50 protein-coding genes and 1 tRNA gene (1 of these 51 running past the window's edge) are annotated in these 57,671 nt (G+C 66.9%); 32 read left to right on the top strand and 19 right to left on the bottom strand.

The features are described 5' to 3' along the window. A protein-coding gene (locus tag EEB19_RS26940; protein WP_262365654.1) for a DUF4190 domain-containing protein crosses the window boundary here: on the bottom strand, positions 1–192 show its 5' portion. It extends 87 nt beyond the left edge of the window; only the first 192 of its 279 coding nucleotides appear in the window; it begins with the start codon at positions 190–192; its stop codon lies beyond the left edge, outside the window. A 935-nt stretch (positions 193–1,127) separates the two neighbouring features. Next, positions 1,128–1,301 (bottom strand): hypothetical protein, encoded by a 174-nt coding sequence (locus EEB19_RS13585; protein WP_187587079.1) that lies wholly within the window; start codon positions 1,299–1,301, stop codon positions 1,128–1,130. Positions 1,302–1,436: 135 nt separating this feature from the next. On the opposite strand from EEB19_RS13585, the gene EEB19_RS13580 reads away from it, so the two are divergent. Together EEB19_RS13580 and EEB19_RS13575 are read left to right on the top strand one after the other, a co-directional pair. Continuing rightward, entirely contained in the window at positions 1,437–1,958 is a 522-nt protein-coding gene (locus tag EEB19_RS13580; protein ID WP_187587077.1) for a peptidylprolyl isomerase, read from the top strand. A 44-nt stretch (positions 1,959–2,002) separates the two neighbouring features. After that, complete coding sequence (locus EEB19_RS13575; protein WP_187587074.1) at positions 2,003–2,899, top strand: rhomboid family intramembrane serine protease; 897 nt, start codon at positions 2,003–2,005, stop codon at positions 2,897–2,899. 24 nt (positions 2,900–2,923) lie between these two features. On the opposite strand, the gene EEB19_RS13570 is transcribed toward EEB19_RS13575, so the two are convergent. Together EEB19_RS13570 and crgA are read right to left on the bottom strand one after the other, a co-directional pair. Further along, positions 2,924–3,430, bottom strand: a complete 507-nt coding sequence (locus EEB19_RS13570; protein ID WP_187587073.1) for a PH domain-containing protein — start codon at positions 3,428–3,430, stop codon at positions 2,924–2,926. A 127-nt stretch (positions 3,431–3,557) separates the two neighbouring features. Next, a complete protein-coding gene (gene crgA / locus EEB19_RS13565) occupies positions 3,558–3,848 on the bottom strand; it encodes a cell division protein CrgA (protein ID WP_187587071.1) in 291 nt (96 codons plus the stop codon). A gap of 219 nt (positions 3,849–4,067) precedes the next feature. On the opposite strand from crgA, the gene EEB19_RS13560 reads away from it, so the two are divergent. Further along, positions 4,068–4,751, top strand: a complete 684-nt coding sequence (locus EEB19_RS13560) for an aminodeoxychorismate/anthranilate synthase component II (RefSeq protein ID WP_187587069.1) — start codon at positions 4,068–4,070, stop codon at positions 4,749–4,751. A 52-nt stretch (positions 4,752–4,803) separates the two neighbouring features. Here EEB19_RS13560 and pknB read toward each other — a convergent pair whose 3' ends face one another. From pknB to EEB19_RS13525, 7 genes are all read right to left on the bottom strand, one after another. Further along, positions 4,804–6,726 carry a Stk1 family PASTA domain-containing Ser/Thr kinase gene (gene pknB / locus EEB19_RS13555; protein WP_187587068.1) on the bottom strand — a complete coding sequence of 641 codons (1,923 nt, stop codon included), beginning with the start codon at positions 6,724–6,726 and terminating at the stop codon, positions 4,804–4,806. A gap of 105 nt (positions 6,727–6,831) precedes the next feature. Beyond that, complete coding sequence (locus tag EEB19_RS13550; RefSeq protein WP_187587066.1) at positions 6,832–8,217, bottom strand: serine/threonine-protein kinase; 1,386 nt, start codon at positions 8,215–8,217, stop codon at positions 6,832–6,834. Further along, positions 8,217–9,722 carry a penicillin-binding protein 2 gene (locus EEB19_RS13545; RefSeq protein ID WP_187587064.1) on the bottom strand — a complete coding sequence of 502 codons (1,506 nt, stop codon included), beginning with the start codon at positions 9,720–9,722 and terminating at the stop codon, positions 8,217–8,219. The genes EEB19_RS13550 and EEB19_RS13545 overlap by 1 nt, the downstream gene beginning before the upstream one ends. Next, positions 9,719–11,149, bottom strand: coding sequence for an FtsW/RodA/SpoVE family cell cycle protein (locus EEB19_RS13540; RefSeq protein ID WP_187587062.1), 1,431 nt, complete (start codon positions 11,147–11,149; stop codon positions 9,719–9,721). Before EEB19_RS13540 ends, EEB19_RS13545 begins: the two co-directional genes overlap by 4 nt. Next, complete coding sequence (locus tag EEB19_RS13535; protein ID WP_187587060.1) at positions 11,150–12,640, bottom strand: PP2C family serine/threonine-protein phosphatase; 1,491 nt, start codon at positions 12,638–12,640, stop codon at positions 11,150–11,152. Continuing rightward, the gene (locus EEB19_RS13530) at positions 12,637–13,101 is read right to left on the bottom strand and encodes an FHA domain-containing protein (protein ID WP_187587058.1); all 465 of its coding nucleotides are present in this window, start codon (positions 13,099–13,101) and stop codon (positions 12,637–12,639) included. The genes EEB19_RS13535 and EEB19_RS13530 overlap by 4 nt, the downstream gene beginning before the upstream one ends. Before the next feature lie 177 nt (positions 13,102–13,278). Then, positions 13,279–14,475 (bottom strand): FhaA domain-containing protein, encoded by a 1,197-nt coding sequence (locus EEB19_RS13525; protein WP_187587056.1) that lies wholly within the window; start codon positions 14,473–14,475, stop codon positions 13,279–13,281. 377 nt (positions 14,476–14,852) lie between these two features. Between EEB19_RS13525 and EEB19_RS13520 the strand changes: the two genes are divergently transcribed. Then, positions 14,853–14,938: transfer RNA gene (locus EEB19_RS13520), tRNA-Leu, on the top strand. Positions 14,939–15,138: 200 nt separating this feature from the next. After that, a complete protein-coding gene (locus EEB19_RS13515) occupies positions 15,139–15,987 on the top strand; it encodes an SDR family NAD(P)-dependent oxidoreductase (protein WP_262365653.1) in 849 nt (282 codons plus the stop codon). Between the two features lie 182 nt (positions 15,988–16,169). Here the strand turns inward: EEB19_RS13515 and EEB19_RS13510 are convergent, their stop codons facing one another. Further along, entirely contained in the window at positions 16,170–16,814 is a 645-nt protein-coding gene (locus EEB19_RS13510) for a TetR/AcrR family transcriptional regulator (protein WP_187587055.1), read from the bottom strand. Between the two features lie 21 nt (positions 16,815–16,835). Next, positions 16,836–18,227 (bottom strand): lipase family protein, encoded by a 1,392-nt coding sequence (locus EEB19_RS13505; RefSeq protein WP_187587053.1) that lies wholly within the window; start codon positions 18,225–18,227, stop codon positions 16,836–16,838. Between the two features lie 779 nt (positions 18,228–19,006). Between EEB19_RS13505 and EEB19_RS13500 the strand changes: the two genes are divergently transcribed. Genes EEB19_RS13500 through EEB19_RS13490 form a run of 3 tightly spaced genes read left to right on the top strand, consistent with a single transcriptional unit; the run spans position 19,007 to position 21,775 of the window. Next, entirely contained in the window at positions 19,007–19,831 is an 825-nt protein-coding gene (locus EEB19_RS13500; RefSeq protein ID WP_187587186.1) for an SDR family oxidoreductase, read from the top strand. A 55-nt stretch (positions 19,832–19,886) separates the two neighbouring features. Further along, complete coding sequence (locus EEB19_RS13495) at positions 19,887–21,149, top strand: acyl-CoA dehydrogenase family protein (RefSeq protein WP_187587051.1); 1,263 nt, start codon at positions 19,887–19,889, stop codon at positions 21,147–21,149. Then, complete coding sequence (locus tag EEB19_RS13490; RefSeq protein ID WP_187587049.1) at positions 21,146–21,775, top strand: TetR/AcrR family transcriptional regulator; 630 nt, start codon at positions 21,146–21,148, stop codon at positions 21,773–21,775. The genes EEB19_RS13495 and EEB19_RS13490 overlap by 4 nt, the downstream gene beginning before the upstream one ends. A gap of 177 nt (positions 21,776–21,952) precedes the next feature. Here the strand turns inward: EEB19_RS13490 and EEB19_RS26935 are convergent, their stop codons facing one another. Continuing rightward, positions 21,953–22,075 (bottom strand): hypothetical protein, encoded by a 123-nt coding sequence (locus EEB19_RS26935; RefSeq protein WP_262365652.1) that lies wholly within the window; start codon positions 22,073–22,075, stop codon positions 21,953–21,955. Positions 22,076–22,355: 280 nt separating this feature from the next. Beyond that, a complete protein-coding gene (locus tag EEB19_RS13485) occupies positions 22,356–23,315 on the bottom strand; it encodes a phosphotriesterase (RefSeq protein ID WP_187587048.1) in 960 nt (319 codons plus the stop codon). A 145-nt stretch (positions 23,316–23,460) separates the two neighbouring features. Between EEB19_RS13485 and EEB19_RS13480 the strand changes: the two genes are divergently transcribed. From EEB19_RS13480 to EEB19_RS13455, 6 genes are all read left to right on the top strand, one after another. After that, positions 23,461–24,918 (top strand): sulfatase, encoded by a 1,458-nt coding sequence (locus tag EEB19_RS13480; RefSeq protein WP_187587046.1) that lies wholly within the window; start codon positions 23,461–23,463, stop codon positions 24,916–24,918. A gap of 103 nt (positions 24,919–25,021) precedes the next feature. Then, the gene (locus EEB19_RS13475; RefSeq protein WP_187587044.1) at positions 25,022–25,819 is read left to right on the top strand and encodes a Stf0 family sulfotransferase; all 798 of its coding nucleotides are present in this window, start codon (positions 25,022–25,024) and stop codon (positions 25,817–25,819) included. Continuing rightward, on the top strand, positions 25,816–26,820 hold the full coding sequence (gene cysD / locus EEB19_RS13470; RefSeq protein WP_262365651.1) for a sulfate adenylyltransferase subunit CysD: 1,005 nt from the start codon (positions 25,816–25,818) through the stop codon (positions 26,818–26,820). The genes EEB19_RS13475 and cysD overlap by 4 nt, the downstream gene beginning before the upstream one ends. Beyond that, the gene (gene cysC, locus EEB19_RS13465; protein WP_187587042.1) at positions 26,820–28,736 is read left to right on the top strand and encodes an adenylyl-sulfate kinase; all 1,917 of its coding nucleotides are present in this window, start codon (positions 26,820–26,822) and stop codon (positions 28,734–28,736) included. Before cysD ends, cysC begins: the two co-directional genes overlap by 1 nt. A 109-nt stretch (positions 28,737–28,845) precedes the next feature. Continuing rightward, positions 28,846–29,583 carry a hypothetical protein gene (locus tag EEB19_RS13460; RefSeq protein WP_187587040.1) on the top strand — a complete coding sequence of 246 codons (738 nt, stop codon included), beginning with the start codon at positions 28,846–28,848 and terminating at the stop codon, positions 29,581–29,583. A gap of 49 nt (positions 29,584–29,632) precedes the next feature. Beyond that, positions 29,633–30,250, top strand: a complete 618-nt coding sequence (locus tag EEB19_RS13455; RefSeq protein WP_187587038.1) for a hypothetical protein — start codon at positions 29,633–29,635, stop codon at positions 30,248–30,250. Here the strand turns inward: EEB19_RS13455 and EEB19_RS13450 are convergent. Continuing rightward, on the bottom strand, positions 30,185–30,994 hold the full coding sequence (locus EEB19_RS13450) for a DUF1266 domain-containing protein (RefSeq protein WP_187587036.1): 810 nt from the start codon (positions 30,992–30,994) through the stop codon (positions 30,185–30,187). The genes EEB19_RS13455 and EEB19_RS13450 overlap by 66 nt on opposite strands. Positions 30,995–31,348: 354 nt before the next feature. Between EEB19_RS13450 and EEB19_RS13445 the strand changes: the two genes are divergently transcribed. The 4 genes from EEB19_RS13445 to EEB19_RS13430 all read left to right on the top strand — a co-directional run bounded on the left by EEB19_RS13445 (position 31,349) and on the right by EEB19_RS13430 (position 37,743). Then, positions 31,349–32,914 carry an HNH endonuclease signature motif containing protein gene (locus EEB19_RS13445; protein ID WP_187587034.1) on the top strand — a complete coding sequence of 522 codons (1,566 nt, stop codon included), beginning with the start codon at positions 31,349–31,351 and terminating at the stop codon, positions 32,912–32,914. A 60-nt stretch (positions 32,915–32,974) separates the two neighbouring features. Next, positions 32,975–34,396 carry an NAD(P)/FAD-dependent oxidoreductase gene (locus tag EEB19_RS13440; RefSeq protein WP_187587032.1) on the top strand — a complete coding sequence of 474 codons (1,422 nt, stop codon included), beginning with the start codon at positions 32,975–32,977 and terminating at the stop codon, positions 34,394–34,396. A gap of 95 nt (positions 34,397–34,491) precedes the next feature. Then, a complete protein-coding gene (locus EEB19_RS13435) occupies positions 34,492–37,083 on the top strand; it encodes a LuxR family transcriptional regulator (RefSeq protein WP_187587030.1) in 2,592 nt (863 codons plus the stop codon). 75 nt (positions 37,084–37,158) lie between these two features. Next, a complete protein-coding gene (locus EEB19_RS13430) occupies positions 37,159–37,743 on the top strand; it encodes a histidine phosphatase family protein (RefSeq protein WP_187587028.1) in 585 nt (194 codons plus the stop codon). Positions 37,744–37,760: 17 nt separating this feature from the next. Here the strand turns inward: EEB19_RS13430 and EEB19_RS13425 are convergent, their stop codons facing one another. After that, complete coding sequence (locus EEB19_RS13425) at positions 37,761–38,399, bottom strand: TetR/AcrR family transcriptional regulator (RefSeq protein WP_187587025.1); 639 nt, start codon at positions 38,397–38,399, stop codon at positions 37,761–37,763. A 104-nt stretch (positions 38,400–38,503) separates the two neighbouring features. Between EEB19_RS13425 and EEB19_RS13420 the strand changes: the two genes are divergently transcribed. Further along, positions 38,504–39,949, top strand: coding sequence for an NAD(P)/FAD-dependent oxidoreductase (locus EEB19_RS13420; protein WP_187587023.1), 1,446 nt, complete (start codon positions 38,504–38,506; stop codon positions 39,947–39,949). Positions 39,950–40,123: 174 nt separating this feature from the next. On the opposite strand, the gene EEB19_RS13415 is transcribed toward EEB19_RS13420, so the two are convergent. After that, positions 40,124–41,323 carry an acyl-CoA dehydrogenase family protein gene (locus tag EEB19_RS13415; protein WP_187587021.1) on the bottom strand — a complete coding sequence of 400 codons (1,200 nt, stop codon included), beginning with the start codon at positions 41,321–41,323 and terminating at the stop codon, positions 40,124–40,126. Beyond that, positions 41,320–42,663: an LLM class flavin-dependent oxidoreductase gene (locus EEB19_RS13410; protein ID WP_187587018.1), complete on the bottom strand. Its 1,344-nt coding sequence runs from the start codon at positions 42,661–42,663 to the stop codon at positions 41,320–41,322. The genes EEB19_RS13415 and EEB19_RS13410 overlap by 4 nt, the downstream gene beginning before the upstream one ends. Positions 42,664–42,884: 221 nt before the next feature. Here EEB19_RS13410 and EEB19_RS13405 point away from each other — a divergent pair, with 221 nt between their 5' ends. The 13 genes from EEB19_RS13405 (at position 42,885) to EEB19_RS13345 (ending at position 57,563) form a co-directional block, all read left to right on the top strand. Beyond that, complete coding sequence (locus EEB19_RS13405) at positions 42,885–44,552, top strand: ABC transporter substrate-binding protein (protein WP_187587016.1); 1,668 nt, start codon at positions 42,885–42,887, stop codon at positions 44,550–44,552. Next, positions 44,549–45,571 (top strand): ABC transporter permease, encoded by a 1,023-nt coding sequence (locus tag EEB19_RS13400; RefSeq protein WP_187587015.1) that lies wholly within the window; start codon positions 44,549–44,551, stop codon positions 45,569–45,571. The genes EEB19_RS13405 and EEB19_RS13400 overlap by 4 nt, the downstream gene beginning before the upstream one ends. After that, the gene (locus tag EEB19_RS13395; protein ID WP_187587013.1) at positions 45,568–46,458 is read left to right on the top strand and encodes an ABC transporter permease; all 891 of its coding nucleotides are present in this window, start codon (positions 45,568–45,570) and stop codon (positions 46,456–46,458) included. Before EEB19_RS13400 ends, EEB19_RS13395 begins: the two co-directional genes overlap by 4 nt. Then, on the top strand, positions 46,455–48,170 hold the full coding sequence (locus EEB19_RS13390) for an ABC transporter ATP-binding protein (RefSeq protein ID WP_187587011.1): 1,716 nt from the start codon (positions 46,455–46,457) through the stop codon (positions 48,168–48,170). The genes EEB19_RS13395 and EEB19_RS13390 overlap by 4 nt, the downstream gene beginning before the upstream one ends. A 357-nt stretch (positions 48,171–48,527) precedes the next feature. Continuing rightward, a complete protein-coding gene (locus tag EEB19_RS13385) occupies positions 48,528–49,052 on the top strand; it encodes an MSMEG_0572/Sll0783 family nitrogen starvation response protein (RefSeq protein WP_187587008.1) in 525 nt (174 codons plus the stop codon). Between the two features lie 28 nt (positions 49,053–49,080). Beyond that, positions 49,081–49,980: a carbon-nitrogen hydrolase family protein gene (locus EEB19_RS13380; protein ID WP_187587006.1), complete on the top strand. Its 900-nt coding sequence runs from the start codon at positions 49,081–49,083 to the stop codon at positions 49,978–49,980. Continuing rightward, entirely contained in the window at positions 49,973–50,296 is a 324-nt protein-coding gene (locus tag EEB19_RS13375; protein WP_187587004.1) for an MSMEG_0570 family nitrogen starvation response protein, read from the top strand. The genes EEB19_RS13380 and EEB19_RS13375 overlap by 8 nt, the downstream gene beginning before the upstream one ends. Further along, the gene (locus EEB19_RS13370; protein WP_187587001.1) at positions 50,293–51,579 is read left to right on the top strand and encodes an MSMEG_0569 family flavin-dependent oxidoreductase; all 1,287 of its coding nucleotides are present in this window, start codon (positions 50,293–50,295) and stop codon (positions 51,577–51,579) included. The genes EEB19_RS13375 and EEB19_RS13370 overlap by 4 nt, the downstream gene beginning before the upstream one ends. A 13-nt stretch (positions 51,580–51,592) precedes the next feature. Next, the gene (locus tag EEB19_RS13365; RefSeq protein WP_187586999.1) at positions 51,593–53,056 is read left to right on the top strand and encodes an AMP-binding protein; all 1,464 of its coding nucleotides are present in this window, start codon (positions 51,593–51,595) and stop codon (positions 53,054–53,056) included. Beyond that, positions 53,053–54,108, top strand: a complete 1,056-nt coding sequence (locus EEB19_RS13360; RefSeq protein ID WP_187586997.1) for an MSMEG_0568 family radical SAM protein — start codon at positions 53,053–53,055, stop codon at positions 54,106–54,108. Before EEB19_RS13365 ends, EEB19_RS13360 begins: the two co-directional genes overlap by 4 nt. A gap of 4 nt (positions 54,109–54,112) precedes the next feature. Further along, the gene (locus tag EEB19_RS13355) at positions 54,113–55,555 is read left to right on the top strand and encodes an MSMEG_0567/sll0787 family protein (protein ID WP_187586995.1); all 1,443 of its coding nucleotides are present in this window, start codon (positions 54,113–54,115) and stop codon (positions 55,553–55,555) included. A 30-nt stretch (positions 55,556–55,585) separates the two neighbouring features. Then, the gene (locus EEB19_RS13350; RefSeq protein ID WP_187586993.1) at positions 55,586–56,461 is read left to right on the top strand and encodes a carbon-nitrogen hydrolase family protein; all 876 of its coding nucleotides are present in this window, start codon (positions 55,586–55,588) and stop codon (positions 56,459–56,461) included. Between the two features lie 4 nt (positions 56,462–56,465). Then, a complete protein-coding gene (locus EEB19_RS13345; protein WP_187587182.1) occupies positions 56,466–57,563 on the top strand; it encodes an MSMEG_0565 family glycosyltransferase in 1,098 nt (365 codons plus the stop codon). The last annotated feature ends 108 nt before the right edge of the window (positions 57,564–57,671 follow it).

Genomic DNA, 57,671 nt, shown 5'->3' with positions numbered 1-57,671 from the left:
GCGCGCAAAGGGTTCCCCGAACTCACGGGTACGCGAGATCTGATTGCGTGCCCGATACCCGAGGTAAAGGCCAACCGGCGAGGTGATGCCGAGTATCGACAGCACCAACGCCCAGATCGCGGTGCGATTGGTCCCGCGTGCGGGCGCGGTGCGGGAGGGCCGTGCGGCCTGAGAATTGCTCCGCGTGGGCACGGGCTCCTCCGGAACGTCGTCGGTGACTGGGATGTTGGCCGAATAGGCCAACGGGCGCTGTGGTGAGCTGTCGACCACGGAGGTCGGGGCAGCCGAGTCGGCGGGGGAGGAGCCGACGGCGGTGAAGTCGTCGTCCGGACCCTGAATCGGCGCCGGGCGGTTGACGCGCGTCGCAGCGTCCGGGGCCGGACCGACAGGTGTTCGCGTCGTCTTGTCTGACGAATCGGGAGTGAGGGGCGTGGGCGCTGAGCGTGTCGGCGCCGCGCTCGGTGGTCGAGCACCCGGTCCACTCGGGCCGACGGGAGCACCAGTGGCGCCGAGGCCGGCGGACCCACCGGGACCTGCGCCAGGACCCGGACCCGGTCCACCGGCACGAGGTGGCGGACCGCCGAGCGGGGGACCGACTCGTCCGGGCGGCGGAGGCCGTCGTCCGGGAGGTGGCCGGTAGCCAGGAGGAGGGGGACCGCCACGGCGCGGTGGGGCGTTGCGACCTCCGCCCGGACCGGAGGCGTTCCACGGCGGGACTCCGCCAGGGGCGGGTCCACCGGGCGGAACCGGAGCAGGACCACCGGGACCACCCGAACCACCTGGGCCGCGCGGAGCCGGCGGACGTTGGTGGGGGGCGCCCCCGGGCTGAACGGGTTGCTGCGGACGCGGACCCGGCCGGCCGGGCGGCGGGGGAGTAGCGCCGGGACGAGGTCCGGAGCCCATAGGCGCCGAACCGGAAGGTTGCGGGCCCGGCGCGGTCACCGGTGCGTTCGGGCGGCGCTCCCACGGAGCCGAGATCGGCGCGCCGGCGGTGGCTGCACCGCCGTCGTCGGCCGGCCGGTCGTCCCGGTCACCCGGGTCGGTCGGCGGACGCGAACTGTCGTCGGAGGTCACTGGTCCAAATTACCGTTGCGAGGGCACAGATCGAACCGCGAGCCGAGTCGTCATCATGACGCCGCCGCCGAGTCGCCGGAGGGCGGGGACAGCTCTTCCACCCGGGGGACCGTCGCCGACACCGGTGGCGGCTCCCGACGCGAGCGTCGGACGATGACGGCGGTGATCGCGGTCGCCACGAGCGATGCGGCGACCGACACCGCAGCCACGACGTACTTGTTCGACATGACCTCCAGCGTGCCAGTCCCGGTCGTCGCCTGTCACCTCGGCCGTCACAGAACACAGTGCAGAACAGGTGCGCCAACGCCGGTGTTCGCTCACGGCCGAGTCCGGCATACACCGTTTAGTGGTTGGATGGAGTCGTGACTACTCAGAAGCAGACCGCGACTCTGAAGACCAATCGCGGCGACATCGTTGTCGACCTCTTCCCGAATCACGCGCCGAAGACCGTGGCCAACTTCGTCGGCCTCGCTGACGGGTCGAAGGACTACAGCCAGCCGAACGCCTCCGGCGGCGACAGCGGCCCGTTCTACGACGGCTCGGTGTTCCACCGTGTCATCGAGGGCTTCATGATCCAGGGCGGAGATCCGACCGGCACGGGCCGCGGCGGACCGGGCTACCAGTTCGAGGACGAGTTCCATCCGGAACTGCAGTTCGACCGTCCGTACCTGCTGGCCATGGCCAATGCCGGTCCTGGCACCAACGGTTCGCAGTTCTTCATCACCGTCGGCCCGACCCCGCACCTGAACCGTCGGCACAGCATCTTCGGTGAGGTCACCGATCCGGCCTCGCAGCAGATCGTCGACGCGATCGCCACCACCTCGACGGACCGTGCGGATCGTCCGCTCGACGAGGTCGTGATCCAGAAGATCGAACTCAGCTGACCGGCCCATACCAACCCGGTCCGTACACCGCAGGTCCGCCTGCGGTGTGCTTCCGGCACCCCGACCGCCCGACCGGACTGTCCTGCAGCCGGTGCGGGCGGCCGGCATGCCCGGAATGTCTCCGGCCCGCCGCGGTCGGTCAACACTGCGTCGACTGCCTTCGCAACGACGGAGTCCAGAAGTCGGCGGTCCGGCCGACCTTCGGCGATCGTGGTATCAGCCCGATGGTCGCCAAGCCGATGGTGGCGTCGCGTCCCTACGCCACCTACGGGCTGATCGCGGTCAACCTCGTCATCTTCGCGTTCTGCGCGCTGCAGGCGCGCGGCTTCGACATGATCCGGTCGCAGCTGTTCGTCGACTGGGCGCTGGTCAAACCCTGGGTCGCCGACGGCGAGTACTGGCGACTGCTCACCGCAGGCTTCCTGCATTTCTCGGTGACCCACATCGCGCTGAACATGATCTCGCTCTACATTTTGGGCCGCGACCTCGAGATCGCCATCGGCATCCCGCGTTACCTCGGCGTCTACCTGACCGCATTGCTCGGCGGCAGCGCGGCAGTCATGCTCCTCGGGTCCGGGACCGCCATCAACGCAGGCGCGTCCGGTGCCATCTACGGACTGATGGGCGCGGTGCTGATCGTCGTTCTCAAGGCGAGGGTGTCACCCGTTCCGGTCATCACCATCATCGTGCTCAACCTGGTCCTGTCGGTGACCATCCCGGGCATCTCGCTGCTCGCACACGTCGGCGGACTCGTCTTCGGTGCAGCCGCAACGGCCGGCATCCTGTTCCTCCCGCAGTGGGTGCTGCCGACGGGCCGCCGCAATCCCGCCGCGGCGAGCCGAGTCGGGTGGATCGCGATCGGCGTGCTGCTGATCCTTGCTGTGGCGATCGGCATCGGCGTGGGGATCTCCTACGGGAACACCCACGTCCTCGTCGGCTAGCAGCCCGACCGCCGACGCTCGGCTCTATCTGCGCTGATCCTCGACGACGAACCCCGCTCGTCGCAGAGCTTCCGCGACGTCTCCGAGATCCGTCCCCAGATCCCACCGACTGAACACGATCAAACGTGTGTCGTCGCGGGGACCATCGATCTCCACCGCCGCAGGCGCGTCCGCCTGCAGGACATCGAGCTCGATCTGGCCCGTGCGTCGGCCGATGCGCCGGAAGTCCAACAGCCGGATTCGGTCGATTCGATCCCGCGGATAGACATGCGTGCCGCCGATGGTGCGGATCGCGATCGCCGGTTGACCGTCGTCGTCGAGGGTTGTCGCCAGTCGGGGTCGCACCGTGAGCGCGTAGGTCGCGAAAGCCATCAACAGGATCCCGGCGACTCCCATCAGGACCAGTCCGGCGGGATCGGAGGCGGTCATCACGGCGGCGACCAGCAAGATCACTCCGCCGATCGCCAGCGCGATGCCGGCCGGACGCGGTGTCGCCCAGGCCTGTGTGGACAGATGTGCCGAGTTATCCACAGGTGTTACTCACAGTGGGGAGAACTTACACACATGTGATTTCCACAGTGTGGATGAATTACACACATGTGAGTCGATGCTGTTGATCGACGGTGAGCGGGGAGATCATCCCAGGTCAGAGTGGAGATCAGCGCCACCGCATCGTCATCAACAGACCAACCACCATGAGCGCGAAGCCGATCAAGAAGTTCCAGGGGCCGAGTTCGTACATCCAGTGCAGGGCCTTGCCGTCCCCGCCGAGTGCGGTGGGTGTCGCGACGAGATAGAACACGATGAGCCAGGCGAGTCCGAGGACCATCAGGCCGAGCATGATCCACACATATATGTTGCTCGACGGTCCGGCCTTCACCTTGACCGGCGTGCGGCTGGCCGGGTTGATCGTGTAGTCGGTCTTCTTCCGGACTTTTGACTTCGGCATGACTTCCTCTGTAGTGCGGAACAGCTCGTCGGGCTGTCGGTCAGACGCGACGGTACCCCGCACCGTTGACTCGGTGCCCACAGGTGGGCCGTCGCTCGCAAGAACTTCCCTCTACGGTATCTCACCAGGTCGCCGACCCGGCAACGTCGAGTCGGCCCAGGTGACGACCTGTGGAAAACCGGTCGACCGGGGTATCGGCGCGGGAGGTAGCCTGACGGGGTGAATCAGCCGTCTGCGCACGTGGGAGCTGGGTCGACCGCCGGCCGCATCCTGGTCATCGACAACTACGACAGCTTCGTCTACAACCTGGTCCAGTACCTGGGGCAGCTGGGCGTCGAGGCCGTGGTGTGGCGCAACGACGACCCGCAACTGGCCGACCCGGCTGCCGCTGTGGACGGCTTCGACGGTGTCCTGCTGAGCCCCGGTCCGGGCACCCCGCAGCGTGCCGGCGCGACGATCCCGATGGTCGGAGTCGCCCGCGACAACGGCGTCCCATTGCTCGGCGTGTGCCTCGGGCACCAGGCGATCGGTGCGGCGTTCGGGGGAACGGTCGACCGCGCGCCGGAACTGTTGCACGGCAAGACGTCGCAGGTGTTCCACGACGGCGCGGGCGTTCTCGCCGGTCTGTCGGATCCGTTCACCGCGACCCGCTACCACTCGCTCACGGTGCTCCCGGAGACGATCCCCGACGACCTCATCGTGACCGGGCGTACCGAGACCGGGATCGTGATGGCGATGGCGCACCGCGAGCTGCCGATCCACGGCGTGCAGTTCCATCCCGAGAGCGTCCTCACCCAGGGCGGACATCGCATGCTCGCCAACTGGCTCGCGGTCTGCGGCATCGAGATCCCGGAGTCGCGCGTCGCGGTGCTGGAGAGCGAGATGGCCGAGGCGGTCGGCTGACGCCGAGAGCCAACCCCTCTGACGCCCCGAAGGACCGCACCCTTCGACTGCGTCAGCCCGGCAGCAGACTGCCCTGGCCGACGACGATCGCCACCGAGCCGTTCTTGCGGACTCGCGAACCCGGATCGGGTTCCTGACCGATCACCTTGCCGTCGTCGGGGCTGGTGATCGGCACATTGCGCGACGACCGAGTCAGCGTGGAGTCCTCCCAGCCCGCCGCGGCCAGCGTGGCCCGTGCCTGGGCGGGTGTCTGACCGCGCAGATTCGGCATCACGAACATGTTCCCGCGCGACACCACGATCTGGACCGTGCTGCCCTGCTCGACGGTCTCGCCCGCCGACGGCGAACTGCTGACGACGCGGCCGGCCGGCAACTCGGAGTCGCCGGCGATGGTGACCACCTTCAGATTGATCTGTTCGAGAACGGTTCTCGCCGCATCCTCGGCCTGCCCGGTCACGTCGGGGATCGTGACCTCCTTCGGACCATTGCCGACGTGCACCACGACGGCACCGTTGACCGGCGCCTCGGCGCCGATCGGCGGGGTCGTGCTCACGACCTTGTCCTTGAGCTCGGGAGTGGAGTCGACGCGATCGGTCTTGACGTTCGAGAACCCGAGGACGCGTAACGCCTCGGTCGCCTCGTCGGGTGTCTTGCCGCGGAGGTCGGGCATCTGATGTCGCTGCGGACCTGTGGACACGTACAGCGTGACCTCGGAACCCTGCGCCGCGAGCACGTTCTCCGACGGCGTCGACCGCGTCGCCGAACCGGCGGCGACGTCGAGGCTGGGTTCGTCGAGTTGCTTCACCCGGAAGCCGGCGTCCTCGAGACTGCTGCGCGCCTCCGACAACGCCTTGCCTGCGACGGCCGGCACCGGCACCTGTCGAGCGACATCGGAGCCCCACGGCGACCACAGCAGCAGACCTGCGATCAGCACGACGACCAGCGCCGCGGCACCGATCAGCGGACCGCGCAGTCGGCGGCGCGACGGCGGATCCTCTCCATCGGCGTCCTCGTCGCGACGGTGCGAACCGGTCGCACGACGCGGTCCGGTGTCGGTGGTGAGCGCCCGTCGAGGACCGGAGTCCATGAACTCGGTGCGGTCCTCGTCGGACAGGAGCATCGGGGCCGACGGCTTGCCACCGGCGAGCACCTTGATCAGGTCGGCGCGTAGCTCGGCCGCCGACTGATAGCGGTTCGCCGGGTTCTTGCTCATCGCCTTGAGCACCACGGAGTCCAGTTCGCGTGGGATCTCCGGACGGATCGACGACGGCCACACCGGGTCCTCGTGCACGTGCTGGTGCGCGACCGCGACCGGCGAATCACCGGTGAACGGCGGCTCGCCGGTCATCAACTCGAACAGCACGCAGCCCATCGAGTAGATGTCGCTGCGTGGGTCGACCTTGATGCCGCGCGCCTGCTCAGGCGACAGGTACTGGGCGGTGCCCATCACGGCCGACGTCTGGGTCATCGTCGACGTCGTGTCGCTCATCGCACGGGCGATCCCGAAGTCCATCACCTTCACGGCTCCGGACTTGTCGATCATCACGTTGGCCGGCTTCATGTCGCGATGCACGATGCCGTTGCGGTGGGAGAAGTCCATCGCGGCGGCGACGTCGGCCATCCAGGTCATCGCCTGGCGCGGCGATACCGGGCCGTTGCCGCGCAGGACGTCGCGCAGTGTCTCACCGTCGACGTACTCCATGACGATGAACGGCAGCGGACCCTCCTCGGTCTCCGCCTCTCCGGTGTCGAAGACCTGGACGATCGTCGGATGATTCAGCTTTGCCGCGTTCTGCGCCTCACGTCGGAACCGGAGGTAGAAGGTGGGATCGCGCGCGAGATCGGCACGCAGCACCTTGACCGCGACATCACGGTGTAGCCGCAGGTCCCGCGCGAAGTGGACCTCCGACATGCCGCCGAAGCCGAGTGTCTCACCGAGCTCATAGCGATCCGAGAGATGGTGCGGCGTCGACATCACCTTGCGCTCACCATCTTTCGCTGCTCCGACCGTGCGCCGCGCGAACGGGCGCGCTCGTGCGCGCTGTCATCGGGACCGACACCTCACCCATTATCGGCCAACTCATCGACCCGAGAGGCCCGGGATGGTGAATGTCGGGAAGACGGGTTGATCTGCCGTCGGCGCCCCGGGATCGGTGGTGTCGGTGGTCTCCGTCGTCGTCGGCTCCTCCGACGTCGGCGGAGGCGTCGTGGTGGTCTCCGTGGTCGTCGGGGTGCGACGGGTCGTGGTCGTCGGCTCGGGTTCCTGCTCCTGCTCCTGCGTCGTCTCCTCGACGGCAGTCGTCGTCTCGGTGACCGTGGTCGTCGACGACGTGGCCGGCACGCCCGGCGACGACGAGTTCAGATTGAGCAGCCAGTAGCCGATCAGCACCAGCGCGGCCAGCAGCAGCGCACCGGCGACACCGGCGAGTACCTTCTGCCCGGTCGTCCAGCTGTTGTCGTCGGCCGGGGGCACCGGACGGCTCGGCGGCCGACTCGTGGTCCGTGCGGTCGACGGCGATGCCGCTGCCGATCCCGTCATCGCACGGGTCGCCGACGGGCGGACCGCAGCGGCCGCGGCAGCACCACCGGCCGCGGCAGCACCTGCGATGAGACCCGGGTGGGGCGGACGTCGGCCGGCGCGGACCGCAGCGACCGCGTCGGCGAACTCGCCGCCGTTGGCGTATCGCTGCCGCGGATCCTTGGCCATCGTGATGTCGATGAGCTCTCGCACGTTCGCGGGGACGTTCGTCGGCAACGGTGGCGGCGTCTCCCGGATGTGCTTCATCGCGACGGTGATCGCGCCGTCGCCGAGGAACGGCCGACGACCCGTCAACGCCTCGTAGCCGACGACGCCGAGCGAGTACACGTCCGACGCCGCGGTCGCCTCGTCACCGGTCGCCTGCTCGGGCGAGATGTACTGGGCGGTGCCCATCACCATGCCGGTCTGGGTGACCGGAGCCGAGTCCACCGCCTTGGCGATGCCGAAGTCGGTGATCTTCACCTGCCCGACCGGCGTGATCAGGATGTTGCCCGGCTTCACATCGCGATGCACCAGGCCCTTGCTGTGCGCGGCCTGCAGCGCCCGTCCCGTCTGCTCGAGCATGTCGAGGGTGTTGGTCAGCGACAGCCGGCCCATCCGCGAGATCACCGAGTTGAGGGGCTCGCCGTCGACGAGCTCCATCACCAGGTAGGCCAACGGCTCGCCGCCGGCGCGGTCGGGCGTCTCGCCGTAGTCGAAGACGTTCGCGATACCCGGATCGTTCAGTTTGGCCGTCGTCTGCGCCTCGGCCCGGAACCGGGCGGTGAACTCGGGGTCGTTGGTGTACTCGGCCTTGAGTACCTTCACGGCCACCCGCCGATTGAGCCGGGTGTCGAGTGCTTCCCACACCTGGCCCATGCCACCGGTCGCGATGAGACGCATCAGCCGGTAGCGATCGGCGATGGTGGTCCCGCTCTGCAGGGTCATCAGCGTGCACCTCCCACCAGCGCGTTGATCACTGCTCGTCCGATCGGCGCCGCCACGGTACCGCCTGTCGAGGCGGGACCCGGATCACCGTTCTCCACCACAACGGCCACGGCGATCTGAGCGTTCGATGACGGCCCGAACGCGATGTACCAGGAGTACGGCGTCTCGGATTCCACGTCCGAGGTCGCCGAGTGTTCGGCCGTGCCGGTCTTCGAGGCGATCGAGACCGGGCCCCCCGCCCCCTGGGTACTGCGTTCCGACTCGATCATCATCGACGTCAGTGTCGCCGCCTGATCCGAACTGATCGGTTCGTTGATCGTCGTCGGCTGCGTCGTCTGCAGGGTACGCAGATCTGCCGCCTGCAGCTTGTCGACCAGGTAGGGCTGCATCCGGACGCCACCGTTGGCCACGGTCGAGGCGACCATCGCCATCTCCATCGGTGTCACCCGGACGTCGCGCTGACCGATCGAGGCCTGCCCCAGCGCGGCGAGGTCGGGGATGTCGCCCACGGTCGAGCGTGCGACCGGCAGCGGAGTGTCGGGTTGCTTCTCGTCCAGGCCGAAGCGGTTGGCGGTCTCACGGAACACGGTGATCGGATCCTTCATCTTGCTCGTCGTGAGATCGACGAATGCCGTGTTGCAGGAGTACTTGAACGCCTGCAGAAGAGACACCGTACCGCCCGACGAGCTCGGACACGTCTGGCCGCCGTAATTGGTGAGCGACGTCTCGGTACCCGGGAGCACGATGGACGGCGCCGCGGTGAGCCGGATGTCCGGCGAGATGTTGTCGCGCAGCGCGGCGGCGGTGGTCAGCACCTTGAACGTCGACCCGGGCGGATACAACTGGTTCATCGCACGGTTGAGCATCGGGGTGTTGATGTCACCCGGCTGGTTCCAGGCGGCCCAGTTGCGCTCGCGGACGTTCTGGTCGTGGCTGGCCAGCTTGTTGGGGTCATAACTCGGCGACGACGCCATCGCGAGGATCTTGCCGGTGTTCGGCTGTATCGCCACGACCGCGCCGCGACAGCCACCCTCGCAGCCGTTGCGCAGGCCGTCGTAGGCAGCACGCTGCAGCCGCGGCACGATCGTGCTCACGACATTGCCGCCGCGCGGGTCGCGGCCGGAGAACATGTCCATGAAGCGCTGACCGAACAGACGGTCGTCGTTGCCGTTCAGGATCGAGTTCTCGTACAGCTCCAGACCGGTACTGCCGTACTGGAACGAGTAGTAGCCGGTGACGGGCGCGAACGCCTCGGCACCGCTCGGCGGGTACGTGCGCAGGAACTTCAGCCGGCTGTCGGTCGGCACCGACACGGCGACGACCGAACCGCCGTCGGCGGTGATCGCACCACGCTGGCGGGCGTACTCGTCGAGCAGCACCCGGTTGTTGCGTGGGTCCGCGCGCAGCGAATCGGCCTTGAACACCTGGACGTAGGTGGCGTTGGCGAGCAGCGCGACGACCATCACGATCACCGCGATCGACACCCGCTGGATCGGTTTGTTCATCGACGCACCGCCTGCGTCGGCAGCGAGTCGATGCTCTTGGGCGGCGGGCGTTTCCGGGTCGGATCCGGTTCGCGCGCCGCGTTGGAGATGCGGATCAGCAGGGCCACCAGGATGTAGTTTGCCAGCAACGACGACCCGCCGTAGGACAGGAACGGTGTCGTCAGGCCGGTCAGTGGGATCAGCTTGGTGACACCGCCGACGACGACGAAGACCTGCACCGCGATGGTGAACGAGAGCCCGGTCGCCAGCAATTTGCCGAAGCTGTCGCGCACGGCGATCCCGGTGCGCAGGCCGCGCATCACGAAGATCAGGTAGAGCATCAGGATCGCCCCGAGCCCGACGAGCCCGAGCTCCTCACCGACGGTGGCGATGATGAAGTCGGTGTTGGCGAACGGGACGATGTTCGGCCGCCCCGACCCGAGGCCGGTGCCGAACAATCCACCGGTGGCGAGACCGAACAGACTTTGTCCGATCTGATAACCCGAACCGTCGAAGTCGCTGAACGGATCCTGCCAGATCTCCACGCGGACCTGCAGATGTGCGAAGAGCTGATAGGCGACGAGCGCTCCGACGACGAAGAGGGTGACACCGAGGACGAGCCAGCTGGCGCGCTCGGTCGCGACGTAGACCATCGTCAGCATCGTCGAGAAGATCAGCAGCGAACTACCCAGATCCGACGAATAGGCCAGCACCGCGATCGACACGAACCACGCGGCCAGCAGCGGCCCGAGGTCGCGGGCGCGCGGGAAGTCCATGCCCAGGAAGTGTTTTCCCGCGGTGGTGAACAGGTCGCGCTTGGACACCAGGAACGCCGCGGTGAAGATGATGATCAGGATCTTCGCGAACTCGCTGGGCTGGATCGAGAAGAACGGCAGGATGATCCAGTTCTTCGACCCGTTGATCTCCGACATCGACGACGGCAGGATCGCCGGGATGATCAGGAGGACAAGACCTCCCAGACCCAAGGTGTAGGCGTACCGCGACAGCGTGCGGTGATCGCGGACCAGGATCAATATCGCAGCGAACGCGACGATGCCGAGCACCGCCCACAGCAACTGCTGATCGGCGTTGTTGGTGACATCCGTGTTGTTGATCGTCTCGCCGGTGTTTCCGGTGCCGAGGTCGAGCCGGTGGATGAGCACAAGTCCGAGGCCGTTGAGCACGGCGACCACCGGCAGCAGCAACGGATCCGCGTGCGGCGCATAGCGTCGCACCACGAGATGCGCGGCCCCGAACAGCACCGTGTAGGCGACCACGTACTTCACCAGATCCCAGGTGATGCTCTGACCCTGCGCGGCCTGGACGATGAGCAACGCCACGGTGACCAGACCGATGGCGAATCCGAGCAGCACCATCTCCGCGGTGCGCCCGGTCTGTTCCGGTGGCCCCTTCGGCGGGGCGTGGACGGGATTGGACGGCTGGGTCATCTAGTGGCCCCGGCAGATCTTGTTGCCGTCGCTGTCGTACTGCGGCGGTGCCTCCTGCGACGCGGTCGCCGAGTCGTCCGGGCGGGTCGTGCCCGACACGGGGACCGGTGTGGTCGTCGAGCTCGCTGCCGGTGTACCTGCGGGCGACGGCGGTGTCGGCGCCGGGCTGCCGGGTGGTCCCGGTGCCGGTGCGGGAGCCGGGGCGGGTGCCGGATCCGGGCACAGCGGAAGGAAATTCAGCTGTTCGACGCGATTCTGTGCATCGGAGAGCGGCATGTTCCGGATCGACTTGCCGACGACGGCGTTGCGGTCGAGTTCGGCGAGGTCGGAGGTCTGCAGCGGCGTGCACGTGTCGGAGGCGTCGTAATCGACGAACTCGACCTGCGGCTTCTCCTGGTCGAGGCCGGACACGCACACGTTCTGCGACGCCGAGCTGAGGTCGAGGAACATGACCTTGTCGGGCGAGCCCTGGAACACCACGACGTCACCGTCCTCGGCGCCGACGTAATAGTTGTTGCGTACCAGGCTGCGTGCCACGAACAACCCGCCGATGAGGATCGCGATGACCGCGATCGCGGTGCCGGCGACGAGCCAGCGCCGACGTGGATTGCGTGGTGGCGGTGCGTCGTCGGCGAGAATGCTCGGTCGTTGCGTTTCTGCAGCCGGCGGGCGCAGCGCAGCGGCACGTCCCGCGGCGGTGGCCGGGTTCGGGGTGTAGCCCTCGTCGTCGCCACCCGCGGCACCGCCGACGATGGGTCGCGAATCGCCGTACTCGGTGTCCACGACGTCGGCGACGATGACCGTCACGTTGTCGGGTCCGCCACCGCGCAGAGCGAGTTCGATGAGCCGGTCGGCACATTCCTTGTGATCCGGGATGGACCCGAGGGTGTCGGCGAGCGTCTCCTCGCTGACGACGTCCGAGAGTCCGTCGCTGCAGAGCAGGTACCGGTCGCCGGCCCGGGCCTCCCGGATGGTCAGCGTGGGCTCGACCTCCTGGCCGGTGAGGGCCCGCATGATCAGGGAACGTTGCGGATGGGTGTGTGCCTGTTCGGCGGTGATGCGCCCCTCTTCGACGAGGGTCTGCACGAAAGTGTCGTCGCGGGTGATCTGCGTGAGTTGCTCGTCGCGCAACAGATACCCGCGCGAGTCGCCGATGTGGCACAGGCCGATTCGGTTCCCGGCGAAGAGGATCGCGGTGAGCGTCGTGCCCATGCCCTCGAGTTCGGGCGAGTGCTCCACCTGCGCGGCGATGGCGGCGTTGCCGTTGTGGGTCGCCCGATCGAGCTGGGCCAGCAGGTCGCCACCGGGTTCGTCGTCGTCGAGGCCACGCAGCGCCTGGATGACGAGCTGGCTGGCGACCTCGCCCGCGGCGTGTCCACCCATGCCGTCGGCGAGTGCGAGCAGGCGCGCCCCCGCATAGACGGAGTCCTCGTTGTTCGCCCGGACAAGACCCCGGTCACTTCGCGCGATGTAGCGCAGCACGAGTGTCACGGGCGCAACTCGATCACGGTCTTGCCGATGCGGATCGGCGTGTTGATCGGAACCTTCACCGCCGTGGTCACCTTGGAGCGGTCCAGATAGGTGCCATTCGTGGATCCGAGATCCTCGACGTACCACTCGTCGCCGCGTCGGGACAGACGTGCATGGCGTTCGGACGCGTAGTCGTCGGTGAGCACCAATGTCGAGTCGTCGGCGCGACCGAGAAGCACCGGTTGCGCGCCGAGCGTGATGCGCGTGTTCGCGAGGGCACCGTGCGTGACGACCAGATACCGGGCCGAGCCACGTGCCGCGCGTGCACCGCGATCGCGCTTGTCGCTGCGTGTGTAGCGTGCGAGCCTGCTTCCGCCCGCGGCCGCGATGTCGGCGCGCAGTGTGCGGATGACGGCGTACACGAACAGCCAGAGCAGCAGCAGGAACCCGAAGCGGGTCAGCTGCAGCACCAAGCCCTGCATTAAGTGTTCACCTCCAGCGCCATCACTTCTCTGCCCGCTTGTTCCACCCCGGGCGCCGGTCGTAGAAACGGACCCGACTGCATCTTATGGGCAGTGACTGCTTTCCCCGACATCGAGATGTGACAGTTCAGTATCAACACCCGGTCCCGCGTGAGGGACCGGGTCGATGACCTGTGACTACTGGAACCGAACGGTGATGTCGGAGTGTCCGACGCGGATGCGGTCGCCGTCGGCGAGTTCCCAGCTGCTGACCTGCAGGTCGTTCACCGTGGTGCCGTTGGTCGAGTTCAGGTCGGTGAGCATCGCGGTGGCGCCGTCCCAGCGGATCTCGACGTGCCGACGGGACACGCCGGTGTCCGGTAGGCGGAACTGTGCGTCCTGCCCACGCCCGATGATGTTGGAGCCCTCACGGAGCTGGAAGGTGCGGTTGCTGCCGTCCTCGAGGAGCAACGTGATGGCCGCCGGCGCGTAGCCGCCTGCCGGACGTCCGTAGCCCTGGTCGTAGCCGCCCTGCTCATAGCCACCCTGGGCGTAGCCGTACCCGGGCTGCTGGGCGTAGCCCTGCTGGTAGTCGTAACCCTGCTGCGCGTAGCCCTGGTCGTAGCCGCCCTGCTGATAACCCTGGTCGTATCCGGGCTGGCCGTAACCCTGCGGGTAGCCCTGCTCGTACCCCTGCTGGCCGTAGCCCTGTTCGTAGCCGCCCTGCTGGTAACCCTGCTCATAGCCGGGCTGCGCGTAGCCCTGCTGGGCGTAACCCTGGTCGTATCCGGGCTGCGCGGCCTGCTGGCCTGCCTGCTGACCGTAGCCCTGGTCGTATCCGGCCTGCTGGTAGTCGTAGCCACCCTGCTGGCCCCCCTGGTCGTACGCGGGATCGGAACCCCTGCGCTGGTCGTATCCGGGGTTGTTGGTCATTATCGGGGCTCCTACTTCTCGGTGTGCACGTTGCGGGTGCTGCTCTGCATGTGGCCGTTGCGGACCGGCTGCGAGCGGTCGTGGCCTCGCGTCCGGGTTCACCGCTCCGCGCGCGCGGAAGATGCCGGTGTGCAACGACTGCGACTTGTCGAACTCTACGACGACACGGCCATAGGTCTGCCAGCCGTTGTCGGCGATGAAGTTCTCGAGGTGCTTCGAGAACGTCTTGCGGTTCAGCTCGTACTCGGTCGCGATGTGATCGAAATCGGTCGGGCTGAACAACAACGTATAGCTGTTCGCTGCGAGGACGGTGCCGTCGCCGAGATCTTCCAGAGATTCCTCGGCTTCACGCTGCAGTCCGTTCTCGATCTCCTGCGGGGCGACCTGGCCCCCGAAGACACGCGCGAAGCCGTCGTCGACAGCTCCTTCGAGTTTGCGCTCGATGCGCTGCAAAATTCCCACCGCCGACCCTCCCTTCGCGGCTTGGTGCACACGGCAATGGCGTGTCGCCGTGCGTCTGGCCTTGATAGATGATACCGATTCTGCCCATGACGTCGGGGTTCACGTCAATCCAGCACCGCACGCAACACCGGCACCACCGACGTCGTGGCCGCCACCCTACCGCCGTCACGCCCCCTGACCAGGGAATCCGACGCCATTCTCGATGGTGAATTCGGCATCGGTGACACCAAACACGCGGATTTCCACCATGCGCCCGGGTTGCAATGCGTGCGTGTGGTGGGCAGCCCGTGTCGTCGCTCGACAGTCGGCCCTGCTCGCCGAGTTTTACTTCGCGTGGGCCGACTTGCTATCGTCTTCGAGTCTCACGCAGACGTCACGGGCGAGTGGCGGAATGGCAGACGCGCTGGCTTCAGGTGCCAGTGTCCTTCGGGACGTGGGGGTTCAAGTCCCCCTTCGCCCACCATCGACAAAGGCTCAGATCGCAGAAGCGCGGTCTGAGCCTTTGTCGTCGGCGGCCCGACAGTCCCGCTGGTGCCAGCGGAACGGAGCGCCGACAGCCCGCTGGTCCCTGAGGAACGGAGCGCCAGCGCAGTGTCACGAAGGGCCGGCGAACCCTCATGTGCCATCGTCATGGACGACCGACGCAACGAGGGGTGGAAAACGATGGCGTTCAACCGGAAGAGCTTCGAATCGGCGTTCATGGACGTCGTGCAGCGCCGGACACTGCTGCCGGCCGGCATCGAGAAGGCTGTCGCCGGACCGGGGCGAGACGTCGACGGACTGACGATCGCCATCACGGGCGCATCGGCGGGAATCGGACGCCGCGCAGCCGCGCAGCTCTCCGCGCGTGGCGCCCGCGTCATCGCGATCGCGCGACGCGAAGACGAACTCCGTTCTCTCGCAGACGAAACCGGCTGCGACTATCGGGTGTGCGATCTGTCCGACGAATCAGCGATCGCCGCGCTCGTCGATGATCTGCGCACTCTCGACGTCGACGTGCTCGTGAACAACGCGGGCCACTCGATCCGCCGGTCCATCCTCGACTCGGCCGATCGCCTGCACGACTATCAGCGCACGATGCAGCTCAACTACTTCGCCGCGGTTCAACTGACCCTGGGGTTGCTGCCCGGGATGGTCGAACGCGGGCGTGGGCAGATCGTGAACGTCTGCACCTGGGGTCTGATGGCCAACACCTTCCCGCGCTTCTCCGCCTACGCGGCGTCGAAAAACGCGCTGGCCATCTTCGGGCGCAGCCTGAACGCGGAGAACCCACACCCCGGCGTCTGTGCGACCAACATCTTCTATCCGCTCGTGCGCACGGAGATGATCGCGCCGACAGCCGAATACGACGACGTCAACGCGCTGAGCGCCGACGAGGCCGGCGAATGGATCGTTCGCGCCGTCACGCACCGGCCGTCGGCGGTGGCGCCGGCCGCGCTGCGCGCGATCCTGCCTGCCATCGACTACTTCACTCCCGCGACGGCGAACAAGGCGATCGCGTCGTTGACGTGAGGTCGAGGAGATGGCGCCGGGGCTCAGAGGAGGAAGTCCCAGACAGCTCTGAGGATGTTCGTGACGAGATCGCCGATCAATGCGAACACGGTGCACCTCCCTTCGGTGACCTGCAACAGACGTTTCAACTGTAATGTAGATCACACCCGGGAGCGATTTCGTTACAACGTTTGGTCGACCCCTCAATCACCGGACACGAGGGCGGTGAGAATGACCGCCAGGGTCTCGGTCAGCTCGTCCACCGATGGGGTCGACTCGGCCGTTGCCCATTCGTAGACGAACGCGTTGACGGATCCGATGAAGGCCAGTGCCTGCCAGGGCGCGATGCCGAGGGTTCCGAGGTCGGCGGAGCCGTCGCCGAGCACGACCTCCGACCTCTCGACGAGGGCCTCGATCAGAGTTGCCCAACTCTCGCGCGTCTCTTGCCGGTGCTTCTCGAAGTCGGCACTCACCCCGACCGCCTCGATGAACGCGATCCGGATCCGGTCACGGTCGCCGAACGACTGCACATACGCGCGGATGGCCGACCGGATGAAGTCGTCGGCCGTCGTTGGGTCGTGGCGATCGATCGCCTCGACGACGACCCGCTGGGCGCGGGTGTTGATGTCGTCGTAGACGACCCGCATCACGTGCTCTTTGTCGCGGTAGTGCTCGTAGAACTGGCGGCGCGACAGCTTGCTCGCCGAGCAGATGTCGGCGACCGAACTCTGGGCATACCCCTTGTGCGCGAACGTCATCACCGCCGCCGCCTCGAATCGCCGACGACGATCCTCGCGGCGCTCCTCCAGGGAGAGGCCACCGTAGGAGCGGTCGGCGCGTGCGGTCACCGCCTCATCGTAGGTCTCCCGCTAGCGCGGCGGTGACCCGAGCGCCTTGCCGAACAGGCCGGCGAGGTCATCGCCCACCACCGCCACGAACTCGCGTTGCGCGGCCGGATCGAGCGCCATCGATCCCTGATCCACGGTGGCGCACCCATGAGCCGCCGGCCGACCCTCGATCCGGTCCCGGAGCCACAACATCGCCCGCGGCGCCCCGGAGATCTCGGCGGTGATGTGCTCGCTGAAGTGATCGCGGGTATAGCGGACCTGCGCACCCTTCCGGCAGTACGACGACACCATCGTCGAGACCTGGCCGACCGGGATGAGCTCGTCGGGATTCGAATTCCACACGAACAACGGAACATCCGGAGCCGTGCGCCCCAGCCGGGTCTCGTCGACGACCCGTCGCACCGCCGGAGCCCGCATCGGGTCGCCGGGATAGTCGATCATGCCCTTGAGATTCAGGAACGGGGCGAACTGGGTCTGGTACTGCACACAGAGTGGCTGCTTCACCACCATCAGCGCCTGGCCGAGCGGGTTCAGGTGCCGGGCGAGGAAGTCGTGGAAGTACGGATACTCGCGTGAGAGCCCCATGATCGCGGCCATGATCATGCCGGCGAAGAGCTGACCGTTCCCGTTGTTCAGGACCACGCCCAGGTCGGCGGGCACACCGCCTTCGGCCGCGCCGACGACGTTCAGGTCGGGTGCGTAACTGCGGCGGAGTTCGGCCGCGTGGCCGGTCGCGATCGCCCCGCCGGAGTAGCCGTAGAGCGCCATCGGCGACGAATCCGTCACGCCGAGGCGGGAGAAGGCTTTCGCGGCCCGCATGCCGTCGAGGGTGATGCGTCCGGCCAACGGGCCGGCCGCATACGCCGACCGGGGGCCCTGGTGATCCGGGATCGACACCGCGTACCCCTGCTGCAGGAACCCTCGCGCGATGAGGAACTCGAGCGGAACCGTGATCTGCCCACCGACGGTCGACAGTGAGAACTGTTGGAGCGCATACGACGGCGCGCAGTAGTGGCCGAGGGAGTCCTCGGCGAGCTGGGCGGAGACGAGTGGACGCGGTCGGTTCGACGACCCGCGAGGTTTCAGGAGTGTGGTGACCGCTGCGATCGCGATGCCGCGGGAATCGGTGGATCGGTACGACACCTGCCAGGCGTCGACGTTCACCGGGATCAGGCCGGCATTGGCAACCGTGATCTGTCGGGCCGCGATGATCTCGCCCGGTTGTCTGTTCGCGTACGCCGACCGCGGCGGGGCGTAGAACGCCGGGTCGAACTCGGGCGGGCTGGGGATTGTTGCGCCTCGGGGAACCGTCGCGCCGCGCGTCACCGTCGGTGGCGTGGGAGCCGCAACCGCCGACGTCGCAGGCACCAACACCGCCAACACCGCACTCAACCCCACCAACAGACGACGCATGTCAGACCCTCCCCAGAGTGAAACGTCGATGTTTCAGATGAGAGGAAGCTACACCGGTGTGTGCTGGGCCACAAGGGCCGAGTGCAGGGTGAAAGACCCCCGAACATGCGAAACGCTCGGCCTCACCGCAATTGCTACTGGCCGGCCGGGGAGCGCGGCGCAACCGCCAGAGTTGAGAGGGGTTTGACAACTCTCGCGAGAATGTAAAGCAATCGAGATGAGGACCGAGCGGTCCGTTCAGAGAGTGGCGCGCTGAAGCGCCCTGGTATTAGCCGGCACCTCCGCCGAAGCCACTACCAATGAGGTTGAAGATGGCATTCAGGAACTGCTGGAACAGATCGATAAGCATGTGCGTCACCTCCTTCATACGTTCGAGTCACCAAGATGGAAGCGAGGCTTCCCTCCCGGCCATCCGATTTCTCGGAAGTATAGTGTTCCCCACATTCATTGTGCTGCAACGGTTTCGACACAGATGCAAACGGTTGAATGTCAGGTTCACCGTGATTCAGAGTCTACGACGCCGATCGTCGGGTCCGCCACTATTCGTAGAAATCCGCTCATGAATTCTCAATTACCCAGTTGACGCGCATCCAAACCGCGATGGGCGGTACTTTCTGCCATCATTCTTCACATTGTTTTCAACGAATGTTGTGAGACCGACAATTCCAACTATCGAAGAAAAAATGTACACACTTGAACCTGAACCCATCTTCAAGTACGTTGGCCCCAACCCGATGGCGGCGCGGACGGCACCGCGCGACGAGCACAAGGATGTGGTCATGCAGTTGGACAACACGGTCGCGATCGTGACGGGCGGCGCCGGTGGAATCGGTGCCGCAGTGGCGAAAGCCCTGGTCGAGAAGGGTTCGCGGGTCGTTCTGACCGACCTCGACGCGTCGGCGTTGGAGTCCGTCGCGTCGGGTATCGACCCGGATTCCGCCGGGTCGGTCGCGACGCTGGCCGGCGACGCATCCTCCTCCGACCACATCGACGCAGCGATCGCGCTCGCGGAGTCGTGGTTCGGACCGGTCGACCTCTACTTTGCCAACGCCGGGATTGGCGGGGCTCCAGGACTTTTCGCCACCGACGAGGAATGGGCCCAGGTCGTCGACGTCAATCTCATGGCGCACATCCGGGCAGCACGACGCCTGGTACCCGAATGGATCGATCGCGGCACCGGCTATTTCGTGTCGACCGCGTCGGCGGCGGGCCTGCTCACCCAGCTCGGATCGGCGACGTACTCGGTGACCAAGCATGCAGCGGTCGGATTCGCCGAATGGCTGAACGTGACCTACGGCGATCGAGGTGTGCGGGCGAGTTGCCTGTGCCCGATGGGAGTCGACACGAAACTCCTGCGACCGGATGACGCGCCGACCGACAACGGCGCATTGCTGATGCAGCGAGCCGTGGAGACCGCCGGGCGTGTGCTGACCACGGATGAGGTCGCGGAGGTGGTGATTGCGGCCCTCGACGACGAGCGTTTCCTCATCCTCCCCCACCCCGAGGTCCTCGAGATGTACCGGCACAAGGGCGCCGACTACGACCGGTGGCTGCGTGGCATGCGCCGCTATCAGGCCGGCCTCGAGGAATCCCTGACCAACTAGACGACACATCCACCGCCGCCTGGACCGAGCTCGAACCAACCCCGAAGGAGCACCGATGGATCTTCTCAACCCGTCCGACCGCGCGGAGAAGTACCGCGAGCAGCTGCTCGAGTTCATGGATGCCCACGTCTACCCGAACGAGAAGATCTACGACCAGCAGATGCGCGAGTCGGCGAATCCGCATGCGACGCCGCCCATCCTCCTCGAGCTCAAGGCCACGGCGAAGGAAGCCGGACTGTGGAACCTCTTCCACCCACACCCGGAATGGGGCCCCGGGCTATCGAATCTCGAGTATGCGCCGCTCGCCGAGATCATGGGCCGAGTCGGGTGGGCCTCCGAAGTGTTCAATTGCAACGCCCCCGACACCGGAAACATGGAGGTGCTGACGTTGTTCGGCACCGACGCCCACAAGGAGCGCTACCTCAAGCCGCTTCTCGATGGTGAGATCGCCTCGGCCTTCGCGATGACCGAACCCGCTGTCGCCAGTTCCGATGCCACCAATGTCGAGCTGTCGATGGTGCGCGACGGCGACGAGTACGTCCTCAACGGCCGGAAGTGGTTCGCGTCGAACGCCGTTCGGCCGGATTGCAAGGTGCTGATCGTGATGGGCAAGACCGATCCCAGCGCGCCGACGCATCGCCAGCAATCCATGATGGTCGTGCCGACCGACGCTCCCGGGCTGACGATCGTGCGGAATCTGCCGGTGTTCGGATATGTCGACCGGGAGAGCCATGGCGAGTTGGTGTTCGAGGACGTCCGGGTGCCCGTCGAGGACGTGCTCAAGGGGGAAGGCGAGGGATTCGCCATCAGTCAGGCGCGACTCGGACCGGGTCGGATCCACCACTGCATGCGCACGATCGGGGTGGCCGAACGGGCCCTCGAACTCATGTGTGAGCGCGCTTCCCAGCGAATCACCTTCGGTCAGCCGGTCGCGGATCGTGCGAACATCCAGGACTGGATCGCGGAGGCGCGCATCGACATCGAGATGGTTCGGCTGCTGACGCTCAAGGCGGCTTACATGATGGACACCGTCGGCAACAAGGCGGCGGCCACCGAGATCGCCGCGATCAAGGTCGCCGCTCCCAACATCGCGCTGAAGATCATCGACCGTGCGATCCAGGTCCACGGTGGAGGCGGCGTCACCGACGACTTCCCGTTGGCGATGGCGTACGCCCACATCCGCACGCTCCGTCTGGCCGACGGCCCGGACGAGGTGCACAAGCGGGCCATCGCACGTCGAGAACTTCGGCCCTACCGAACCACGACGGCACCCGAATCGGTCTCCGGCGTCTCGGATCAGGCCCTCGTCTCGCGATGACGACCGGCGGCGCCCGGACGCGGCCGGCGACCGCTCGTGGGGAACGGACGCGGGCGGCCCTGATCGTCGCCGCCCGCACCGTTTTCGAGCGGGACGGGTTCAGCGACTCGCGGTTGACCGACATCACCGCGGAAGCCAGTTGTGCGACGGGGTCGTTCTACACGTATTTCGACAGCAAGGAAGACATTCTCGACGCGGTGCTCGCGGAGGCACAGGAGGACATGCTGCATCCGGGGATGCCGCACGTGGAGCCCGAATCCGCCGACGACCCGACTGCGATCATCGAGGCCGCCAACCGGGCCTACTTCGAGGCGTACCGGCGTAACGCACAGTTGATGCTGGTGCGCGAACAGGTCGCCGGGATCAGTCCGGAGTTCCGAGACATCCGGCGACAGCGTGGTGAGGTGTTCGCGGAGCGGAATGCGAAACTCATCCGGGACCTGCAGTCCCGCGGTCTCGCTGATCCCGACCTCGATCCCCTCGCTGCCGCACGTGCTCTGTCCGGCATGGTCTCCCGGATGGCCTATCACTGTTTTGCGCTGGGCGATGAGATACCCATGGAGGAGCTGGTGTTCACCGCAACTCGCCTGTGGGTCAATGCCATCGGGCTGCGCAAAAGTTCCTGACCGGCCGTCGGCCCCCGACGTGCCGACGGAGCGACCGGCTCGGTCTCACTGAGAAGCCTTGAGGCTCAGAGCGATCGGATGAACCTGGGCAGGAGTTGGGGGGGAACTCCCGATCGGGTCACCTGATCGTGCTGTCGGTGAGGGCCGAGCCGGCCGCGTGCTGTCAGTCGACAGCTATCAGGCGACACCGCCGCCGATCAGGCCGAGGATGGCGCTGATGAACTGCTGGAAGAGATCGAGCAACATGGAATTCACCTCCTCTCCGTTGAGCAGAAGAACTAACAGGCTGGTGGCTGACAATCACCACACGTAGAAGGTGTCGGAGAGCGCTCTCGATTTGTTACACGCTTCGAAAAGAAAATCTTGACGACCGTATAACCGCAGGACAGGTGCCCTGACCTGCACTTTCAACGGATGTTGCATTCCCGCGCGGACAGTCCAACAAACGTTGAGAATAGGTCGCCACTGTGAACACGAATCTTCCGAAAATCGTCACTCTGTTTTCAACAAATGTGGAAACACATTCGATGAAAGTGTCCGCGGTTCAGCGCGGGTCAGCGCCAGCGGTGAAAGCGCCTGGTCACTCGAAGTATCGGCGCGGGACGTCGACGAGCATCGTCTCGATGGCGGCGTCGCTGACGCCGCGGTCGCGCAGTGCGGGCAGGACGTCCTCGCTGATGTGGCGGTAATTCCACTTGGGCACCGCCTGTTTCTTGGCCTCGGGATCGAACCAGTCGATGAAGCACGCCGCATCGTGCGCGAGTGCCATCCGGTCGGCATATCCCCTCTCGACGAGTGTCACAACCGTGTTGATCCGGTCCTCGAACGGCAACAGGACGTCGAGCCCGAAGCGGTCCATGCCGAGGATCGACCCCGCGTCGGCGAGTTTCATCAGGTAGTCGAGGTCGGTCGAGTCGCCGGAGTGTCCGATCACTACCTTGGTCAGGTCGGCACCTTCCTCGGCAAGGATCTTTTGCGCCACGAGTCCGGACTGGGTGTGGGGATTGGTGTGCACCGTGATGGGTGCGCCGGTCTGCACGCTCGCCGCACCGACCGCCCGCATCACCCGCTCGACACCAGGTGTGAGGCCCTGTTCCTCGATGGCGCACTTGAGGAAGGCGGCCTTGACGCCGGTGTCCGCGATCCCCTCGGTCAGATCTCGCACGAAGAAGGTGACGAGCGGTTCCGGCACATCGAACAGCAGCCCGGGACCCGTGTAGTGGAACTGGAACGGGATGTCGTTGTAGGTGTAGAGACCCGTCGCGACGACGATCTTGAGGTCGATCTGTTCGGCGATCCGCTGGATTCGTGGGATGTAGCGCCCCAATCCCAACACCGTCGGGTCCAGGATCGTGTCCATCCCGAGGCTCTTCAGCTCCCGCAGGTCGGTCACCGCCTCGGCTATCTTCTGCTCCTCGTCCCAGTCGTACTGGTAGTTCTCCCGAAACTCTTCACCCAGGACGAAGACGTGTTCGTGAACGAGGACGTTGCCGAGATCAGCGGAGTCGACCGGGCCGGTGACGGTGTTGACGATGCTCATGCGGCTCCTTCGTGAGACGGTCGACGACGGTGTCGACTGTGTTCTGGATCACTGTTCGGGATCACTGAGGCCGAACACTATGTGGGGACGGGTGTGACTTCAAGGAGCCCCGTGCAGGTGAAGGAGTTTGATGCATCATGGACGGATGCCGACCCCGCACTCCGACGTCGCGGCGGGTTCCGATGCGCAGACCAGCGCCGCGCCGCGTGAGAACGTCCTCCTGATCCATTGGCACGACCTCGGACGCCACCTCAACTGCTACGGGATCGATGGTGTCGAGAGCCCGAATCTCGATGCACTCGCCGCCGAGGGCATCTTGATGACCGACGCCCACGCGACGGCGCCGCTGTGCTCTCCGGCTCGCGGTTCGGTGTTCACCGGGCGATATCCGCACCGAAACGGGCTCGTCGGGCTCGCCCATCATGGTTTCGAATATCGCAGCGATGTGCGCACGCTGCCCGCGGTACTCACGGAGGTCGGCTACCGCACCGTCCTGTTCGGCATGCAACACGAGAGCGCCGACCCGACGACTCTCGGATTCGAGACCGTCGACGTCTCGGACTCGCTCTGCGACTACGTCGTCGCCCGATCGCAGGACTGGCTGCGCGAGCACGTCCACGCGTCGGACGAGCGACCTTTCCTGCTGACGGCGGGATTCTTCGAGACCCATCGGCCCTACCCGGCCGATCAGTACAAGCATGCCGAGCCCGCGTCGGTCACCGTGCCGTCGTTCCTCCCCGACACCGCGGATGTCCGCGAGGACCTCGCGGGATTGCACGGCAGCATCACCCAGGCCGATGCGGCCGTCGGGCGGTTGCTGGACACCCTGGCCGAAGTCGGTCTCGACGAGACGACCTGGGTCGTCTTCTTCACCGACCACGGGTTGGCGTTCCCGCGAGCAAAATCCACGCTCTACTCCGAGGGCACCGGGATCGCGTTCATCGTCCGCCCGCCGGGACGCCGAGGTGTGGCGCCGCGTCGTTACGACGACCTGTTCTCCGGCGTCGACCTCACCCCCACCCTCCTGGAGTTGTTGTCGGTCCCGTCGCCGTCCGGCGTCGACGGCACATCGCATGCGGCGTCCCTACTCGACGACGGCGACAACTCCATTCGGACAGAGGTTTTCACGGAGAAGACCTACCACGATGCCTTCGATCCGATCCGTGCCGTTCGCACCAAGGATTTCAGCTTCATCGAGAACTATGCGGAGCGTCCGGGTCTGCTACTCCCCCTCGACATCGCCGACAGCCCGTCGGCACGCTCGCTCGACACCGATGAGATCGGCCGCCCGCGACCGCGGCACGAACTCTACGATCTCCGAAGCGATCCCGATGAGCTCACCAACCTCGCCGACGATCCCGCCTACGCCGAGATCCGCGCTCGCCTGCAGAGGACGCTCGACGACTGGCGCTCGGCGACCGATGACGTGCTCCCCGATGAGCACGAGGGCAACGCGGTGGCCGAACAGTTCATGGCCGCCTATTACGCCAAGGCGGAGACGACACAGCCCGACGAGGAGATGTTGCCGTCCCGCCGACCGCGGGGTGAGCGGCGTGATCTCCACGGTGAGATCAGCACCGCCGTCAGTTCTCGCAAACCCTGATCGCCAGCCGCGGCACATGGGTGCAGATTTGTAAAGACTTTGCGCGACGCTGACCGTAAATCCCCAGCTTGCGAGGGGTTTTCGCGCCGCTACACTGGTCCGCGTGTCGGACGTTTCGAACTATCTCGTATGCGCGAGCCAGCGCAGCGGCAGCACTCTGCTCGTGGAGTCGCTCGCCGCGTCCGGCGTGGCCGGCAAGCCGCAGGAGTTCTTCCAGTACTTCGCGAGTTCGTCGCAGGCACCCCAGCCCCGCGAATGGTTCGCCGGGGTGACCGATCCGGGAATTCTGGAACTTCTGGCCGCGGTGGACCCGGGTGTCGTCGATCCCAGGGACAGCGACGAATGGAAGGCCGACATCCTCGATCAGGGCCGCTCGCCCAACGGGGTGTGGGGCGGCAAGCTGATGTGGAATCAGACCCCGCTGCTGATCGCCCGGTCCCGAGTCGGCTCGGGATCGTTGCGGACCGCGATCCGGTCACTGTTCGACGGCGACGACCCGGTATACGTCCACGTCTATCGTGAAGACGTTGTGCCGCAGGCCGTCTCGATGTGGCGCGCGGTGCAGACGCGCGTCTGGCGCGACGATGACGGTATCCACTCGGCCGGCGAGGACGGCGCGGTTTACCACGCCGGCGGCATCGCGCACCTCGCCGAGATCCTGCTCGAGCAGGATCGCAACTGGCGGCGCTGGTTCGACGCGGAGGGCATCGATCCGGTCGAGGTCGGCTTCACCGATCTGGTGCAGAACCCGTCCCGCACCACTGCGCGCGTTCTCGAGGCGATCGGTCAGGACCCCGACCTGGCGCCGCCACCACCACTCAAACCCCAGTCCAATGCGCGCTCCAAGGAATGGGCGCAGCGCTATCGTCAGGACGCCGAACGGAACGGATACCCCCGATGACCGCAGAGACAGCCCACGTCGACTCGCCGGGTGTCGAGTCGGTAGCCGAGTCATCGGATGCCCCCGCGCAACCGGGCGTCGACTTCGACCATGTTGCCGCGCTTCGGGTTCTGGAGTCCGAGTCGGTGCACATCATCCGCGAGGTGGTGGCCGAACTGGAACGACCGGTACTCCTCTTCTCCGGCGGCAAGGACTCGATCGTCCTGCTCCGACTGGCAGAGAAAGCCTTTCGGCCGCATCCTCTGCCGTTCCCGATTCTGCATGTCGACACCGGGCACAACTTCGACGAGGTCATCGAATTCCGTGACCGGCGCGTGGCCCCGACCGACGACAATCCTGCCGGGATCAAGTTGATCGTGGCCTCCGTGCAGGAGTCGATCGATTCCGGTCGTATCGCCGAGTCGACGGATCCGTCGGGGTCCCGGAACCGACTGCAGACCCGCACTCTGCTCGATGCCTTGGAAGCGGGCGGTTTCGACGCCGCGTTCGGCGGCGCCCGGCGTGACGAGGACCGCGCGCGAGCCAAGGAGCGGGTGTTCAGCTTTCGCGACGAGTTCGGCCAGTGGGACCCGAGATCGCAACGGCCCGAACCGTGGTCGATCTACAACGGCCGGATTCGTCGTGGCGAGTCGGTCCGCGTCTTCCCGCTGTCCAACTGGACCGAGACCGACATCTGGCGCTACATCGAGATCGAGAACCTGGATCTGCCATCCATCTACTACGCGGCCGAGCGCGAGGTCTTCGATCGCGACGGCATCCTGCTTGCCGTCTCCCCGTACAGCAGACCGCGCAACGGTGACTCCGTCACCACGGAGTGGGTCCGCTACCGCACCGTCGGTGACCTCACCATCACCGGAGCCGTCCGATCCCGGGCCACCACGATCCCGGAGATCATCGCGGAGATCTCCGACGCCACCGTCTCCGAGCGAGGCGAGACACGGGCCGACGACCGGACGTCGTCGGCCGCCATGGAAGACCGGAAACGCGAGGGATACTTCTGATGAGCACCGCCGTCTCCCCGGAGCGATCCGGTTCGCCCGTCGACGTCCATCACCGCCAGATCCTGCGGTTGGCCACCGCCGGGAGCGTCGACGACGGAAAGTCCACGCTCATCGGCCGATTGCTGCACGACACCGGCAGCCTGCCGACCGATCACCTCGAGGCCGTCACCGACGACGAGGGCGTGGCCGACCTGGCAGCGCTGTCGGACGGGCTGCGCGCCGAACGCGAGCAGGGCATCACGATCGACGTGGCCTACCGATTCTTCTCCACCGACAATCGCAGCTACGTCCTCGCCGACACCCCCGGCCACGAGCGATACACCCGCAACACCTTCACCGGTGCCTCCAACGCCCATGTCGCGGTCCTTCTCGTCGACGCCCGCAACGGATTACAGGTGCAAACGCGCAGGCACGCGCGGATCGCGACGGTCGTCGGGGTGCCGCACGTCATCGCCGCGGTGAACAAGATCGATCTCGTCGACTACTCGGCCGACCGTTTCGCCGAGATCGAGGCCGACCTCGCCGAACTGGCCACGCAGGTCGGCATCGATCACATCCTCGCCATCCCGGTTGCGGCCAAGCACGGCGACAACATCGTTCATCGCTCGGCGAACACCCCGTGGTACACCGGCCCGACACTTCTCGAATATCTCGAGGACGTCGAACTCGTCGCCCCCAGCCCTACGACCGACGAGTTGAGGCTCCCGATCCAGTGGGTGTCGCGGCCCACCGAGCGCCACCGGCGGCGCTACTACGGCCGACTGGCCGCCGGTCGTCTGCATGTCGGCGACGAGGTGACCGTGTTGCCGTCGGGCAACAGCAGTGTGGTGACCGCCGTCGACACCCTCGACGACGAGCGTGAGTTCGCCGTTGCGCCGCTGTCCATCTCGATCGAGCTTGCCGACGACATCGATGTCGGGCGGGGCGACGTGATCGTCAGCGCAGCCGAGTCGGCTCACTCCCCGGTCTTGGCCCGCGAGCTCGACGCGACCGTGTGCTGGCTCGCCGAGGCACCCCTTCGCGCGGGGGATCGGGTGGCCCTCAAACACGGCTCGGCAACCGTGCGTGCCACCGTGCAGTCACTCGAGCGGCGACTCGACCCGGAGACCCTGATCGAGCAGGTCGGGCCGGGATCGTTGGGGCTCAACGACATCGGCGTCATCACACTCCGGACATCGTCGGTGATCGTGGCGGACCGGTACGTGGAGAACCGCGACACCGGTGCCTTCATCCTGATCGACGAGTCGTCCAACGACACGGTCGGCGCCGGGACGATCGCACAACCGCGAGAGGTCGTGCCGGGCACAGCGACCCGCAACGACATCAAGTGGCATCCGAGTTCGCTGGGTCGTCCGGAACGTTGGCAGAAGACAGGGCAGCGTGGGGCGACCGTGTGGCTCACCGGATTACCGGCGTCCGGGAAGTCGACGGTGGCGGTTGCTCTCGAGCGTGAACTCGTCAACCGTGGTCGGGTCGCCTATCTGATCGACGGCGACAACATCCGCCACGGCATCTCCGACGACCTCGGCTTCTCGCCGGGCGACCGGGCGGAGAACATCCGCCGCGTGGGACATCTGGCACGGTTGTTCAGCGATGCCGGAGTGGTGTCGATCGCGTCGATGGTGTCGCCGCTGCGGTCGGATCGGGAGATCGCCCGCGAACTGCATCGTGCCGCCGACCTCGACTTCATCGAGGTCCACGTGAGCACACCGGTCGCCGAATGTGAGCGCCGAGATCCCAAGGGACTCTACGAACGTGCCCGGCGTGGGGAGTTGAAGGGACTCACCGGGGTCGACGCCCCGTACGAGAAGCCGCAGGACCCCGACCTGCGTTTCGACACCACCGGCGAGGACATCGACGAACTCGCCGGGCGCGTGGTCGCGGTGCTCGTGGAGCGCGGCATCATCGACGCCTGAGGACGCTCGGGATTCATCACCGGTCATTCACTCGGACGAGGTGACAACCGCCGCAGCGACTCCGGGCGATACCCTCCAATCGACATTTCTACGACGATGGGGGGCGCCGGTGCGTGCATCGGTACGGGCGGTGGGCGGAATGATGGCCGCGATGACGACGGTGATGATCGCCGCGGGATGTGCGGGGTCGGACTCCGGCACGACGCCGGAAGCGACCAAGGCGGTCGCAGAGACGGCAGACGCACAGGTCCCGGCGACGACCGTCCCGGCCAAGGATCTCGTGCTGGGCAAGGCGGATCTGCCTGCCGGTTATCAGGTGATGCCCATCCCCCCGAACCAGGTGCAGCAGTCGGCCGACAACATGCTCGACACGACGAAGGGGGCCACCATCAGCCCGGCCGAGTGTGCGCCGCCGAAGACTGTTCCCGACCGGATGGACGTCTCACAGATGGGCATGTTGGTGGCGATGAAGGGATCGACGACGCTGTCGGAGACCGTGATGCCGCGCCATGGGGACCTGTCCGACATGCGTGATTCGATGACCGGTGAGTGCTCGAAGGTGACCGCATCGTTCTCCTCGGGCGAGGTGGCGGGCGCACGTTCGACGATCGTGAACACACCCGTCGAACTACCCGACACCAACGCCGACGACGTGTTCGCCGTGAAGCAGACGAGTACGTCGACGGTGAACGGACGAGAGGTCACCGCGACATCGTTGATGGCGTGGGCACAGGTCGGCGGGTACTCGGTGGCCGTGACCTCCGGAGGACTCCTCGGCGGACCGGACACGGAGGTCTTCTCGCGGACGCTGGTCACGGCCATCGACAAGGTGGCCGCCGCCCACTGACACCGGACGGGCGCGACTGCGGACGGAGAGAGCAACTACATTGCATCTTGTGAGTGACGCCGACACACCGAGAGGACCAGACGGCCTGACCGCGCCCGCGTACGGTCCGGTGTCACCGCATCGTCCCGACATCGCGGCCGCGCTGTGGTGGGAGTCCGAGCCGAATCCCAAGCTCGACCGGCTGCTCGCCTACCTTCGCGAGGACGAGTTGTTGCTCGTCGCACGCAACGCCTGGTTCCGCCGGGCGTGGGGCATCATGGCGGTCACCACCAGGCGTGTCGTCATGGTGAGCACGGCCGGCGAGGGATATGCGTTCGAACTGCCCATCGACGCGGCGCTCGAAATGATGGACGGTGGCGACGACGACGGCTACCGCGTGTTCTATCTGCACGATTACGAGGCGTCGACGAAGGTGTACTTCACCAACTCGGTCGTCGCGGAGTCGCTCTACGACCGCCTCTACTGGTGTGTCTCCCGGACGATGCTCGACGACCGCGGTGGCACCCTGGATCGCGCGGACGACCAGGGGGTCACCGAGGACTTCCAGCGTTTCCGAAAGGTCAAGGACGCCTTCGACACCGGTGCCCTGGACGACGATGCGCTACGGAACGCGACGCTGCGGATCTTCCTCGGTCCCGAGGGGCAGCCGCCGCCACGGACTGTCTGAGCGCACGAGCAGTGCGTTCATCCAGTTGCCTGCTGTCTGCGCGGAGTCTCCCGCCGTACCGATGTCGGTGATGGCGCTCCAGTAGGCGCGCCCGATCACGACTCCATGCGCGAACTGACGCCAGTTGGCGTAGTAGCTGCGGGCCGAGTCGAGCGCGGCGAACAGCATCGGCCAGCATTCATCCTCTTGCAGGTAGCCCGCGCGCAGACCGGTCCGCACGATGAAGGGCAGCCGACCGAGATCCCATGCACGGATGTGAGTCGGAAAGTGTCTGTCGGCCACCGAGTTCCGCAGCACCTTGGCCGTGCGCAGGTTGTAAAGGGCGTTGTAGTGGGCGACCCAGTAGCCGGGTGAGTCACCTCGGGCAGCGGCCCGCGCGGCGAGGAACTCGCGATGCGCTTCCGGATCGTGGCCACTGGTCTTCCTGGTCGACTCCGCGACCAAGGGTGCGATCACCTCGAAGGTGGAGCTGTGCATACCGTCGAGCAACTGGCCCACGATCTTGCGCGCCGAGATCGCGTCGGTGATGCCCCACCATTCGCGGATTCGTGTACGGACCGACTCCACACTTTCGTCGATCAGGATCGTGTCGCACGCGAACGCATTCGGAATCCACATGTGGGCACCCACATTCAGTGCCGCTTGATGTCGTGGTGGAAGCGGTGTCCGGCCTTGCCATATGAAGGGCCGACCCAGCGTCGACTTCTCGCCGAACGGGAACGGCGTGATAGGAGGCAAGGTCACCGGATCAGGGTAACGCCTGTTGATCGCGGCCCATCGTGGTCCCTGAGGAGTCTGGTGTCGGTCCGTGAGGAGCGAGCGTGCGCCCCTGATGTCGGTCCTGAGGAGCGAGCCCGGCCCCTGATGCCGATCCCTGAGGAGCGAGCTTGCGGCCCTGATGCCGATCCCTGAGGAGCGAGCTTGCGAGCGTCTCGAAGGGCCATCTGTGCAGGTCGCGAGCCTGGGCGCGGAGTTGCGCGTTGTTGTCGGTGGGGTGTTCTAGTGTGGTGACTAGTTGATGACATGCGGGTGAAACGCCACCGATGACGGGCTGACGATGTGGGTGTCCTGTCGGTTCTGCCGGAAAGTGCGTTTCTCATGTTGTCGTTCTCTGATGCCGCTGCGGATGCGGCGGTGATCGCGTCGGCGTCGTCGTCGGATCTGGGTGTGCTGGCCCAGGAGATGCTGCGGCAGGGTCGCCAGCGGGACGCGCGTGCGGTGTTGATCGCGTATCGGATCGGCGTTCGGGTGTACCAACAATTCCTCGTTGATCCGGCGCGTGGTCGCGGTGTGCGTGACGCGGCGGACAAGGCGGCGGTGGGTGAGGTGTCGCTACGGATGGGGATGTCACGGGCCAAGGCCGGGCACTGGATCCTGCTCGGCGAGCAGTTGCAGCGCCTGCCCGTGCTGTGCACGGCGTTTCTCGATGGTGAGTTCGCGCTGCCGCGGGTCGGTGTGCTGATTTCGGTGTTGTCGGTGGTCGGTGATGATCTGCGCGCTCGCGCGGAATGGTCGGCGATCGAGTTGGCGCGGCGGCCGTCGACGGATCCGGTGTTGCGGTCGGATCTGGAGAAGATGCTGATCGAGTTGGATCCGGATGCGGCGGTGGCTGCTCGGGAGGAGTTCTCGGCACGCAACCAGAATGTTCGGGTCAAAAAGGATGCGTTCGGTCATGCGTCGGTGGATGCGACGGTGCCGGCTGAGCATGGTGTGTTCCTGCAGTCCTCGATCGCCGAGTTGTTGGCGCAGCGAGTGTGTCGTCGTGATCCGCGCACGGTGGGGCAGCGTCGGGTAGTGGCGTTGGCCGAGTTGCTCGGGTATCCCGATGCACGCCTGGCATGCGAGTGTGGCGGGCAGAACTGCGCATTGCGCGCGGACACCACTGTCCCTGGACCAGATCATGCAGCGGGCGAGACGACAGCGCCCGAACAGACAGCGCCAGAACACACCGCGCCTGAAACGGTTGAGCCGGAGGCGACTGAGCCGGACCCAGTCGAGCCGGAAACACCCGAGCCGGACGCAGTCGATCCGGTCATGCCTGACCCCGACCAGGTGCCGGACGAGATCGCCGAGCCCGCGGCCGTCGACACCGACCCCGACCCCACCGATCCCGCCCGTCGCGATGCAGGTGTCACGGTCGTCGTGGACCCGACCGGGGAGGAGGCTGCTCATCTGCGCGGCCATGGTGCGATCGACCCGGCCCACGCCGACGACCTCGCCGAGATCGCCACGACTGTGGAACTGTCCAAGCCGGACCCGCCACCATCGAGCCCGTCGTGGTCGGGGCTGATCGTCGTCGGCAACGACCCGGCGCCGCCGGTCGATCCGACCGGTCACGGCGGCCTGCTCGTGCCACCTACCGGCGCGCTCATCTACGCGCCGGGGCGAAAGATGCGCGCCGAGGTCCTGGCCTCGGATCACTGGTGTCGATACCCGTTCTGTAGCACACCCTCTGACCGGTGCCAGCTCGATCACCTGGTCAAGTTCGACCATGCCGACCCGATGGCCGGCGGCTGGACGGTGGCCTACAACCTGATCCCGCTGTGTACCCCCGACCACCAACGGAAGCACTTCGGACTCTGGATACCCACCATGCACACCGACCGAACCGTGGTGTGGCGCAACCCCGAAACGGGAGAGGAGATCACCACCCACCCACGATGACGTTGACGCGCGGCGTCTGCTGACGGAACCTGAGACGGTGACCCGACCACATATCGTGCGATGACGACGGCAGTCGTCGTCGGCGCCGGACCCAACGGGCTGGCTGCTGCCCTCCACCTCGCACGCAACGGCGTCGATGTGCAGGTTCTCGAGGCTGCGGACACCGTCGGCGGCGGTGCCCGGTCGGGTGAGCTCAGCATTCCCGGACTCATCCACGACCATTGTTCCGCCTTTCACCCGATGGGATACGGCTCACCGTTCTGGAACGAGGTCGGCCTCGAGAACCACGGATTGCGATGGAGATGGCCCGAGATCGACTGCGCGCATCCCCTCGACAACGGCGAGGTCGGCGTCCTCTGGCGATCTCTGGAGCAGACGGTTGCCGGCCTGGGATCCGACGGCCGACGGTGGCGTCTCGCGCTGGCCGATCTCGTCAGCGGTTTCGACGACCTCGGTCACGACCTGCTGCGTCCGATCCTGAACGTGCCGTCGCACCCGATCCGACTCGCGGCGTTCGGTCCCCGTGCGGTGCTGCCGGCGAGCATCCTCGCCCGATGGTTCCGGACCGCCCCAGCCCGAGCCCTGTATGGCGGTGTCGCCGCCCACGCGTTCACCAGGCTCGATCGGCCGCTGACGGCATCCCTCAGCCTCATGATGCTGGCGAGCGGCCATCGATACGGGTGGCCGGTGGCCGAGGGTGGGACCGGCTCGATCACGGCCGCCGCGGCTGCCGCTCTCGGCGATGCCGGCGGAAAGATCGAGACCGGCGTACGCGTCACAACCCGGGCCGACATCCCGACTGCCGACATCGTTCTGCTAGATCTTTCTGTGGCACAGGTTCTCTCGATCTACTCCGATCAGTTGCCACCACGAGTCCGACGTGCCTACGGCCGGTTCCGGACTGGGTCGTCGGCGTTCAAGGTCGATTTCGCCATCGAGGGCGACATCCCCTGGCGAAATCCCGAATGCCGCGCTGCCGGCACCGTGCACCTCGGCGGTGACTACGCCGAGATCGCCTACGCGGAAAGGCAGCGTGCCGCCGGTGCAATGGTGGACCGTCCCTTCATCCTCGTCGGTCAGCAGTACCTCGCCGATCCGACGCGGTCCAGCGGAAACCTCAACCCCATCTGGTCATACGCGCATGTCCCCGACGGCTATGCGGGAGACGCGACGGAGTCCGTCATCAGGCAGATCGAGCGATTCGCGCCCGGGTTCCGAGACCAGATCGTCGCGACACACAGCACGGGCACCGACCAGTTGCAGGCGTACAACCCCAATTACATCGGCGGTGACATCATCGGGGGTGCCAACGACGGACTGCAGTTGGTCCTGCGGCCTCGACTCGCGACCAACCCGTACTCCGTCGGCATCCCGGGTGTGTATCTGTGCTCGCAGTCGACGCCGCCGGGCGCGGGCATCCACGGGCTCTGCGGATTCCACGCTGCCCGTTCGGCTTTGCGTGATCTCGATCGCACGCACTGACGGCAAGGCTTCGGGCACATCCGTCCGTTTGACCGACGACGGGTCCCCCGTTCGAATTATCGATCGCGGGGAACGCCGGTCGTACACTTGACTCCGTGCCTGTGACCTGGCCTTTGGTGGAGCGTCGACGCGAGTTCGACGCCATCGCCGGCAGCCTGTCGGAGGCGGCGCAGGGCCGTCGTGGCACAGTTCTCACCGGCCCCGCGGGCGTCGGCAAGACGACGTTGGCGCGGCAGGTGACCTCCGAGTTCGACGGCGTGCGTTGGATTGCCGGAACAGAGTCGGCGCGGAGCATTCCTCTCGGCGCCTTCGCGAACGTCGTCGCGCCGACGGTGGCGCGCGACACCATCGGGGTGCTCTCGGCCGCGCGCGAATCATTGCTCTCCCGGGGGTCCCTCGTCCTCGGGGTCGACGACGCGCATCTGCTCGACCCGCTGTCCGCGACGCTCCTGCATCAGCTCGCGCTCGACGGCGATGCACGCATCGTGGTCACGGTCCGCAGTGGGGAGACTCCACCGGACGCGGTGACCTCCCTGTGGAAGGACGGCTTCCTCGAGCGGATCGAGCTGGTCCCCTTCACCCAGCAGCAAAGCGTCGACCTGGTCGAGGAGGCGCTGGGTGGTCACCTCGAGGGCTTCTCGGCGCGACTCATGTGGGAGGCGTCGGGTGGCAATGCGCTGTTCTTGCGCCACCTGATCGACGGCGCGCTCGAGTGCGGACATCTGCGCGACGCCGACGGTGTCTGGCAACTGCGCGGAAGTGCGACGGTGACAGCCGAATTCGCCACGCTGCTCGACGACCGGATCGACACCCTCCCCGATCCCGTCCGCGGGGTGCTCGACTTGCTGAGCCTCTGTGAACCCATGGAACTGGACCTGCTGTGCGAGCTCGCCGGCGATGACGCCGTCGACCACGCCGAGTCACGCGAACTGATCCGCGTCTCGCGCGGCGGCAACCGCCTGGCCGCCCGGTTCACCCATCCGCTGTTCGGCGAGGTGATCCGTGCAAGGCTGGGGCGCGTACGCTCGCGCCGGCTGCGCGGACGTGTCGTGGAGGCCATGCAGGAACGCGGACTCGACACCGACCACGACCGACTACGGCTTGCGGAACTGGCAGTCGCGAGTGATCACGACATCGGCGTGACACCGCTCATCGACGCGGCCAGGGTCGCCCTCGGTCTCTCGGATGTCGCTGCCGCAGAGCGGTTTGCGCGGTCGGCCTTCGATCGGGAGAGGACCATCCACTCCGTTGACCTCCTGGCGCGTGCCCTGCTGTGGCAAGGACGTCCCGACGAGGTCGAGCAGATCGCGACAACGCTCGACCCCGCCGAACTCGACGAGATCGGACTTCTGCGGTGGGGGATGACCCGTGCCTGCAATTTCAGCTTCTCGACCGGTGACAGCGAACGCGCCGCCGACGTTCTGAGGCTGCTGCGGGAGCGCGTGACGGCTCCCGGACTGGCCCTCGTCGTCGACGGTATGGACGCGTTCTTCGCCATGCACGCCAACCGGATCGGGCACGCCCGAGATCTCGCCTGTGCCGCGGTGTCGCGTCCTGATGCTCCACCGACGGCCCGCTATTGGGCAGCGGTGGCCGCCCAGCGCTGCCTGGCGCTGACCGGTCAACTCGATCGGGTGCGGGAGATCGCCGCGTGCACGCGCGTCGCCTCCGGGGTCGACGGACTGCTCCGCTATCAAGCCGCGTTCGGCGAGCTGCAGGCGCTCGTCTTCGCCGGCGACCTCGATGCCGCAGACGAATGTGCTGCCGCCTATGCCGAGTTCAGCTCGCCCGGCCAGTATGTCGCGTGGGGCATGTCGCAGACACTGCTCGGGTGTACGTCCCTTGCGCGTGGTCATCTCGTGTCAGCCATCGTGTCATTGCAGGAAGCCACTGCCGCGTTCGCCGCGGATGCGATGGCAGCGTGGAGCTTTCCGGCCAGAACGGCGCTCGTCCAGTCGTATGCACTGCTCGGCGAGACGGCTGCGGCGCGGGACATCGCGGTCCGGACCCGATCCGACCTCCGACCGCATGTCGCGGTGTTCGACCCACCGCTCACCATCGCCGAAGCGTGGCTGATGGCCGCCGAGGGGCTCGTCCTCGAAGCCCGCAAGACGATGCACGCAGCAGCCCGGTCGGCACGATCGGCAGCGCAGCACACCGTCGAGATGGAGGCGCTGCACGCCCTCGTCAGGCTGGGGGAGTGTGACGCCGCCGGACGGTTGGCCGAACTCGCGGGCATCATCGACGGGCATCTCGCGCCGCTGTATGCACGCCATGCGGGTGCCGTCGCTTCACGCGACGCGGGCGTCGTCGAGGACTGCGCGGCAGCATTCGCCGAGCGCGGATATCTCGTGTCCGCCGCCGATGCCGCTGCCCATGCCTCAGCGCTCTACGCCCGACGACAACGACGCGCGGATGCGGTCCGTACGGCGGCGCTCGCACACCGGCTCGCCGCCGAGTGCGGTGGTCTGCGCACCCCCGCCCTCGATGCCATCGACGACCCGTTGCCGCTGACCGCTCGCGAACGCGAGATCGCCAACCTGGTCGCTGCCGGAATGACCAACCGGCAGATCGGGGACCGGCTGACCCTGTCGCCGCGGACCGTCGAAGGGCACATCTATCGGGCCTGCACGAAGCTCGACGTATCCGACCGGGGTGGCCTGGGCGAGCGGGTGCGCAGCGGGTGATGTGGCGCCGGCCCGAGCGGCCGCGTTTCTGGACCCGGGCGCTCCCCGGATCCGACGATGAGATGAACTGAGCGCATGGAATTGCTGCTCATCCGCCATGCCCAGCCGTTCCGGCTCTCCGATCCGGCCGGCGCGGATCCCGACCTCACTCCGGACGGGCATGCCCAGGCCGACCTGCTGGCCACGGCCGTCGCCGCCGGCCGGTACGGCCCGGTGGAGCGGATCGTCGCCAGTCCGATGCGTCGCGCCGTGCAGACCGCAGACCACGTGGGACGCGCGGTGTCGCTCGACGTCGCCACCGATGAGCGACTGGTCGAACTCGATCACGGCTGGACGACATACGGCGCCGTGCACGAGTACACCGACCGCGGACGACTCCTGGCCGACATGAACGGAGGACGTCTGGGCGCGAACACCTTTGACCCGACCCTCTTCCGCAACCGCGTCGTCGACGGGATCGAGGCGGTCGCCGGTGAGGGTGGCGGTGTCGTCGCGGTGGTCTGTCACGGCGGCGTCATCAACGCCTACCTCTCGCAGATCCTGCGCACCGCCGACATGTTCTTCGTCGAGCCCTTCTACACTTCGGTGACGCGCGTCCTGGCGCAACCGGATGGACTACGGCAAGTGTTGTCGGTCAACGAGATCGATCATCTCCGGTGATCCGGGCGCGTATCTGACTACTCCGCACCACCCGTGATCGTCAGCCAGATCGTGCGGGACAGGGCCGCAACCATGCGGTCGTCAGACCGCTCGGCACCGCGTGGGTGCAGGACATGTTGGGCAACACTGCGTTCCACCATCCAGGTGACCGCTTCCACCGACTCTGTCGTCACTGACGCGTCGACGCGGCCCTGCTCGCGCCACACTCCGACGCGTCCGGCGGCGTAGGAGATGAACTCGTCGATCCGGCCGAACCAGAAGTCGGCGACCTCGACGTCGTAGGCCGCGACCTCGCCGAGGGCACGCATCAGGGTCCAGTGCTTGCGGAACTCTGCGACCATCGCCTCGATCGCACGGCGGACACCGGCCACGCCGGCGTCGAGGGAGGCATCGTCGGCGAACCACGATGTCGGAGCGGCGAAGAACTCGGACGACGCGACGTCGGCGACCTGGATCAGGACCTGACTCTTGTTGGGGAAGTACTGATAGAAGTTCGTCCGCGACAGTCCGGAGGCTTCGGCGATCCGCTGGACCGGGATCTCGGTGAACCGCTCCCCGGCGCCCAGCAACTCCTCCACCGCGGCCAGCACCCGTTCGGTCACCTCGGCACGGCGCTCGCGCGTGTGCACCGTCTGCGACCTGGTCACCGAACCCATGCCGCCGATGCTACGCCGACCCTTGACACCCTGAATGTGCAGGCATAACGTCTTCCTGACACGGTGTCGGACTGTATGTCGGGGGTCGGCCGGGAGGAGCACGCATGAGCTCAGCCGTCGAGCAGTTCGATGCGGTCGTCGTCGGCGCGCGTATCGCAGGCTGTGCCACGTCCGTGGCGCTGGCCGAGCGAGGGTTGAGGGTGTTGACCATCGACTCCGCCCGCTTTCCGTCCGACACGTTGTCCACCCACCTCCTGTGGCCGACGACGATGGCCGAGATCCAGGCGATCGGTGCGTTGCCGGCGGTGGAGGCGATCGGCGCGCCGCGGATGCCGCTCGCGGAAGCGGTCCTCGACGACATCGGGTGGCGCACCGGTTACTCGGCGGTCTCCGGCATCGACTATGCGATGTGCGTCCGCCGGACCCATCTCGACGACGCCCTCGTGCGCACCGCGCGACACACGGGCGCCGAGGTCCGGGAGCGCTGCACCGCACACGATCTGGTCTGGAATGCCGGACGGGTGGTCGGCCTGCGTTACACCGACGACGACGGCGCCGAACACGAGATCCGGGCGCCGGTGGTGATCGGGGCCGATGGCCGTAAGAGCCTCGTCGCGGAGCAGGTCGGTGCACGGACTCCGACGCTCGTGGCGCCGAGCGGTCGAGCGTGCTATTACGCCTATTGGTCCGATTCCCGAACCGATCTGCGCCACATCGCTTCCCAGTGGCGGACGGGCAGTCTGCTGGGCACCGCGTTCCCCTGCGACGGTGGTGACCTGCTGTGTCTGCTCCAGCCGCCCGTCGATCTCATCTCCGAATTCCGCGGTCGCAGGGCGCAGGACGCCTACGTGCACGGAGTGCATTCCCTACCGGGTCTGTCCCGCCGTCTCGACGGCTGCGAGATGGTGTCGCGGGTGCGCGGATGCACAGGGATCGAATCGTACTTCCGACGATCCAGCGGCCCGGGGTGGGCACTGCCCGGCGACGCCGGACATTTCAAGGATCCGGTGACGGCACAGGGTATCCGGGACGGTCTGCGGTACGGTCGTCTGCTCGGTGAGGCTCTCGCGCCGGTGCTCTCGGCCAGGACGGGTGTCGATCCGCGTGCCGTCGACGACGCGACCGCGGCCTGGGCGGCAGGCCGCGAACGTGACTGCATCGACGTGTACCAGTGGACCAACGTCCTCGCCGCTGGATCACCGCCGTCGCCCGTGGAGTACGAGCTCTATCGTCAGGCGCAACAGGATCCGGAGTATGCAGCGGTGCTCAGCGACATCTACAACCGCGTGCAGCGGCCCGCAAAGATGATGCCGATCACCACGATTGCTGGCGCGGTGGTGAGGGCGCTGCGGCAGCCAGACATCGGGATCGCTGACGTCGCAGGTGATCTCGGGTTCCAGCAACTCCGGGTGGTGCGAGACTGGCAGGAACGACGCCGCTTTCTGCGAGCCGCGCTCACAGCAACCTCCCAGCGTGCATCGATGGTGCCGCAAGTCTCGAGGCCCACTCTCGATGGTGTCACAGAGATCCGCGAAGGATCGCACACCTGAAGAGAAAGGCTGACGATGCCCACTCCGAGCGCCACCACCAACCGTCCCACCAACAATCACCGGGTGCCCCAGGCGCCTGCCCGCCGTCGGCGTCGCGTACGCCGGTTCGACCAGCGCTCACACCGCTGGATCTGGATCTGGCAGTGACGGTTTCCGGTCTCGGCACATAGTTGTTCAGAAGTAGCCGTTGCCGGGCAGCGGCGCGTCGTTGACAAGGCGGTCGCCGAGGGCGATCGCCTTGTACGACGTGGGATTGTGCAACGTCACCGTGCGGATGTTGCGCCAGTGTCGATCGAGATTTCGTGCACGGCTCGCCGACGACGCCCCGCCGATGTCGAACAGATCGGTGGCCGCCCGCAACCCGACGGCATCCACATGGACCTTGACCCGTGCCGCGGCCACCGATGCGCGGGCGAACAGGTCCGCGTCGACGTGGCCCTGCCGGGCGAGCGCGAACGCCGTCTCGATCTCGCGTGCGGCGTCGAGCACCGCGGCGCGCGACACATGTGCCGCTGCGTCGAGCTCACCGACGGTCTGCAGGAGCACGGCATCGTCTCGCGGGATCTCGCTGGGCGCGTGGTCGAACGACCGTGACCGCGACCGCAGCAAGGCCACCGCGTCGTCGGTGACCGAGAGCAGAATCCCGGCGATCAGGCCCTGCAGATAGAGCTGAAGGAACGGCCCGTCATTCGCGACAGGTCGCGTGGCTGCCGGGTCGGTCAGCTCGAGTACGTCGTCGAGTCCGACGAACACGTCCGTGAGCGTGGTGGTGCCCGTACCCGTCCGGTGCTGGCCGATACCGTCCCAGTCGTCGACGACAGTAACGCCCTCGCGGTCGAGCGGAAGCACGACCCGAGCGATCTGATCGCCGCCCGCACTGCCGCGGATCGTCGCGGCCACCGTCACCCAATCGGAGAATGCGGTGCCCGTGCTGTAGAACTTCGCGCCGGAGAGCAGCCAGCCGCCGTCGATCGGGCGGAGTTCGGTCGCGAACGCCTTTGCCCCGGCGGCGCCGGTGCGTTCGCTGGTCGCGTTGCCGAAGACCTTGCCGGCGGAGATCTCCGCTGTCCAGCGGTCGCGGACGGGACCGGCGGGCAGCCGCCGGACCTGTTCGACGAACCAGAAGTGGGATCTCAGGATGTGCGCGACGATCGGATCGGCGCGGGCGAGGTCGATCAGGAAGTCGAAGAACTCGACGATGTCGGCACCCGCTCCCGATGCGTCATCGAGGGTCAGTGCAGTGAGGCCGGTGTCACTGAGCAGACGCACCTGCGCGTGCGGGTCGGTGCCCGACCGTTCGCGCGCAGCGGCGTCGGTGGCGATGTCGGCGAGTACCGAGTCTCGATCGGCGGCGACCCGCGCCACGACGGTCATGCCGACACCTCCACCGCCGGCGCGAAGGCACCGCGGTAGCGGGCCGCCGGATGCGTGTCCGGCAGACGGTCACGGCCGGTGAGCTTGTTGCGGACGGTGCCCGGCGCGTACTCGCGTTGAGCGAGGCCACGATCCCGCAGCACCGGCAGAACGTGTTCGGCGAACTCGACGTAGCTGCCCGGGATCGTCGCGTTGATGACGTTGATGCCGTCGACCCCCGCATCGCGCCACTGCTCCAGTCGATCCGCGATCTGCTCGGGGGTTCCGACGACCCGGCCGCTCCGGCTGCGCAATTCGGCGAGATCACGGACCGTCGGCTCCCGATCGGGAACCGCCTCACGCAGCCACAGCAGGGTGCTCTGCGTGCCCTCGGTCCGGATCTCGCCGATCGGTGTGTCCAGGTCGTAGAAGCCGAGATCGAAACCCAGCCCGCCGGCCGAGTGGGCGATCATTGCGCTGGGATCGATGAACTCGTCGAGTTCGGCGGACTTGCGCTGCGCCTCCTCCTCCGTGCTGCCGATCACGAACGACAACCCCTGGAAGAAGTTCAGATCGTGCGGATCACGCCCCGCCTCGGCGACGAGACGGCGTGTGACGTCGACGAGTCCTCGAGCGGCGGCCGGACTCGGCGAGACGATGAACTGCGCCTCCGCATTCCGCGCGGCGAACCGCCGACCGGTGTGTGACGATCCCGCCTGGAACAGGATCGGGGTGCGCTGCGGCGACGGCGCCGACAGATGCGGTCCTTCCACGCGGTAGTGCTCACCGACGTGATCGATCTTGTGGACCTTGTCGAAGTCGGCGTGGATGCCGCTGACCTGATCCTGGACGAGGGCGTCGTCGTCCCAGGAGCCCTCCCACAGTTTGTAGACGACATCGACGTACTCGTCGGCCCACGCGTATCGGTCGTCGTGCCCGGTGATGCCGTCGTGGCCGAAGTTCCGCCAGGCGTTCGACGACAGGCTGGTCACGATGTTCCACGCGATCCGGCCACGCGACGCGTGATCGAGCGTCGAGATCTTGCGGGCGAAGTCGAACGGATGCTCCTGCAGGATCGAACTCGTGATCGCGATGCCGAGATTCTCGGTGTGCGATGCCAGTGCCGAAGCGAGGACCAGCGGGTCGTTGCTCGGGATCTGCAGTCCGGTGTCGACGAACTTCTTCCAGTCGCCTTGGTAGTCGTCATAGAGACCGACGACATCGGCGAAGAAGATGAAATCGAAACGGGCCTCCTCCAACGTCTTCGCGAGATCGATCCAGTGCTCGAGCGAGTTGAAGTCCGTTTGCCGCGCATCGGGCACGCGCCACGCCCCGTGCAGGATGTGGGAGGTCGTGTTCATCACGAAAGCGGAGTAACGCAGGGGTTTTGGTTCTGCCACCCGGCCGACCCTAGCCAACCGCAAGCGTCCGGCGCCCCGTTGCACTCACCCTGAACCGAAGACCTGACTGTCGGCCGACATCTCGCTAGCGTTCTCGCCGAACCCCGGGTCGATGCTGCGCACGATCCGGTCACACCATCATTCGTCTGGTCGCGTACCACCCGTCATCGAGGAGTTCCACCGTGTTCAGATCTGTCCGCAGACCGCGGACCCGAGTTCTCCTCGCGGTGGCGCTGTCGGTCACGGCGTTGCTGTCGGCGTGCGGCCAGCGTCCCGAGACCGGCGACGGCACATCCACCGGGGTCGCGGCCGCACCCGGTGACCACGTGCCCGGCGGGGTCATCGAGTACGGCCATGAGCAGGAGCCGCCGTGCGTCCACGGCGGGTGGGTCCAGAATGCCTATCTGGCAAGGCAATACCTCGACAACCTGGTGTCCCTCGACGACAACGGTCAACCGGTGCCCTGGCTCGCGACGAGCTGGGACATCTCGCCCGACCGGCGCACCTACACGTTCCACCTGAAGCCGGGCGTCACGTTCACCGACGGTACCCCGGTCGATGCCGCTGCCGTCAAGACCAATCTCGATGCCTATCTGGACCCGGAGAACCCGAACGGTACGGTCGCCGCCTACATCGGTCAGTACTACGAACGCGGCGAGGTCATCGATCGAAACACCGTTGCGCTGCATCTGAAGTCGCCGTACAGCCCGCTCTTGACCGTACTGACCCAGGGCTACTTCGGTATCCAGTCGCCGACAGCTCTGGCCCGCGGCGCCGAGGCCAACTGCTCCAAGCCTGTCGGGTCCGGACCGTTCATCATCGATCGCTGGGACCGCAACCGCAGCATCACCTTTGTTCGTAATCCGAACTACAACTCGGCGCCGGCGAACGCTCGGCATCAGGGCCCGGCGTATGTGGACAAGGTGATCTGGAAGTTCCTCAAGGATCCGGTGTTGCGGTACGGCTCGCTCACCAGTGGCTCGTCGGACGTGATCTACAACGTGCCGCCGATCAACTGGGCCGATGCGACCACGCGCTTCCAGACGAAGCAGTACGTGACCCCGGGCCGGCCGAACGCGATCACCCTCAACGTCGACCACGCGCCGTTCGACGACGTCCGGGTCCGGCAGGCCTTCGCCTACTCCGCTGATCGTCAGAAGGCAGTCGAGACCGCGTATCTCGGTGTGGTGCCCTACAACCCGAATGGCGCGTTGAGCCAGAGCACCCCCGACTACGACCCCACCGCCGGTGCCTACCCCAGGGACACCGCGAAGGCGGACGCCCTGCTCGATCAGGCGGGGTGGACCCACCGTGACGCCGACGGTGTCCGCATCAAGGACGGCCGCCGACTCAGCGCACGGGTCGTCTATGCCGCGGACGCGATCATCGGTCCGGAGGGTGCCGCCATCCTGCAGGACGTCGCCTACCAGGCCAAGCAGGTGGGTTTCGACATCCAGCTCGTGCCGGCCACCCAGAGCGAGTACTTCGGCGGGCAGTACGCGAAGGCCGACACCTACGATGCGTATGTCGGCTACTGGACCAGTCCGACGCCGGGTCTGCTGTACATCAACTGGCGGCAGCGCCTCGAGGACAACCCGAATCCGTACAACAATGCCTTCTACAACGATCCGACCCTGCAGGGTCTCATCGAAAAGGCCAACAGCTCAGCTGATCCCGCCGAGCAGCGGGCCTACTACACGCAGGCGCAGCAGCTGATCGGCGATCAGGCACTGGCCATCGGGTTGTACACCCAGACCACCTCGATCGCGAGCAACCCGAAGTTGCATGACGTGTGGATCGAGAAATCCCAAGGTGAGCCGGTCTTCTCGGATGCGAGGTTTGTGCGATGACGACACTGATCGACGAGACGACAGCATCGCCGGGGGGCGGTGACCGGACGATCGGCGACCGTCGTGGACGGGGGAACGGCAGGGTCTGGCTGCGTTGGCTCGGCAAGCTCGGTTCCGCCGTCTTCGTGCTGTGGGCCGCCGCGACCGTCACCTTCCTGCTGCAGGTCCTTGCACCCGGCGATCGGGCGACGCTGCTGCTCAACCTGTCGTCCGGGCAGAGTCGCGAGCGCACTCCCGACGAGATCGCGCCCGTCAACGCACAATACGGCTTCACCGATCCGATCTGGCAGCAATACCTGCACTACCTCGGCGGCCTGCTGCACGGTGATCTCGGCACGTCGTACCAACTGCAGCAGCCGGTCACCCAGGTCATCGGTGAGCAGATCGGCCCGACACTGGTGTTGACCGTCAGTGCGCTCATCGTCGCGTGGCTGCTGGTACTGGTCACGACGACGCTGACGGCGGGGCGCCGCGGTCCGTGGGGAGCGGTGGGTGCGCTCGTCGAGACGGTCAGTGCGGGACTGCCGCAGTACTGGTTGGGTTCCATCCTGCTGGTGGTCTTCGCCATCGATCTGGCCTGGTTCCCGGTGGAGAGCGGGACCGGACTGCACGGCCTGGTGTTGCCGGTGCTGACGCTCGCGATCCCGCTCGCCGGATTCCTGGGCAGCGTGGCGCGCGACGAGTTCGCCCGCGCCCTGGACCAACCGTTCGTGCTGACCGCCCGCAGCCGGGGCCTCGGAGACCTGTCGGTTCGTGCGCGACATGTGTTGCGGCACTCGGTGATCCCAGCGATCACCGTGTCCGGGTGGGCGATGGGGGCCTTGCTGTCGGGTGCGGTCATCGCCGAGACGGTCTTCGCCCGGGCCGGGATCGGCCAGACCCTCGTCGCCGCGGCCAGCTCGCGCGATGTTCCCCTCGTCAGCGGCATCGTCGTGCTCGTCGCCGCGATCTACATCGTCGCCAACCTGCTCGTCGATGTGCTCTACACCGTCATCGACCCACGGATCGAGGTCCCATGACCATCCTGTCGCCACGTTCCACGACAGATCCCGCCGACGGGACCGGTGAGAGCGTTGTCGCCGGCCCGGGCGGACGCCGGTGGTCGGTGCCACCGACCGTCGCCGCCGCGATCGCGGTCCTGGTGCTGCTCGCCGTCGCCGTCGCGGTGCCCGGGGTCCTCGCGCCGTATGACCCGCTCGCCATCAACCTGAATGACACGTTGTCCCCACCGACTTGGGCACACCTGTTCGGAACGGATCTGTCCGGTCGAGATCTGCTGAGCCGGGTCATCTTCGGAGCGCGGCAGTCGCTGGCCATCGGTTTCGGCGCAGTCGGTGTGGCGCTGGTCCTCGCGGTCGTCCTCGGCATCACCGCGGGCCTGTCGGGCCGGGTGGCGCAGGCGCTGGCGAACCGTTGGATCGACGTGATGTTCGCGTTTCCGACGATTCTGCTCGGTCTGCTCATCACCTCGGTGTTCGGACCGGGACCGTGGACGCTGGTCTTCGCCATCGGGATCGGGATCGCGCCCGGATATGCCCGTATCGTTCGCGGTCAGGTGCTCACCGTCCGAGACGCTCCCTACATCGAGGCGGCCACCGCACTCGGTCATTCACGACGACGAATCCTGCTGCAGCACATCGCGCCCAACGCGCTCAGGCCGATGGTGGTCACCGCGACGCTCGGCATCGGGCAGGCGATCATCTGGGCATCCGGACTGGCGTATCTGGGTCTGGGTGTCGCACCGCCGTCGCCGGAATGGGGTGCACTGCTCGACGCCGGACGCACCTACATCACGGTCGCGTGGTGGCTGGAGATCTTCCCGGGGCTCGTCATCGTGCTCACCGCTCTCGCATTCACCACTGTGGGACGCCATCTCGGTGCCCGACTGGAAGGAACGACCCGATGACCACCGTTGCATCTGCCGCAGCAGGTTCCGCAGACCGGACCGAGACCGTCGGCGGCACCAATCATCCGCTGGCCGCAGTCCGTGACCTGCGCGTCTCGTTCGGTGATCGGGAGGTCGTCCGGGGAGTCTCCTTCGAGGTGAATGCCGGCGAATGCCTCGCCATCGTCGGGGAGTCCGGGTCCGGGAAGTCGGTCACCGCGCGCACGCTCATCGGCCTGACCGGCGACGGCGCCCGGATCGATGCGGACGCCGTGACCTTCGGCGGTCGTTCCCTCCTCGGACTCACCGATCGGCAGTGGCGTCGGATCCGTGGTCGGGAGATCGGGTTCGTCCTGCAGGATGCACTGGTGTCGTTGGACCAGCTGCGCACGGTCGGCAGTGAGATCGGCGAGGCATGGAGTGCCCATCATGGCCTGCGGGTGGGGCCGGCCGCCCTGCGCCGGGCCGAGCGCGAGGAGAAGGTCGTCGAACTCCTCGGCCTCGTCGGCGTCCCCGAACCCCGGGTGCGTGCCGGACAACGCCCCCACGAACTCTCCGGCGGACTGCGGCAGCGAGCGCTGATCGCCTCGGCCATTGCCCAGGATCCGAAGCTGTTGATCGCCGACGAACCGACGACGGCGCTCGACGCGACCGTGCAGGCCCAGATCCTCGACGTGCTGGGGGAGGCCAAGGAGAGGGGTAATGGGGTCATCCTGATCTCGCACGACCTCGCCGTCGTCGCCCGGCTGGCCGACCGCGTCGCCGTGATGCGTCACGGTGAGATCGTCGAGTACGGGCCGACGGATGAGGTGCTGCGCGCTCCCGAGCACGAGTACACGCGGAGCCTGCTCGCCTCGATCCCGTCGCGGACGTCGAAGGGCACGCTTCTCACCACCGGCGAGACCCTGGCGTCGACCGACACCGACGACAGTTCCGCGGGCACCGGGCAGAAGCTGGCGCTGCGCGTCCGCGACGTCCGCAAGTCGTTCGCCGCGCGCGACAGGAGCGAGCGGGCCGCGGTGCGCGGCATCAGTTTCGATCTCGCCCCCGGACGCACCCTCGGAATCGTCGGCGAGTCCGGTTCCGGCAAGACCACGACCGCCCGGATCGTGCTCGGCCTCACCCACCCTGACGCCGGCACCGTCGAACTCAACGGTCATCCGTGGAGCGCGTTGTCGGACAAGGAGCGCCGCGCCAACCGGCATCAGATCTCGGTGATCTACCAGGACCCGCTGAGTTCCTTCGACCCACGGTGGGATGTGGAGCGGATCCTGCGTGACAGTCTGCGGTCACGCGGGTTGCGCGGGAGCGCCGCCGACGAGCGGGTGTCCGAGCTGCTCGATCACGTCGGGCTCTCCGACACCTTCCGGCACCGCCACCCCCTCAAGCTGTCCGGCGGGCAACGCCAGCGCGTGGCCATCGCCCGAGCGTTGGCGCCCGAGCCGTCGGTCATCGTCTGCGACGAACCGGTCTCCGCGCTCGACGTGTCCATCCAGGCGCGCATCCTCGACCTGCTTGCCCGGCTGCAAGCGGAAACCGGTGTGGCCCTGGTCTTCATCTCGCATGATCTTGGTGTCATCCATCACGTCGCCGACGACATCCTCGTGATGCGCGACGGCGCGGCCGTCGAGTACGGCGATGCCGACAAGGTCTTCGGCGACCCCGATCACCCGTACACCCGCGAACTCCTCGCCGCCGTCCCGACCATCGACGAGAGCGAGTCGGTCGCCTGAGCCGGACGGGACGCACGCCTTAATCTCCCGTCCCGACAACCACCCCTTCTCTGCAACACCACCTTGGTTTCAAACCAAGGTGGTGTTCGCATTTGGGGGTGGATGTTCGCGCGCCACAAGAACCTCGCCGGCAGGACCTCGCCACGGCCCACCTACAGCAGAGGCCATGTTAACTGGATCCGCTGTTCAATTATTCCGCCGGTAACCACCGTGCAATACAACGGGCGTGAACTGAATGTCGTAGCCGAGCAGGGCTACTCACCGAGATCCTTCGGGATCTGCTCCATCGTCTGAGGCAGCGTCGCCTCATCCACTGTGCTGACGGTACGACCCGTCGCAGACATTACAGGAGACCCCGTGTCCTCTTTCGATGAGACCATCACCGACAACATCGCCGCCTCGCTCGCGGAGATCCCGCATCCCTCGCTCCCCAAGGGTTCGAACATCTACGGCGGGACGAAGATCTTCCCCGACTACCAGGCCGAGGACGGCGAGACCTACTTCACCCTCGTGCACGGGATCGCGCACGAGTCCTCCGTATCGTTCGTCGCCGTTCTGCAGGCGACGCGTGCACTGCGCAAGGGTTTCGAATCCGCCATCTACTTCTACGGCCCGGGCGCCATCAATTGCCTTGCCACCCGCGGCTTTCCGAAGACCGGCGACTCGGGCTTCCCCGGTGAGCAGAACATCAACGACTCGCTGGAGACCTTCATCTCCGAGGGTGGCACGGTGTTCTGCTGCCGGTTCGGCCTCGCCCTCCACGGAGGACGGGAAGAGGATCTGATCGAGGGCGTCATCCCGGCCCACCCACTCGACGTGCAGGACGCCATCATCCACTACGCGCGCAAGGGCGCGATCATCAACTCCACCTACATGGTGTGACCGACCCCGACACCACCCGAGGACCCTCATGACCACCATCGCTGCGGTCGCGGCCAACTTCACTCGCGATCTCGAGCAGAACTACGCGACCATCGCCGACTACGTCGACCAGGCCCGACGACGAGGCGTCGAGTTCCTCGTGTTCCCGGAAGCGGCCATCGGCGGCTACCTGTCGTCGCTCGGCAACCACGGGGACACGGTCAAGAACACGACGAGATCCCTGCCGCCGGCCATCCGGCTCGATGGCCCGGAAATCCAACGCGTGCAGTCGATCATCGGAGACCTGGTGATCGCCATCGGTTTCTGCGAGCTCGCCGACGACGGCGAGACCCGCTACAACGCCGCCGCGGTGCTCGACGGCACCCGCATCTACGGGAGCTACCGCAAGGTTCATCAGCCGCTGGGCGAGAACATGTCGTACTCGTCGGGGTCGGACTACGGCGTCTTCGACACCCCTGTCGGCCGCGTCGGACTCCAGATCTGTTACGACAAGGCATTTCCGGAGGCCGCCCGGGTCATGGCCCTCAATGGGGCGGAGATCATCGCGAGTCTGTCGGCGTGGCCGGCCGCACGCACGGCCACCGCAGAGAACCTGCAGGACGATCGATGGACCTACCGGTTCAACCTGTTCGACACCGCACGAGCTCTCGACAACCAGGTCTTCTGGCTCGCCGCCAACCAATCCGGCACGTTCGGATCGCTGCGGTACGTCGGGAACGCCAAGGTCGTCGATCCCGGTGGCAACATCCTCGACACCACCTTGCTCGACAGCGGGATGGCCGTCGCCGACGTCGACATCGCAGGCACCTTCACCGCGATGCGCGGCGGGATGTTCCACCTCCGCGATCGCCGGCCCGACGCCTACGGCGTGCTCACCGAACTCGACGCCACCGGCACCGCGGCATGGCGAGACCTGTCCCATGCCTGAGATGACCGTCACCGTCCGGTGGCCCGACGGGCGGGTGCAGAACTGCTACTCACCGAGTCTGGTCATGCACGACCACCTCGACATCGGCGGCCGCTACACCGTCGACGATTTCCGCACGCGCGCAACGACAGCCCTCGACGAGGCGGCCGAACGAGTACGCGCCAAGTTCGGATTCGCCTGCACGTCGGCGGCCGCGACCGCAGGCGAGATCAACCACAACGCCGACCGATACGACACCGATTCCATCGTCGAGATCCTCGACATGCATCCACCCCTGCCGACCCCCACACCTTCCATCGCTCCGGAGACATCATGAGCGCCACCACAACCCCCAACCACCATCCCGTCGTCATCGTCGGGGGCGGCCAAGCCGGACTCTCGGTCAGCTGGTACCTCGGCCGCGCCGGCGTCGACCACCTCGTCGTCGAGTCGAAGACCCCGACCCACGCCTGGGCCGACTCCCGCTGGGACAACTTCACCCTGGTCACTCCCAACTGGCACTGCCGACTGCCCGGGTACGCCTACGACGGGCCGGATCCCGACGGATTCATGACCCGCGACGAGGTCGTCGACTGGCTGGCCGGCTGGCTCGACACCTTCACCCCGCCCGTGCGCGAACACACCACCGTCACCAATCTCCGGCAGACCGGCGATGCCGGATTGGCGCTCACCCTCAACAGTGCCGACGGCATCGAGACGATCACATGCGATCAGGTCGTCATCGCCACCGGCGGCTACCCACTGCCGGTCATCCCGTCGTACGCGTCGTCGTTGGATCCGGCTGTCTCGCAGATCCACTCCGAGCAGTACTTCAACGCCGACCAGCTACCCGACGGTGCCGTCCTGGTGGTCGGGTCGGGACAGTCCGGCGCCCAGATCGCCGAGGATCTGCATCTCGCCGGCCGACGGGTCCACCTCGCGATCGGCAACGCACCGCGCGTCGCCCGGTTCTATCGTGGGCGTGACTGCATGACCTGGCTGGCCGACATGGGTCTCTACGACACCCCGACGCAGGAGTACCCGGGCGGCAGAGCAGCGCAGGAGAAGACGAATCACTACGTCACGGGTCGCGACGGCGGCCGGGACGTCGATCTGCGCCAGTTCGCCGCGGAGGGCATGTCCCTCTACGGCGCACTCGCCGACGGCAAGGATGCTCAGCTGCGATTCGCACCGACACTGACCGCCTCCCTCGACAAGGCCGATTCGGTCTACAACTCGATCTGCGCCGACATCGACCGCTACATCGAGGCGCATGACATCGACGCTCCGCCGGCGAGCCGGTATGAGCCGGTGTGGGAACCGCAATCAGACCCCACCGACCTCGATCTGCACGCTGCGGGGATCACCAGCATCGTGTGGGCGATCGGCTTCCGGCCGGACTACCGATGGATCGAGGCGAGCGCGTTCGACGGCGCGGGCCGACCGATGCAGACGCGCGGCGTCACCCAGGTCCCCGGGCTCAGCTTCGTCGGGCTGCCGTGGATGCACACGTGGGGTTCGGGCCGCTTTCTCGGCATCGATCGCGACGCCCGTCATGTCGCCGACAGCGTCGTCGCCACCTTGGGGGAGACACGCCTGCGACTCGCCGCCGGGCAGTGACGGGGACGACGACATGGCACGCCGACCGATATCCGCGGTCATCGCCGATCGTGCGCGTCTCAGACCGGACGACATCGTCGTCCGGGAGAGATCGGGCACGGCGACGGCCGCCGAACTCGACACGCGGGCGACACGGGTCGCGAGACTGCTGATCCGGCACGGTGTCCGTCGCGACGACCGCGTGATGATCTCCTTGCCCAACGGCATCGGTTTCGTCGTGGCCTGCATCGCGATCTGGCGGGTCGGGGCGACCCCGATGCCTCTCGATTCCGGCCTGGCCGACGACGAACGCGCCACCATCGAACGGCTCGCGCAGCCGGTGGCGGCGTTCGGGCGTGTGCCCATCCACAGCGGTATCGTCCACGTCTCCGAGACGCAGGCGCACTCGATGTCGACCGCTCGGCTGGCGGATCGGTGGTCGCATTGCTGGAAGGCGCCGACATCGTCGGGAAGCACCGGCGCACCGAAGGTGATCGCGAGTTCCGCGCCGGCACTTGTCGATCCGGACGCTCCGGTGGCACCGTTCGTCCCGCATCGCGCAACCCAGTTGGTGACGTCACCGATGTGGCACTCCACGGCATTCACCTACGCCTTTCGGGGGCTCACGGCCGGACATCGCCTGGTCATCGAGCCGGCATTCGAACCGACGGCATTCCTGGACTGCGTCGAACGCCATCGCGTGAGCTGGGCGGTGCTGTCGCCACCGTCGATCCGGCAACTGCTGCGGCTGCCCTCGGCGGAGCGCGATCGACGTGACCTCACCACCGTCGACTCGATCCTCCACCTCGGCGGGCGCTGTCCCGAACCCGACAAACGAGCGCTGATCGAGTGGCTCGGTGCGGACCGCGTCGTCGAGGTGTACGCGGGCAGCGAGTCCAACGGACTGACCATGATCCGCGGCGACGACTGGCTCGATCACCCGGGTTCGGTCGGCCGTCCGATCGGCGGCACCGAGATCCGCATCCGATCCGACGACGGTGCGGTGGTCGGCCCCGGAACTCCCGGCACCATCTGGATGCGCCGCGGCGACCAGAGGTCCTACCGCTACGTCGGTGCGGCATCGCGCCGCACGTCGGACGGATGGGACACATTGGGAGACATCGGATATCTCGACCACAACGGATACCTCACCGTCCTCGATCGGGAGGCCGACACCATCGACCGCGACGGGACGACCCTCTATCCGGCGGACATCGAGCAGGTCTTCGAGAGCCACCCACTCGTCCGGGGCGCCGTGGCGGTCGGCGAAGCCGCCCACGATACGACGAGCCTCACCGTTCTCGCCGACATCGCCGACTCGACACTCACCGTCGACGATCTCGCCCACTTCGCCGCGCTACGACTCGATCGGGCAGCTCGACCCGATCGCATCTGTCTCACCCGCCGACCTATCCGCAACGACGCGGGAAAGATCCGCCGACGAGCGGTGGCCGGGTGCGGCCGCCGCATCGTCCGAACGAACGGAGTTCCCGCGTGACCGTGTCCACCAGAGTCGATCTCGCCCTTCTCGGCATCCGTGGCACACCGCCCGTCCATCGGACCGGTGGTGCCGGACCGACCGACGACGGCCATCTCCTGATCGACGGCCTCAGCGCCGCCATCCCACGAAATCCGGACAGTCCCTTCGTGTTCGACGGTGATCGTGTCCTCTACGACGGTATCGACGCCGGAGTCCGGATCGAGACGATCGGTCGGCCGCGTTTCTACGACCTGACCACCGACGACGGCGTGCCCTTCGAGAAGATCGCGAAGTTGCACGGCGCGAACGTGCTCGCCACGACCGTGCTGCAGACCTGCATCCGTTATGCCGAAGACCAGCGCTGCCGCTTCTGCTCCATCGAGGAGTCGTTGCGATCCGGGTCGACGGTCGCGGTGAAGAAGCCCGCCGACCTCGCGGCAGTCGCCCGCGCGGCCGTCGACCTCGACGGCGTCACCCAGATGGTGATGACGACCGGTACCTCCGCGGGCAAGGATCGCGGTGCACGGCATCTGGCGCGTTGTGTGCGTGCCGTCAAGCGCGCCGTGCCGGGTCTGCCCATCCAGGTGCAGTGCGAGCCGCCGGCCGACCTGTCCACCATCACCGAACTCCGGGATGCGGGTGCCGACGCGATCGGCATCCACGTCGAGTCCCTCGACGACGACGTCCGTCGTCGATGGATGCCCGGCAAATCGTCGGTACCGCTCGAGGAGTACCGCGCAGCATGGGCGGAGGCTGTCCGCGTCTTCGGACGCAATCAGGTATCCACCTATCTGCTCGTCGGTCTCGGCGAGGACGCCGACGAGATGATCCAGGGCGCACGGGAACTCGCCGACATGGGGGTGTATCCGTTCATCGTCCCGTTCCGGCCGCATGCGGGGACCCTCGCCGTCGACGTGGATCGGGCGGCGGCGCCGGAGCCTGCCGTCGTGGAGAAGATCAGCCGGGAGGTTGCGGCACACCTGCAACTGATCGGCATGACCGGCGCCGATCAGCGCGCCGGGTGTGCGGCCTGCGGGGCCTGCAGTGTCCTGCAGAACGTGGGAGGCTGAGGCGATGCTCGACGGCACGACCGCACCCGTCCACCAACTGCGTGCTGCGCGCACCGACCTGTCCATCCTCGCCGGTGCGCGCCCGGCAAACGGGCCGTCGCACTTTCTCATCCGGATCGCCGACGCCACCGATCTCGTCGAGGCCTACCGATCCCTGCGAATCGGCGAATTCGTCGAACGCCAGGGGCTTTTCGATCACACCGATGCCGACGACGCCGACGACGACCCACGGACCGTCGTCCTGGTGGCGACCACGCCCGACGGCACGGTCATCGGTGGCGTCCGGGTGGCGCCCTGCACCGCCGTCGACATCGGTTGGTGGGCGGGCAGCCGTCTGGTTGTCGCCGATCCGGCTCATGCGGCGGGAGTCGGCGCGGCCCTGGTGCGTGCGGCGTGTGCGCACGTCGAATCGGCCGGTGTAGTGCGGTTCGACGCCACCGTCCAGGATCGCTACGCGTCGATGTTCCGATCGCTGGGCTGGCAGGACCGTGGCGCCGGTCCCACGCTCCGCGGCCGGGAGCACCGCCGGATGATGTGGCCGATCGGTCAGATCCAGCGGGTCGCCGACTCGACGAAATCGATGCTGGCCGACGTTCTCTCCCCGTTCTCCGAGCAACCCGGAGGGCTGGGCCCGAGTGGTTTCCGCGGCGACGACGGCGTGCCGATACCGGATACGGAGTTGATCGCGGCCTGTGACGCCATCATCCCGGCGATGGTGGAGCGGGACCCGGAATGGGCCGGCTGGTGCTCGATCCTCGTCAACATGAACGATCTGACCGCGATGGGCGCCCGCTCGCTCGGAGTCCTCGATGCCGTCGGCGCCCCGACCCGCTCGCACCTCACCCGCATCATTCGAGGTATCGCCTCGGCCGCCCAGGCATGGCGCACCCCGGTCCTCGGTGGACACACCCAGGTCGGGGTCCACGCGTCGCTGTCGGTGACGGCCTTCGGGCATGCGGAGCACCCGATTCCGGCCGGTGGGGGGAGGGTCGGCGACACCGTGTCGCTGATCGCCGACCTGGGAGGCTCATGGCGGCCGGGCTATCACGGACGGCAATGGGACAGCACCAGTTCGCGGACCGCTGACGAACTGGCGCAGATGGCACGGTTGCCGGCCGGCCTGCGTCCGGCCGCAGCCAAGGACGTCAGCATGGCGGGCATCGCGGGCACCCTCGGCATGCTCGCCGAGTCCTCCGGTACCGGGGCGGAACTCGACATGGACGCGGTCCCGCGCCCGAGTGCGGCCGCGATGGGATCGTGGCTGACCTGCTTTCCCGGTTACGCGATGCTGATGGCCGATCGGCGGGCCGTCGACGACGTACCGGGCCCGATGACGTCGGCGGCCTGTGGCCGGCTGACCACGGAACCGGGTGTGCGCCTGCGCTGGCCGGACGGAGAGCTGACGGTGGCGGTGGCCTCGACGGTCACGGGCCTGGGAGCGGCGTGAGCGGGCGCCCGGTGGGTAGAGTTCGGTGACATGACCGCGGTCACTCTCGGCGCTCTCGCAGCGCATTTCGGACGGGACGTCGAACGAGGTGTGTCCAAGGCCGTCGGCATCGTCGAGGCCGCGGCCCGCGACGGCGTCGATCTGCTGGTGTTCCCGGATGCCTCGATCGGCGGGTACATCGGCGACCTCCGGCATCCGGATCCGGACGAGTTGCCGCCGACCTTGGATCCGCACGGTCCCGAGTTGGCGGCCATCGCCGCGGCCGCCGGGCACATGACCGTCTGCATCGGCTACACCGAAGCGGCGCACGGCAAGCGGTACAACACCGCCGTATGCCTGTCCGGTGACGGCATTCTCGGCACTCACCGCAAGGTTCATCAACCCGCGGGTGAGTCGATGGCCTACGCGGCCGGTGATTCGTTCGACGCCTTCGACACGCCGGTCGGCCGGATCGGGATGCTCATCGACTACGACAAGACATTTCCCGAGTCGGCGCGCACTCTCGCCCTCGACGGCGCGCGCATCATCGCCGCGCTGTCGGCCTGGCCGGCCAGCGTCACCGATCGGGCCGCCCGTCTCCCCGCGGACCGCCAGTCTCGGCTGTTCGACCTGTACGACTGCGCCCGTGCTGCCGAGAACCAGGTGTTCGTCGTGTCGTCGAACCTCACCGGCGTCACCGGATCGCTGCGGTTCCTCGGACAGGCCAAGGTCGTCGGACCCGGCGGCGACATCCTGGCGACCACCCGGTCCAAAGGAGGTCTGGCGACGACCATCGTCGATGTGGACGCCGAGATCACCCGCGCCCGAAGGGTTCTCGATCACCTCACCGAACTTCGCCAGGACACCTACCACACTCACCGGACGACACCCGATGCGCGCCGGGAGAATCCGGTTGCGGGTGGCTGATCCGATGCGTATCGCCCTGCTCACCTACTCGACGAAACCGCGCGGCGGCGTCGTGCACACCCTGAACCTCGCCGAGGCCCTCGCCCGGTCGGGCGCCGACGTCACAGTGTGGAGTCTCGCGCGCGGCGGCGACGAGCGCTTTTTCCGGGAGGTCGATCCCGCCGTCGAGCAGCGACTCGTCCACTTCGACGACGTTCCCGGCGAGACCATCACCGAGCGCATCGTGCGGTCCATCGACGTACTCGGTTCGGCATTCGATCCGAGCGCCTATGACATCGTCCATGCACAGGACTGCATCAGCGCCAACGCGATCGGTACCTGTATCCGGACGATCCACCACCTCGATGAGTTCACGACGCCGATCCTGATGGAGTGCCACGAGAAGGCGGTGGTGAACCCGTATGCGCGGATCTGCGTCTCCCGGGCGGTGGCGGGTGAGGTGCTCGACGGATGGGGTCTGCAACCCGCGGTGATACCCAACGGGGTCGACCACCAGCGGTTCGCCTCAGCTGCATCGGATTCCGACGACGCGGTGTCGGCCCGACGACGGTGGCGCGAGACGTTGGGACCGTATGTGCTCGCCGTCGGGGGCATCGAACCACGCAAGGGCAGTATCGATCTACTCGAGGCCTTCGCCCGGATGCGTGCCGAGGCTCCCGAGCTGTCGCTGGTCTTCGCCGGCGGGGAGACGTTGTTCGACTATCGCGAGTATCGGGCCGAGTTCGACCGCCGCCGCGACGCTCTCGGTATCGGGCCGGTAATCCTGGGCCCGGTCGCCGACGACGACCTTCCGTCGTTGGTCGCCGCCTGCGACGTCTTCGCGTTCCCGTCGACGAAGGAGGGGTTCGGGCTGGCCGCGATGGAAGCACTCGCGGCCGGTCGCCCGGTCGTCGCACGGGAACTGCCGATTCTGCGAGAAGTGTTCGGCGACAGCGTCACCTACGCCGACGACGCGGAGTCACTGGCCCGGGCCCTGCTCGCCGCCCGCGCTCCCGACGAGGCGCGCCGAGTCCGGGGCAGCGCACTCTCACGGTCGCTCACCTGGGATGCCGCCGCCCGCGCCCACCTCGACTTCTACGCCCGCCACCCGTATCCCCGCTGACCGTCTCGCGCACCCGGCGCTCGCAGTCACTCCCGGCTTGTCGCTCGCCACCACGCGCCCTCGACCTCGCCACCACGCGCCCGACCTCGCCACCACGCGCCCCCGACC

It is taken from the genome of Gordonia sp. OPL2, assembly GCF_003797825.1.
Taxonomy (GTDB): Bacteria; Actinomycetota; Actinomycetes; order Mycobacteriales; family Mycobacteriaceae; genus Gordonia.
This window is presented reverse-complemented; position numbering and strand designations above follow the sequence as displayed.

Excerpts from the sequence above, each read along its gene's own strand:
- EEB19_RS13585 (WP_187587079.1), bottom strand. The coding sequence starts at position 1,301 with ATGTCGAACAAGTACGTCGTGGCTGCGGTGTCGGTCGCCGCATCGCTC.
- crgA (WP_187587071.1), bottom strand. The coding sequence starts at position 3,848 with ATGCCGAAGTCAAAAGTCCGGAAGAAGACCGACTACACGATCAACCCG.
- pknB (WP_187587068.1), bottom strand. The coding sequence starts at position 6,726 with ATGTCGACGCCGCACCATCTCTCGGATCGCTATGAGCTCGGTGAGACA.
- EEB19_RS13550 (WP_187587066.1), bottom strand. The coding sequence starts at position 8,217 with ATGACCCTGCAGAGCGGGACCACCATCGCCGATCGCTACCGGCTGATG.
- EEB19_RS13545 (WP_187587064.1), bottom strand. The coding sequence starts at position 9,722 with ATGAACAAACCGATCCAGCGGGTGTCGATCGCGGTGATCGTGATGGTC.
- EEB19_RS13540 (WP_187587062.1), bottom strand. The coding sequence starts at position 11,149 with ATGACCCAGCCGTCCAATCCCGTCCACGCCCCGCCGAAGGGGCCACCG.
- EEB19_RS13530 (WP_187587058.1), bottom strand. The coding sequence starts at position 13,101 with ATGCAGGGCTTGGTGCTGCAGCTGACCCGCTTCGGGTTCCTGCTGCTG.
- EEB19_RS13515 (WP_262365653.1), top strand. The coding sequence starts at position 15,139 with ATGGCGTTCAACCGGAAGAGCTTCGAATCGGCGTTCATGGACGTCGTG.
- EEB19_RS13505 (WP_187587053.1), bottom strand. The coding sequence starts at position 18,227 with ATGCGTCGTCTGTTGGTGGGGTTGAGTGCGGTGTTGGCGGTGTTGGTG.
- EEB19_RS13500 (WP_187587186.1), top strand. The coding sequence starts at position 19,007 with ATGCAGTTGGACAACACGGTCGCGATCGTGACGGGCGGCGCCGGTGGA.
- EEB19_RS13495 (WP_187587051.1), top strand. The coding sequence starts at position 19,887 with ATGGATCTTCTCAACCCGTCCGACCGCGCGGAGAAGTACCGCGAGCAG.
- EEB19_RS13490 (WP_187587049.1), top strand. The coding sequence starts at position 21,146 with ATGACGACCGGCGGCGCCCGGACGCGGCCGGCGACCGCTCGTGGGGAA.
- EEB19_RS13485 (WP_187587048.1), bottom strand. The coding sequence starts at position 23,315 with ATGAGCATCGTCAACACCGTCACCGGCCCGGTCGACTCCGCTGATCTC.
- EEB19_RS13480 (WP_187587046.1), top strand. The coding sequence starts at position 23,461 with ATGCCGACCCCGCACTCCGACGTCGCGGCGGGTTCCGATGCGCAGACC.
- cysD (WP_262365651.1), top strand. The coding sequence starts at position 25,816 with ATGACCGCAGAGACAGCCCACGTCGACTCGCCGGGTGTCGAGTCGGTA.
- cysC (WP_187587042.1), top strand. The coding sequence starts at position 26,820 with ATGAGCACCGCCGTCTCCCCGGAGCGATCCGGTTCGCCCGTCGACGTC.
- EEB19_RS13445 (WP_187587034.1), top strand. The coding sequence starts at position 31,349 with ATGTTGTCGTTCTCTGATGCCGCTGCGGATGCGGCGGTGATCGCGTCG.
- EEB19_RS13440 (WP_187587032.1), top strand. The coding sequence starts at position 32,975 with ATGACGACGGCAGTCGTCGTCGGCGCCGGACCCAACGGGCTGGCTGCT.
- EEB19_RS13430 (WP_187587028.1), top strand. The coding sequence starts at position 37,159 with ATGGAATTGCTGCTCATCCGCCATGCCCAGCCGTTCCGGCTCTCCGAT.
- EEB19_RS13425 (WP_187587025.1), bottom strand. The coding sequence starts at position 38,399 with ATGGGTTCGGTGACCAGGTCGCAGACGGTGCACACGCGCGAGCGCCGT.
- EEB19_RS13420 (WP_187587023.1), top strand. The coding sequence starts at position 38,504 with ATGAGCTCAGCCGTCGAGCAGTTCGATGCGGTCGTCGTCGGCGCGCGT.
- EEB19_RS13415 (WP_187587021.1), bottom strand. The coding sequence starts at position 41,323 with ATGACCGTCGTGGCGCGGGTCGCCGCCGATCGAGACTCGGTACTCGCC.
- EEB19_RS13410 (WP_187587018.1), bottom strand. The coding sequence starts at position 42,663 with ATGAACACGACCTCCCACATCCTGCACGGGGCGTGGCGCGTGCCCGAT.
- EEB19_RS13400 (WP_187587015.1), top strand. The coding sequence starts at position 44,549 with ATGACGACACTGATCGACGAGACGACAGCATCGCCGGGGGGCGGTGAC.
- EEB19_RS13395 (WP_187587013.1), top strand. The coding sequence starts at position 45,568 with ATGACCATCCTGTCGCCACGTTCCACGACAGATCCCGCCGACGGGACC.
- EEB19_RS13390 (WP_187587011.1), top strand. The coding sequence starts at position 46,455 with ATGACCACCGTTGCATCTGCCGCAGCAGGTTCCGCAGACCGGACCGAG.
- EEB19_RS13380 (WP_187587006.1), top strand. The coding sequence starts at position 49,081 with ATGACCACCATCGCTGCGGTCGCGGCCAACTTCACTCGCGATCTCGAG.
- EEB19_RS13375 (WP_187587004.1), top strand. The coding sequence starts at position 49,973 with ATGCCTGAGATGACCGTCACCGTCCGGTGGCCCGACGGGCGGGTGCAG.
- EEB19_RS13370 (WP_187587001.1), top strand. The coding sequence starts at position 50,293 with ATGAGCGCCACCACAACCCCCAACCACCATCCCGTCGTCATCGTCGGG.
- EEB19_RS13365 (WP_187586999.1), top strand. The coding sequence starts at position 51,593 with ATGGCACGCCGACCGATATCCGCGGTCATCGCCGATCGTGCGCGTCTC.
- EEB19_RS13355 (WP_187586995.1), top strand. The coding sequence starts at position 54,113 with ATGCTCGACGGCACGACCGCACCCGTCCACCAACTGCGTGCTGCGCGC.
- EEB19_RS13350 (WP_187586993.1), top strand. The coding sequence starts at position 55,586 with ATGACCGCGGTCACTCTCGGCGCTCTCGCAGCGCATTTCGGACGGGAC.
- EEB19_RS13345 (WP_187587182.1), top strand. The coding sequence starts at position 56,466 with ATGCGTATCGCCCTGCTCACCTACTCGACGAAACCGCGCGGCGGCGTC.